This is a genomic window from Cupriavidus sp. YAF13 (assembly GCF_052113425.1).
In the GTDB taxonomy this organism is placed as follows: Bacteria; Pseudomonadota; Gammaproteobacteria; order Burkholderiales; family Burkholderiaceae; genus Cupriavidus.
This window is the reverse complement of sequence record NZ_JBFRDD010000063.1, coordinates 1-47,574: the sequence shown is the minus strand read 5'-3', so window position 1 is coordinate 47,574 and position 47,574 is coordinate 1. Positions and strand designations below refer to the sequence as shown.

Annotated in this window: 47 protein-coding genes and 1 tRNA gene; 36 read left to right on the top strand and 12 right to left on the bottom strand. The window is 64.4% G+C overall.

Annotation, left to right across the window (positions count from 1 at the left end; genetic code table 11):
- Positions 1-248 precede the first annotated feature (248 nt).
- A complete protein-coding gene (locus AB4061_RS34435) occupies positions 249-1,112 on the bottom strand; it encodes a substrate-binding domain-containing protein (RefSeq protein WP_441640635.1) in 864 nt (287 codons plus the stop codon).
- Between the two features lie 142 nt (positions 1,113-1,254).
- Between AB4061_RS34435 and AB4061_RS34430 the strand changes: the two genes are divergently transcribed.
- The 5 genes from AB4061_RS34430 to AB4061_RS34410 all read left to right on the top strand — a co-directional run bounded on the left by AB4061_RS34430 (position 1,255) and on the right by AB4061_RS34410 (position 7,085).
- Complete coding sequence (locus AB4061_RS34430) at positions 1,255-2,352, top strand: substrate-binding domain-containing protein (RefSeq protein ID WP_441640634.1); 1,098 nt, start codon at positions 1,255-1,257, stop codon at positions 2,350-2,352.
- A 108-nt stretch (positions 2,353-2,460) separates the two neighbouring features.
- A complete protein-coding gene (locus AB4061_RS34425; RefSeq protein ID WP_441640633.1) occupies positions 2,461-3,078 on the top strand; it encodes a DUF4126 domain-containing protein in 618 nt (205 codons plus the stop codon).
- A 251-nt stretch (positions 3,079-3,329) separates the two neighbouring features.
- On the top strand, positions 3,330-5,945 hold the full coding sequence (locus AB4061_RS34420) for an ABC transporter permease (RefSeq protein ID WP_441640636.1): 2,616 nt from the start codon (positions 3,330-3,332) through the stop codon (positions 5,943-5,945).
- 46 nt (positions 5,946-5,991) lie between these two features.
- Positions 5,992-6,429 (top strand): group II truncated hemoglobin, encoded by a 438-nt coding sequence (locus AB4061_RS34415; RefSeq protein WP_150983724.1) that lies wholly within the window; start codon positions 5,992-5,994, stop codon positions 6,427-6,429.
- Between the two features lie 38 nt (positions 6,430-6,467).
- The gene (locus AB4061_RS34410; protein ID WP_441640632.1) at positions 6,468-7,085 is read left to right on the top strand and encodes a DUF924 family protein; all 618 of its coding nucleotides are present in this window, start codon (positions 6,468-6,470) and stop codon (positions 7,083-7,085) included.
- A 121-nt stretch (positions 7,086-7,206) separates the two neighbouring features.
- Here the strand turns inward: AB4061_RS34410 and AB4061_RS34405 are convergent, their stop codons facing one another.
- The 10 genes from AB4061_RS34405 to AB4061_RS34360 form a co-directional block, all read right to left on the bottom strand.
- On the bottom strand, positions 7,207-7,791 hold the full coding sequence (locus AB4061_RS34405) for a TIGR00730 family Rossman fold protein (RefSeq protein WP_267605978.1): 585 nt from the start codon (positions 7,789-7,791) through the stop codon (positions 7,207-7,209).
- Entirely contained in the window at positions 7,788-8,486 is a 699-nt protein-coding gene (locus tag AB4061_RS34400) for a TetR/AcrR family transcriptional regulator (RefSeq protein WP_441640631.1), read from the bottom strand. Before AB4061_RS34400 ends, AB4061_RS34405 begins: the two co-directional genes overlap by 4 nt.
- Before the next feature lie 138 nt (positions 8,487-8,624).
- Positions 8,625-9,143, bottom strand: coding sequence for a diacylglycerol kinase (locus tag AB4061_RS34395; RefSeq protein WP_441640630.1), 519 nt, complete (start codon positions 9,141-9,143; stop codon positions 8,625-8,627).
- Complete coding sequence (locus AB4061_RS34390; protein ID WP_441640629.1) at positions 9,025-10,197, bottom strand: glycosyltransferase family 4 protein; 1,173 nt, start codon at positions 10,195-10,197, stop codon at positions 9,025-9,027. The genes AB4061_RS34395 and AB4061_RS34390 overlap by 119 nt, the downstream gene beginning before the upstream one ends.
- 107 nt (positions 10,198-10,304) lie before the next feature.
- Entirely contained in the window at positions 10,305-11,321 is a 1,017-nt protein-coding gene (locus AB4061_RS34385) for a metallophosphoesterase (protein ID WP_441640628.1), read from the bottom strand.
- A 166-nt stretch (positions 11,322-11,487) separates the two neighbouring features.
- Positions 11,488-12,465 (bottom strand): esterase/lipase family protein, encoded by a 978-nt coding sequence (locus AB4061_RS34380; protein ID WP_441640627.1) that lies wholly within the window; start codon positions 12,463-12,465, stop codon positions 11,488-11,490.
- Positions 12,462-13,028, bottom strand: a complete 567-nt coding sequence (locus AB4061_RS34375; protein ID WP_441640626.1) for an RDD family protein — start codon at positions 13,026-13,028, stop codon at positions 12,462-12,464. Before AB4061_RS34375 ends, AB4061_RS34380 begins: the two co-directional genes overlap by 4 nt.
- A gap of 186 nt (positions 13,029-13,214) precedes the next feature.
- Positions 13,215-13,985 (bottom strand): DUF3106 domain-containing protein, encoded by a 771-nt coding sequence (locus AB4061_RS34370; RefSeq protein ID WP_441640625.1) that lies wholly within the window; start codon positions 13,983-13,985, stop codon positions 13,215-13,217.
- Between the two features lie 2 nt (positions 13,986-13,987).
- The gene (locus AB4061_RS34365; RefSeq protein WP_441640624.1) at positions 13,988-14,422 is read right to left on the bottom strand and encodes a DUF3619 family protein; all 435 of its coding nucleotides are present in this window, start codon (positions 14,420-14,422) and stop codon (positions 13,988-13,990) included.
- On the bottom strand, positions 14,419-14,985 hold the full coding sequence (locus tag AB4061_RS34360) for an RNA polymerase sigma factor (protein ID WP_006156852.1): 567 nt from the start codon (positions 14,983-14,985) through the stop codon (positions 14,419-14,421). The genes AB4061_RS34365 and AB4061_RS34360 overlap by 4 nt, the downstream gene beginning before the upstream one ends.
- Before the next feature lie 369 nt (positions 14,986-15,354).
- Between AB4061_RS34360 and AB4061_RS34355 the strand changes: the two genes are divergently transcribed.
- The 7 genes from AB4061_RS34355 to AB4061_RS34325 all read left to right on the top strand — a co-directional run bounded on the left by AB4061_RS34355 (position 15,355) and on the right by AB4061_RS34325 (position 23,036).
- A complete protein-coding gene (locus tag AB4061_RS34355) occupies positions 15,355-17,115 on the top strand; it encodes an acetolactate synthase 3 catalytic subunit (RefSeq protein WP_441640623.1) in 1,761 nt (586 codons plus the stop codon).
- Complete coding sequence (gene ilvN / locus AB4061_RS34350; protein ID WP_006156850.1) at positions 17,115-17,606, top strand: acetolactate synthase small subunit; 492 nt, start codon at positions 17,115-17,117, stop codon at positions 17,604-17,606. Before AB4061_RS34355 ends, ilvN begins: the two co-directional genes overlap by 1 nt.
- 97 nt (positions 17,607-17,703) lie before the next feature.
- Positions 17,704-18,720, top strand: coding sequence for a ketol-acid reductoisomerase (gene ilvC, locus AB4061_RS34345; protein ID WP_043344720.1), 1,017 nt, complete (start codon positions 17,704-17,706; stop codon positions 18,718-18,720).
- 156 nt (positions 18,721-18,876) lie between these two features.
- Entirely contained in the window at positions 18,877-19,521 is a 645-nt protein-coding gene (locus AB4061_RS34340; protein WP_441640622.1) for a phosphatidylserine decarboxylase, read from the top strand.
- 42 nt (positions 19,522-19,563) lie between these two features.
- Positions 19,564-20,466, top strand: coding sequence for a CDP-diacylglycerol--serine O-phosphatidyltransferase (gene pssA / locus AB4061_RS34335; RefSeq protein WP_441640621.1), 903 nt, complete (start codon positions 19,564-19,566; stop codon positions 20,464-20,466).
- Positions 20,467-20,610: 144 nt separating this feature from the next.
- Entirely contained in the window at positions 20,611-21,120 is a 510-nt protein-coding gene (gene lysM / locus AB4061_RS34330; protein ID WP_441640620.1) for a peptidoglycan-binding protein LysM, read from the top strand.
- A 377-nt stretch (positions 21,121-21,497) separates the two neighbouring features.
- Complete coding sequence (locus AB4061_RS34325; RefSeq protein WP_150983739.1) at positions 21,498-23,036, top strand: 2-isopropylmalate synthase; 1,539 nt, start codon at positions 21,498-21,500, stop codon at positions 23,034-23,036.
- 104 nt (positions 23,037-23,140) lie between these two features.
- Here AB4061_RS34325 and AB4061_RS34320 read toward each other — a convergent pair whose 3' ends face one another.
- Complete coding sequence (locus AB4061_RS34320) at positions 23,141-23,671, bottom strand: hypothetical protein (protein WP_441640619.1); 531 nt, start codon at positions 23,669-23,671, stop codon at positions 23,141-23,143.
- A 219-nt stretch (positions 23,672-23,890) separates the two neighbouring features.
- On the opposite strand from AB4061_RS34320, the gene AB4061_RS34315 reads away from it, so the two are divergent.
- From AB4061_RS34315 to AB4061_RS34200, 24 genes are all read left to right on the top strand, one after another.
- Positions 23,891-25,135 carry a branched-chain amino acid ABC transporter substrate-binding protein gene (locus tag AB4061_RS34315; protein WP_441640618.1) on the top strand — a complete coding sequence of 415 codons (1,245 nt, stop codon included), beginning with the start codon at positions 23,891-23,893 and terminating at the stop codon, positions 25,133-25,135.
- 190 nt (positions 25,136-25,325) lie between these two features.
- On the top strand, positions 25,326-25,598 hold the full coding sequence (gene rpsO, locus AB4061_RS34310; protein WP_441640617.1) for a 30S ribosomal protein S15: 273 nt from the start codon (positions 25,326-25,328) through the stop codon (positions 25,596-25,598).
- Between the two features lie 500 nt (positions 25,599-26,098).
- The gene (gene pnp / locus AB4061_RS34305) at positions 26,099-28,303 is read left to right on the top strand and encodes a polyribonucleotide nucleotidyltransferase (RefSeq protein ID WP_043344729.1); all 2,205 of its coding nucleotides are present in this window, start codon (positions 26,099-26,101) and stop codon (positions 28,301-28,303) included.
- Positions 28,304-28,512: 209 nt separating this feature from the next.
- Entirely contained in the window at positions 28,513-29,517 is a 1,005-nt protein-coding gene (locus AB4061_RS34300) for an NAD(P)H-quinone oxidoreductase (protein ID WP_441640616.1), read from the top strand.
- A gap of 139 nt (positions 29,518-29,656) precedes the next feature.
- Positions 29,657-30,394: a triose-phosphate isomerase gene (gene tpiA / locus AB4061_RS34295; protein WP_441640615.1), complete on the top strand. Its 738-nt coding sequence runs from the start codon at positions 29,657-29,659 to the stop codon at positions 30,392-30,394.
- Positions 30,395-30,440: 46 nt separating this feature from the next.
- Positions 30,441-30,809, top strand: a complete 369-nt coding sequence (gene secG / locus AB4061_RS34290; protein WP_150983745.1) for a preprotein translocase subunit SecG — start codon at positions 30,441-30,443, stop codon at positions 30,807-30,809.
- 208 nt (positions 30,810-31,017) lie between these two features.
- Positions 31,018-31,102 (top strand) — tRNA-Leu (locus AB4061_RS34285).
- Positions 31,103-31,266: 164 nt separating this feature from the next.
- Positions 31,267-31,626 (top strand): NADH-quinone oxidoreductase subunit A, encoded by a 360-nt coding sequence (locus tag AB4061_RS34280; protein WP_006156838.1) that lies wholly within the window; start codon positions 31,267-31,269, stop codon positions 31,624-31,626.
- 6 nt (positions 31,627-31,632) lie between these two features.
- Entirely contained in the window at positions 31,633-32,115 is a 483-nt protein-coding gene (locus AB4061_RS34275) for a NuoB/complex I 20 kDa subunit family protein (protein WP_006156837.1), read from the top strand.
- A 1-nt stretch (position 32,116) separates the two neighbouring features.
- A complete protein-coding gene (locus AB4061_RS34270) occupies positions 32,117-32,716 on the top strand; it encodes an NADH-quinone oxidoreductase subunit C (protein WP_441640614.1) in 600 nt (199 codons plus the stop codon).
- A gap of 9 nt (positions 32,717-32,725) precedes the next feature.
- Positions 32,726-33,979: an NADH-quinone oxidoreductase subunit D gene (locus AB4061_RS34265; protein ID WP_006156835.1), complete on the top strand. Its 1,254-nt coding sequence runs from the start codon at positions 32,726-32,728 to the stop codon at positions 33,977-33,979.
- A 212-nt stretch (positions 33,980-34,191) separates the two neighbouring features.
- Positions 34,192-34,698, top strand: a complete 507-nt coding sequence (nuoE, locus tag AB4061_RS34260) for an NADH-quinone oxidoreductase subunit NuoE (protein WP_006156834.1) — start codon at positions 34,192-34,194, stop codon at positions 34,696-34,698.
- 1 nt (position 34,699) lies between these two features.
- Entirely contained in the window at positions 34,700-35,995 is a 1,296-nt protein-coding gene (gene nuoF, locus AB4061_RS34255; protein WP_441640613.1) for an NADH-quinone oxidoreductase subunit NuoF, read from the top strand.
- A gap of 12 nt (positions 35,996-36,007) precedes the next feature.
- Positions 36,008-38,386, top strand: coding sequence for an NADH-quinone oxidoreductase subunit NuoG (gene nuoG / locus AB4061_RS34250; protein WP_441640612.1), 2,379 nt, complete (start codon positions 36,008-36,010; stop codon positions 38,384-38,386).
- 18 nt (positions 38,387-38,404) lie between these two features.
- Positions 38,405-39,469 (top strand): NADH-quinone oxidoreductase subunit NuoH, encoded by a 1,065-nt coding sequence (gene nuoH, locus AB4061_RS34245; RefSeq protein WP_043344744.1) that lies wholly within the window; start codon positions 38,405-38,407, stop codon positions 39,467-39,469.
- A gap of 65 nt (positions 39,470-39,534) precedes the next feature.
- On the top strand, positions 39,535-40,026 hold the full coding sequence (nuoI, locus tag AB4061_RS34240) for an NADH-quinone oxidoreductase subunit NuoI (RefSeq protein WP_267606001.1): 492 nt from the start codon (positions 39,535-39,537) through the stop codon (positions 40,024-40,026).
- 143 nt (positions 40,027-40,169) lie between these two features.
- A complete protein-coding gene (locus AB4061_RS34235; protein ID WP_441640611.1) occupies positions 40,170-40,820 on the top strand; it encodes an NADH-quinone oxidoreductase subunit J in 651 nt (216 codons plus the stop codon).
- Between the two features lie 16 nt (positions 40,821-40,836).
- Entirely contained in the window at positions 40,837-41,142 is a 306-nt protein-coding gene (nuoK, locus tag AB4061_RS34230) for an NADH-quinone oxidoreductase subunit NuoK (RefSeq protein WP_441640610.1), read from the top strand.
- Positions 41,143-41,201: 59 nt separating this feature from the next.
- Entirely contained in the window at positions 41,202-43,304 is a 2,103-nt protein-coding gene (gene nuoL / locus AB4061_RS34225; protein ID WP_441640609.1) for an NADH-quinone oxidoreductase subunit L, read from the top strand.
- A 13-nt stretch (positions 43,305-43,317) separates the two neighbouring features.
- Entirely contained in the window at positions 43,318-44,784 is a 1,467-nt protein-coding gene (locus tag AB4061_RS34220) for an NADH-quinone oxidoreductase subunit M (protein ID WP_441640608.1), read from the top strand.
- Between the two features lie 18 nt (positions 44,785-44,802).
- Entirely contained in the window at positions 44,803-46,278 is a 1,476-nt protein-coding gene (gene nuoN, locus AB4061_RS34215; protein WP_441640607.1) for an NADH-quinone oxidoreductase subunit NuoN, read from the top strand.
- A gap of 22 nt (positions 46,279-46,300) precedes the next feature.
- On the top strand, positions 46,301-46,609 hold the full coding sequence (locus AB4061_RS34210; protein WP_441640606.1) for a DUF2818 family protein: 309 nt from the start codon (positions 46,301-46,303) through the stop codon (positions 46,607-46,609).
- A gap of 52 nt (positions 46,610-46,661) precedes the next feature.
- Positions 46,662-47,285, top strand: a complete 624-nt coding sequence (locus tag AB4061_RS34205) for an NUDIX domain-containing protein (RefSeq protein ID WP_441640605.1) — start codon at positions 46,662-46,664, stop codon at positions 47,283-47,285.
- Between the two features lie 32 nt (positions 47,286-47,317).
- A partial coding sequence (locus AB4061_RS34200) for a hypothetical protein (RefSeq protein ID WP_441640604.1) occupies positions 47,318-47,574 on the top strand: 257 nt, incomplete at its 3' end.

Here is a 47,574-nt window from a genome sequence, read left to right as displayed (position 1 = left end):
ATTGGAAGGCTGCTATGAACCAGTTCGCGATCCTGTACGAGGAGCGCTTCACCCATCCGCATCGTTGAGATAATGCTGCACTCACCGCTCAAGTCGACGGTGAGTCTATACCTGCCCTGCACACAAAAAAACTGACAGGCCCGGGGCTGCCGTATGGCCCTTGGGTCCAAAAACCAACACCGAAAAATCAAATCCAAAGCGTGGACAAGAGCCAACGGTTCTGCCCTTGCGCATAGACAAACACCCCCTCACTTCCCCTTAAAACTAGGAAAAAACAACTGCTCCCCTTCCACCCTATAAGCCGCAATCGTATCCTGCCCATCCTTAGACGTAATCCACTCCACCAGCTTCATCGCATCCGCGTAATTGGTACCAGGATGCTTGGCCGGATTCACGGCAATCACGCCATACGGATTGAACATCCTGGGATCGCCCTCCAGCAGGATCGCCAATCCGGTCTTGGCGCGGTACGCGCCATAAGTGGCCCGATCAGACAACGTATAGCCCGGCATCTGCGCGGCCATGGTCAGCACTTCGCCCATCCCCAGCCCGGCATTCACGTACCACGGCTGCCCCTTGGGCTCGATCCCCGCCTGTTTCCAGTAGTCCTTCTCCATCACGTCGGTCCCGGAGTTATCCCCGCGCGAGATGAACTTGGTGCCGCCGGCGGCGATCTTCCTGAAGCCGGCCAGCACGTCCTTGCCGCCTTTTAGCCTGGCCGGGTCGCTGGCCGGGCCAACCACGATGAAGTCGTTGTACATGACGTCGCGGCGGTTGACGCCGTAGCCCGCCGCCATGAATTCGTCTTCCATCTTGCGGGCGTGCACCAGCAGCACGTCGACGTCGCCCATCTCGCCCATCTTCATCGCCTTGCCCGAGCCCACGGCGATCACTTTGACGGTGACACCGCTCTTTTGCTCGAACCTGGGCAGCAGGAATTTCAGCAGGCCGGAGTTTTCCGTGCTGGTGGTCGTGGCCAGCTTGAGTTCGCCGGCGAAGGCGCCGGTGGCGCTGGTGGCGCCGGCCACGCCAACCAGGCAAACCAGTCCGATAGCGCACGCGGCGCGGTTCGAAATATGGCGTAAAAGGCATTGCTTGCCGACCACTTGCATGGATTCTCCTTGTCTTGTGTTTTCAGAAACACAATTGCCACAAACTCATGAGATCGGTGAGAATGCAGAAAAATACGTGGAAATCAGCGTTTTGCATTCTGGGTGAACCACATCTCTAAAGTAAATATGAAAAGCGTTTCATATGACATTTCGCTTTGACCTGTTCCCGGTAGTCGCCGCGGACGACAATCCTCGCTCCAACGGCAAGGTGTTCCAACTGCTCAAGGCTGTGCGCGAGACGGGTTCCCTGCATCGCGCGGCGCGCGAGATCGGGTTGTCGTACCGGCACGCCTGGGGCGTGATGCGGTCTTGGGAGGAGATGCTTGGGCGCAGCATGCTCGACATGGAGCGCGGCCGGGGGGCGTCGCTGACGCTGTTTGGCGAGCGCTTGCTGCGTGCCGAGGGGCGCTTGCGCGATTCGATCGACCCGGTCGTGCAGAAGGCCATGATCGATTTCCTGGCGGACCTGGACGACGCGGCCCAGCCGCAGACCCGCATCCGCTTCTCCGGCAGCCATGATCCGGCCATGGAGGTCCTGGCGGGGGCGCTGCACGACGCGCCGGGCGGCCTGCAGCTCGACACTGTGTTCTGCGGCAGCGTGGAGGGCCTGATTTGYCTGCAGGAGCGGCAGTCCGAGCTGGCTGGCTTCTACGTCTCGCCGATCCAGAAGGCTGGCTCCGTGGCCCACGTGACGCTGCGCAAATGGCTGCGTCCGGCCGCCGTACGCTTGATCCGGCTGGCCTGGCGCGAGCAGGGCCTGATCGTCGCGCGCGAGCTCGCGGGCGAGATCCACGGCCTGCGCGACCTGGCCCGTACCCGTGCCCGCTTCGTCAACCGCCAGCGCAGTTCCGGCACGCGCATGCTGTTCGACCAGTTGCTGGCCACCGACGGGCTCTTCCCGGACCAGATCGTCGGCTACGAAACCCCCGAGTTCAGCAACGAGAAGGTGGCGGAAGCGGTGCACGCCGGCCATGCCGAGGTGGGGTTCGGCCTGCGCATGAATGCCGAGGCCCATGGGCTGGCCTTTGTGCCGCTGACGCGCGAGGCCTACTACCTGGCGCTGCGCAAGAACGACCAGATCACGCCCTGGGCGCATGGCTTGCTTTCGCATCTGGCCGACCCGGCCTTCCGGCGCCGCATCGAGGCGCTTCCCGGCTACGCCATGGCCGAGCCCGATGGCATCCTGACGCCGCAGGAGGCCCTTCCCTGGTATGGCCCCGACGGCAAGGAAGGCGGCTGACGCCGTCCGCCGGGGAGGGTGGGAACCCGGCTGTTTGAGCGCGCGCGTATTACACTGGTTGTATAGGCGGGGCTGCATGCCCGCCAGACAGACCCAGCAAGGAGCGCCATGCTAGAAACGGCCGCGTTGGCCGCGGGCTTGTCCTGGACCAGCGGATTCCGCCTTTACCTGGCCGTGTTCACGGCTGGCGCACTGGGCCGCCTGGGCTGGCTGCACCTGCCGCCCGGCCTGCAGGCGCTGGAATCGTGGTGGGTGATCGCGCTGGCCGCGGTGCTGGCCCTGGCCGAATTCGTGGCCGACAAGGTGCCAGGCTTCGATTCCTTCTGGGACAGCATCCAGACCTTTATCCGCATCCCCGCCGGCGCGATCCTGGCCGCCGCCGCCTTCGGGCAGCTCGATCCGCAATGGATGGTCGCCGCCGGGCTGATCGGGGGCACACTGGCCGGCACCGCCCATGCCGCCAAGGCTGGCACCCGCGCCCTGATCAACGTCTCGCCGGAACCGTTTTCGAATTGGGCTGCCTCACTGAGCGAGGACGTTGCCGCCAGCAGCGGGCTGCTGCTGGCTTTTTTCCTGCCCGTGGTGTTCCTGGTGGTGCTGGCCGTGCTGCTGCTGGTGGCGGCGTGGCTGCTGCCCAAGCTGTGGCGCGGCTTGCGCCATTTGCGTGACGCGTTGGCCAAGCGTGCTCCGGCGGCCTCGCCGGCGGGGCGTCAGCCCCGGCGCTGAGTGGCGGGATCGACCCTCGCTTTGCCCAATCCGGCCATAATCTGGCCCTGGTCCGGCGGATGCGCGCCGGGATCCACCCGCTGGTGTCCTGCCGCCGCGCCAATCCTGGACTGCGGCTTGCCCGGCTGGCCGCCACCATGCATGTGCACGGACAAGAGATTAGAGATAAGAGATCAATGTCTTCAGAACCCGCCTCCCAGCACGTTCCCGCAGCAGCCACCGCAGCCGCAGCCACCGCAGCAACCATCACCATGGCCCTGGCATCGTCCGGCCCCCGCCCGACGCGCTTCTCGCCCTGGCGCCAGGCTTTGCGCATGGCGCGGCGCGATTGGCGCGCCGGCGAGCTGAGCCTGTTGCTGTTCGCGCTGGTGCTGGCCGTGGCGGCGCTCAGCAGCGTGGGCTTTCTGGCCGACCGCATGCGCCTGGGGCTGGAGCGCGACGCGCGCCAGATGATCGCCGCCGATGTGCTGATCGTGTCCGACCAGCCGTTCGATGCCGTCTTCGCCAGCCACGCCGCGCAGGCGGGCCTGGCCACCACGCAGACGGTCACCTTCCCGAGCATGGCGAGCGCGCACGCGCCGGGCAAGGCCGCCACAACGCAAGGGCAAGGGGCGGCTAGCGGGGTTCAGGCCGATGCCCCTTCGCAACTTTCGCAACTGGCTGCGCTCAAGGCGGTTGCCCCCGGGTATCCGCTGCGCGGGCAGCTCAAGGTGGCGGCCGGGCCCGGGGCGCCGGAAGCCGCCGCCACCGGCATTCCCGCCGAGGGGACCGTCTGGGTGGACGAGGCCTTGCTGGACTCGCTTGGTGTCGCCATGGGCGACACCATCCAGCTGGGCAGCCGCGCCTTTCGCATCGACCGCATCCTCACGCAGGAACTGGATCGCGGCGCCGGCTTCATGAATTTCGCGCCGCGCGTGATGCTGCCGCTGTCTGACCTGGCCGCCACGGGGCTGGTGGGCTGGGGCAGCCGGGTCTCCTACCGCCTGCTGGTGGCCGGCCCCGATGCCGCCGCGCAGGCCTACCAGAAGTGGGCCGAGGCCGAGATCGACAAGCGCGCGCTGCGCAACACCCGGGTCGAGTCGCTGGAATCCGGCCAGCCGCAGATGCGCGCCACGCTGGACCGCGCCGAGCGTTTCCTGTCGCTGGTGGCGGTGCTGTCGTCGATGATTGCGGCGGTGGCCATCGCCATGTCGGCGCGCCGCTATATGCAGCGCCACACCGACGCCTGCGCTGTCTACAAGTGCATGGGCCTGTCGCGCCGCGAGATCCTGCTGGCTTTCGGGCTGGAGTTCCTGCTGCTGGGCGTGGGCGGCGCGGTGGCCGGCGTGGCGCTCGGCTACCTGGCGCACTACGGCCTGCTGCTCTCGCTGGGTAACCTGCTGACGGTGACGCTGCCGCAGCCTTCCGTCTTGCCGGCCGTGGTTGGGGTGCTGGCTGGCGTCGTCCTGCTGGCGGGTTTTGCCTTGCCGCCGCTGCTGGCGCTGACCCGGGTGCCGCCGCTGCGCGTGCTGCGGCGTGACGTCGGCGCGCCGCCGGTCTCGACCTGGGTCGCCTACGGGCTCGGCCTGGGCGCCTTCGTGGCGCTGCTGATGGTGGCCGCGCGTGATCTCAAGCTGGGGCTGACCACCGCGGGCGGCTTTGTCGCCGCCGGCGTCGTGTTCGCACTGCTGGCCCTGGGCCTGCTGAGCCTGCTGTCGCGGCTGATGCGTGGCGGGCGCCTGGCGCGCGGCAGCGTGGGCTGGCGCTTTGCGCTGGCGGTGCTGGAGCGCCGCCGCGGCGTGACGGTGCTGCAGACGGTGGCGCTGGCGGTGGGCCTGATGGCGCTGCTGCTGCTCGGCATGACCCGCAATGACCTGATCGCCTCCTGGCGCAACGCCACGCCAGCGGACGCACCCAACCGCTTCGTCATCAATATCCAGCCGGACCAGCGCGCACCGCTTACCGGCATGCTGCAGCACGCCGGCATCGCCGACCTGCTGTACCCGATGGTGCGCGGCCGCCTGACGCATATCGCCGGCCAGCAGGTGCGCGCCGAGCGCTTTGCCGATGGCCGCGCCCGCAACCTGGTCGAGCGCGAGTTCAACCTGTCCTATACCGACGCCCTGCCGGCCGGCAACCGCGTGGTGGCGGGCAACTGGCTCGGCGCCGGGAAGGGCGGGGCCGGGGCCTCGGTGGAGGAGGGCATCGCCAAGACGCTGGGGATCCGCCTCGGGGACACCTTGCGCTTCGATGTGGCGGGGCAGTCGGTGGAGGCGCCGGTCACCTCGCTGCGCAAGCTGGACTGGGGCTCGATGCGGGTCAATTTTTTCGTCATCCTGCCGCCCTCGGCCATGCAAGGCTTGCCGCAGACCTATATCACCGCCTTCCACCTGCCGCCCGCGCAAGCCGCGCTGGGCAACCGCATGGTGGCGGCTTTCCCGAACATCACGGTGGTCAACACCGACATGATCCTGCGCCAGATCCAGGACGTGCTCGACCAGGTCATCGCCGCCGTCGAGTTCCTGTTCGTGTTCACGCTCGCGGCCGGCGTCACCGTGCTCTATGCGGCGCTGTCCGGCGCGCGCGACGAGCGCAAGCGCGATGCCGGGCTGCTCAAGGCGCTGGGCGCATCCGCCGCGGTGGTGCGGCAGACCCAGTACGCGGAGTTCCTGGTGGTGGGGGGGCTGGCGGGCCTGCTGGCCAGCCTGGGCGCGATCGCGGTGGGCTGGGGCTTGTCGCAGTTCGTGTTCGATTTCCCCTACCGCTTCAACGGCTGGATCGTGCCGGCCGGTGTGCTTTCTGGCATGCTGTGCGCTTTCGCGGGCGGCTGGCTGGGTTTGCGCGAGGTGCTGCGGCAGCCCGCGCTGGCCACGCTGCGTGATGCGTGATACCTGTAGCCTGAACCACTGAAGCCTGAACCATCCCTGAGTGTTTATGAGTACCGATTCCAAGCCTGAAAATGCGGCATCCACGGCATCCGATGCCGCCCCCGAAGTCACCGCCTATGCACTGATCGGCGGCGAGGCGCGCGTGCGCGAACTGGTCGACCGTTTCTACGACCTGATGGATCTGGAGGACGAGTTCAAGGGCCTGCGTGCGCTGCATCCCGCCTCGCTCGACGGCTCGCGCGACAAGCTGTTCTGGTTCCTGTGCGGCTGGCTGGGCGGCCCCAACCACTTCATCGAGCGCTTTGGCCACCCGCGCCTGCGCGCGCGCCACATGCCGTTCGAGATCGGCACCAGCGAGCGCGACCAGTGGATGCGCTGCATGGCGCTGGCCATGCAGGACGTCGGCCTGCCCGAGGACCTGCAACTGCGCCTGATGCAGGCCTTTTTCGGCACCGCCGACTGGATGCGCAATGTGCCGCGTTGATGGCCAAGGCCACCCGACCCGCCATGGATCCCGGCATCATGGCTGACACGCATCCCAACCCCGCCGCGGACCTGCCTGCCGACGCCCGGCGCGTACTCGATTTCTGGTTCGGCACGCCTGGCTCGCCGGCATGGAACACAACACGCTCGGTGTGGTTCACCAAGTCCGCTGATTTCGACGCCACGGTCCGCGCTGCCTTCCTGCCACTGTGGGCAGCCACGCACGCGGGCGCGAACGCGGGCTGGGCGCAAAGCCCCGAATGCGCTTGCGCGCGCATCGTGCTGCTCGACCAGGTGCCGCGCAACGTCTTTCGCGACGGCCCGCGCAGCTTTGCCTCCGATGCGCAGGCGCTGGCAACAGCCCGGCAGATGGTGGCGAGCGGCGCCGACCGCCTGCTGCCTACGGCTTTCCACCGCATGTTCTGCTACATGCCGTTCGAGCATTCTGAAGCGCTAGCCGACCAGAACACGGCCGTGCAGCTGATGACGGCGCTGCGCGACCAAAGCCAGGGCAAGGTGGACGTGGTGGACTGGGCGCTCAAGCACCGCGCGGTGATCGAGCGTTTCGGGCGCTTCCCGCATCGCAACGCCATGCTGGGGCGCAGGGATACGGCGCAGGAGAGCGCCTTCCTGCAGGAGCCCGGCTCGTCGTTCTGAGCCGGGCTCGCCGGACGCAGGAGGCCGGGAGTAGCAGGCCCGCGTAGCGCAGCCGCTATCGCTATCGCGCAACGGTGGCGTGGCTGGGCCGCAAGCCGATGTGGCTGGCCCGGGAGCACCATCAGGTCTCCCCGCGCTTCTCCTGCCACTTGTCCACCAGCAAGCGCGGCGCGTTGGCGAGCTTGTCGAGGATGCCTTCGGGCGTAGGCGCCACATGCAGCAGGTCGTTGTGGACCTGCTTCAGGAAGCCTTCGTCCACGGCGTGCTGCATGAAGCCCAGCATGCTGTCGTAGAAGCCTTCCACATTGAGCAGTCCCACAGGCTTGGCGTGATAGCCCAGCTGCAGCCAGGTGAAGGTCTCGAACAGTTCCTCGAAGGTGCCGACGCCGCCCGGCATGGCGATGAATGCATCGGCGCGGTCGGCCATCATCTGCTTGCGTTCGTGCATGTTGCGCACCACGTGCAGCTCGGTCAGGCCGCGATGGCCGACTTCCTTTTGCATCAGCGCATCGGGAATGATGCCGATGGCGGTGCCGCCGTTAGCCAGCACGGCGTCGGCCACGGTGCCCATCAGCCCGACCTTGCCCCCGCCGTACACCAGTGCAAGGCCGCGCTCGGCCAGGGTCTTGCCCATGGCGCGCGCCGCGGCGGCGTACTCGGGGCGATTGCCGGGGCTGGAGCCGCAATAGATGCAAACGGACTTCACTTTTGCTCCTTTTCTGTTTGCGCCGCCTTGGCGGCGGCGTATTCCTGGGCTTGCTTGTCGAATGCCTGGCGGGCCTTGCCGCGCAGGTAAGGGGCCAGGATCGAGAAGATATGGTAGCTGGCGCCGTGCAGGTAGCCGCGGATCAATTCGGGGTCGTTGTACTGGCGCGGATGCTGCACGAACTGGAACGACAGCCAGTAGGTGGCGATCACCACGATATTGGTGCAGATGGCCTCGACCTGCTCGGGTGTGGCCTCCATCTCGCCGTCTTCCTGGAACTGCCGGCAGATCTCCATCGCAAAGCGCTTCTTCTGCTCGACGATGCGCTTGAAATTGGTTTCAAGCATGCGGTTGCGCGCCAGCAGGTCATTGATGTCGCGGTACAGGAAGCGGTAGTTCCACAGGAACTCCGCCATGTACTGCAGGTAGCACCAGCTTTCGTCCAGCGTGGCCTTGTGATCGTCGGGTAACTTCAGGCGGCGCTCCATCTCCTGCTCGAACAGCACGAAGATGGAACTGATGATGTCGTCCTTGTTGCGGAAGTGATAGTAGAGATTGCCGGGGCTGATCTCCATGGCTTCCGCAATGGTGGTGGTGGTGACGTTGGGCTCGCCCACCTCGTTGAACAGGCGGAGCGAGACGTCCAGGATGCGGTCCCGGGTGCGGCGGGGACCGGCTTGCTGTTTGGGTTCCATAGGCGACCGGGCGAGCGGCAATTCGGTAAGTTGAAGGCGATTATAAGCAATCGCCGTTTGCCGCAAGGCCGCAAGCGTCTTTGGCCCCGTCCGCGCGCCGCCGTGCCGGGCTTGCGCCGGGCCCGTGCCGCTAGCCTGTCAGGCCGTCAGCGTGCGCAGCCAGTCCATCACGATCGGCCCCGCGATGGCCAGCCAGGTGCCGCCGCACAGCACCAGCGCCAGCATGACCGCTGCGCTGCCGAAGTCCTTGGCGCGCTTGGACAGGCTGTGCCGCTCCAGCGAGATCCGGTCGACCGCGGCCTCCACGCTGGAGTTGAGCAATTCCACGATCAGCACCAGCAGCAGGGTGCCCAGCAGCAGGATGCGCTCGACGATGCCGACCGGCAGCAGCAAGGCGCAGGGCGTCAGGATGACCACCAGCGTCAGCTCCTGGCGAAACGCGCTTTCTTCCAGCACCGCGTAGCGCAGGCCGGACACCGAGTTGATGCCGGCATGCCAGGCCCGCGCCAGGCCGCGGTTGCCCTTGTGGGGGTTTTGCTCAATCGTGTAGTCGCTGTTCGGCGAGTCCGGTGCCGGTGCCGGTGCCGGTGCTGACGTGACGGTCTGCGGTGCCGGCGGGCGGTGCGGTTCGGACGGTGGGCGATGCGGAGTCGGCATGTTCGGAAGAGGGGCGAGCAGTGGTGCCGGTCGTGCCGTTGGGCGTCGCGCGTACGGCCGGCAGCGGCTGCAGGTGAGTCAGGAATTGCTCGGAGGCGGCGCGCCACGAGAACCGTTCGGCATGGGCGCGAGCGGTGGCGCGGTCGATGCGCAGCGCTTCCAGGCAAGCTTCACGCAAATCTTCGTGCATCACCCCGGCGTCGCTCTGGCCGAGCACATCGATCGGCCCGGTCACCGGATAGGCCGCCACCGGCAGCCCGCTGGCCAGGGCTTCGAGCAGCACCAGCCCGAACGTATCGGTGCGGCTGGGGAATACGAAGACGTCGGCCGAAGCATACACCTTGGCCAGCTCCGGCTGGGTCAGCACGCCCAGGTAGTTGGCCGCCGGATAGCGCGCGCGCAGCGACGCCAGCGCCGGCCCGTCGCCCACCACCCACTTGGAGCCGGGCAGGTCCAGCGCGAGGAAGGCTTCTACGTTTTTTTCCACGGCGACGCGCCCCACGTAGAGAAAGATCGGGTGCGCTGTGTTGAGCACGTTAGCCTGCTGGGTGGTGAAGACATCGAGGTCGACGCCGCGGGTCCACAGCACGCCGTGGGTGATGCCAAAGCGATGCAGGTCTTGCAGCACCACCGGCGTGGGCGCCATCACGGCGCGCGCCGGGCCGTGGAACCAGCGCAGGAAGCGGTAGGTCCAGGCAAGCGGAATGCCGAAGCGTGCCTGCACGTACTCCGGAAAACGCGTGTGGTAGGCGGTGGTGAACGGGAACTGCTCGCGCATCGCATAGCGGCGCGCAGCCAGCCCGAGCGGGCCTTCCGTGGCGATATGCAGCGCGTCCGGCGCGAAGGCGCGGATGCGCTCGCGGACCTTGGCGCCGGCGAACAGGGACAGCGCGATCTCCGGATAGGTCGGGCAGGGAATGGTGGTGAATTCCTGCGGCGTGATCAGCTCCACCGTGTGCCCCATCGCGATCAGTTCGCGGCGGGTGGACTTGAGCGTGCGCACCACGCCATTGACCTGCGGCTCCCAGGCATCGGTGACGATCAGGATCTTCATAGCAGCTCCTTGCGGCCAGGCCGCGTGGGTGGCCGGCCTCGGCGAGGCCACGGCCAACCCGTTGTACGGATGGCGGCGTGTGGGGCGGGTGCCGCGCTCAAGTCTCGTTAGGCCGTGGCGACGACGCGGCGCCCAGCCGTGGCCGGCGCATCGAGCAGGGTGGTCCAGTAGACGATCTGCAATTCGCCGTCCTGCGTCTCCACCAGGGCGGAGAGGCTCTCCACCCAGTCGCCGTCGTTGCAGTAGAGCTGGCCGTCGACCTCGCGGATCTCGGCCTTGTGGATATGACCGCAGATCACGCCATCGCAGCCGCGCCGGCGCGCCTCGTCCACCATCGCCTGCTCGAACGAATTGATGTAGTTGACCGCGTTCTTGACCTGGTGCTTCAGGTATTGCGATAGCGACCAGTAGGGAAAGCCCAGGCGCGCGCGGATGCGGTTGAAGTGCCGGTTGATGGCCAGGATCAGGGTGTAGAGCGAGTCGCCCAGGTAAGCCAGCCAGCGCGCGTGCTGCACCACGCCGTCGAACAGGTCGCCGTGCACCACCCACAGGCGCTTGCCCGCGGCGGTGACGTGGACGGCATCTTCGCGCACCGTGATATCGCCGAAGGCGAGGCCGTCGAACTGGCGCGCCACCTCATCGTGGTTGCCCGGCACGTAGATCACCTCGGTGCCCTTGCGCGCCTTGCGCAGCAGCTTCTGCACCACATCGTTGTGGCTCTGCGGCCAGTACCAGCCGCGGCGCAGCTGCCAGCCATCGATGATGTCGCCGACCAGGTAGAGCTGGTCCGATTCATTGTGCTTGAGGAAGTCGAGCAGGTAGTCGGCCTGGCAGCCGGCCGTGCCGAGGTGGATGTCGGACAGCCAGATGGCGCGGTAGTGGCGGGTGGGATGGGACGGATGGGGGGGCTGGGTGGTGGCTTCGGGGGGCGGGGCGCTGGCGGGAGAGGTGGCGCAACGCCCGGGAGGCCGTTGCTGCAAGTCGCTGGCCGGTGGCATGAAGGCGGCCAGCGCGGCAGGCAATGACATGGGCCGCGGCAGGGATTGCGACTCGGCGGTGCGGCTGCGCAGCAGTTGCGTGGCCTTGGCCAGATGTCCGCGGGCAGAACGAAGAGCTTGAACCATGGCGGCCTCGGTAGCGACGATGGCTGCATTGGGCCAGCGGCGCGTGACGAAGCCGTTAAGGAAACATGAACGTCATATGACTGTTGTGGGGAAGTTGGCTATTGCGTGGCTACTGCGTCGCTATCGCGTGGCTGGGGGGCTTTCAGCGGCTGGCGCTGTTGGCTCCTCAGGCCGCCGGCGCCACCGCTGACAACTGCGCCAGCGCCCGCAACACAGCCTGCGTGGCCACCGGATGCCGCAGCAGGCTGACATGCCCGATGCCGCTAAGCGCCACATGATGCGCTCCCTCCATCCAGGAGGTCCCCAGCGGGCCGGCAATCGAATCATGCCAACTGAAGATCGACACCAGGGCAGCGCGCTGGCGCGACGTTTCGCGCGCTGCCAGCGCGCGCAGCCAGGCGCTGGCGCAGCGCATCTGGCGGGAATTGAAGCCCCTGCCGTAGCGGGCCAGCACGCAGCCGTGATGCGGCGTGCCTAGCGTAACGATGCCGCGGCAGGGTGGGGGCTTGCCGCGTCCCGCCAGCGCCGCGCGCGCGGCCAGGCCGCCCATGCTATGGCAGAGCAGCAGCGGCGGCTGGCCAGTGGTGGCGGCGATGCGCGCGATGGCGGCGCGTATTTCGAGGGCGTATTGGTCGATGTCGCCAAACACCGGGTCCAGGTCGATCGCCTCGCAGTGGTAGCCGGCCACCGCCAGGGCAGGCTGCATGTCGAGCCAGACGGCGTGGTTGCAGCCATAGCCGTGCACCAGCAGCAGCGGCGGGCACGAGCCTGGGGCYTTGGCCGGGCGCAAGCGGCGGTGCGAGCAGAAGGGCTGCAGCCAGTTGAACATCCGGAACACGGCGGTGTATTCACGCAAATAGCAGCCCAGCGCCTGCCATGGCGTCAACCGGGCTGGCCGCATGGCCAGCAGGGCGGGAGGGATGGGGGGGCACGTCGCCTCGGGCTCGCCCAGGCCGAACAGCGTAAAGGCAAAGGCGCCGGCAACAGACAGCCCCAATATCGCCAGCACCACGCCAATGCCGGCCAGCAGGCCAATGGCGAGGGGCCACCCATGCAGGGCGTTGAGTTCAGCGGCGCAGCCTAGCGCCACGGCGGCCTGCAATGCCACCGCGATGCGGCGCAAGGCGGCAGCCGACAGGTTCATGGCTTGGGCGGGCGCAGGTCGGCCAGGCGGGTGCGGGCCAGGCGGTCATGCAGGAACTGCCGCCTGGGGTCGAGGAGAGCCAGCAGGATCCAAACCAGCAGGCCAGCGCACAGCACGCCGACGAACGGGCCCTTGACCAGGCCGAGCGCGTGCCCGAGCGCCGCCGAAGGCGGCAGCCACAGCCATGCCAGCAGGTAGCGCAGCGTGGCCTGTGGCCAGCGCGGGGGCACGCCCGCGGCCGTCTCGACCCGCATGCGCCAGGTCTGCATGGCGAGCGTCTGTCCGTTGCGCTGCCAGAACCAGACGAAGTAGCAGCCCAGCACCAGGAAGCTCCAGCACTGCATCGTGAACGGGCCGTCCAGCCCAAGCTGTTGCAACGCCGGGCGCGCCAGCAGATAGACCCCCGTCGAGGCGCTGAGCACGCCGAACAGCAATACGCCTTCGTACAGCATGCAGGCGATGCGGCGGCGGATCGTCGGTGCCTCGGCCGGGCGCACGGGACTGGCAGGCGTGCCCGATGCGGCCGGCTTGGCGTTGGGTTTGGGCGTGGTCACGGCGGGCATGGCGATGAGGCGATAAGGCAATTAGGCGGTAGGGCCGGCACGCCGGAGGAGGGCAAGGCCGGGCCGCGAGGCAGCAAGCGAGCACGGCCGGACCGGCGCAAGCGGCATTATGCCAAAGCACGGTTGGGGCGGGTAGCTTGCGTGGGAGGGCGCGGGGGCGAGCCAGCCGGGCAACCGCGTGGTGGCTCAGCGGCGCACCGCCTCGTCGGGGTTGGCGGTAGCGCCCGTGCTGCTGGCCGTGGCCTCGGTGGCCGCCTCGCGCGGCGTATCCACGGTCGGCACCGGTGCGCCGGCAGCGGCGCCTGGCATGGCAGCTTGGGACTCCGCCGCCGGCGTGCCGGCAGCGGGCGCGCGCGCGGCGGCCGATGCGGTGCCGGGTGCCTTCTTTTCCAGGTGCAGTTGCCGGGTGGTCTCGGCTGGCAGGCGCTTGCCGGAGGGCAAGGCGCTGACCGCGCCGGGGCGGCGTGGCACTTTCTCGGCAGCCGCCAGGTTCTTTTTTTGCTCTTCCGGCAGTTGCTGGTACTTGTTCCAGGCCTCGGCCTTCTTCTGGGCGGGCAGCGAGCGCGTGATCTGGTAGTTTTCGCGCGCCAGGCGGCGCTGCTGGGGCGTCATCTTGACCCATTCGGTCATGCGGGTCTGCAGCCGCGCCTGTTCCGCGGGCGAGAACTTCTCGTATCGTTCCGCGATCTGCAGCCATTTGCGCCGGTTGAGCTCGGGGAAATTATTCCACTCGCCTGCCAGCGGCGCGAGCACGCGCTGCTGGACGGCATTGAGCTCATTCCAGTTCGGGTGCGCATTGGCGAGGCTGGCCGCGGGCGCGCCGCCGGGGTGGCCGCCCTGAGCCTGGCAAGTGGCCGGAACCAGGGACCAGATCGTGGTGGCGGCGGCCAGGCCGGCCAGCAGCAAGGCCGCCAACCGCCGGCGCGGTGCGTCGGGGATGATGTCAGCGCCGGCCATGCCTACTGACCGCGCTTGAGGAACACGTGGAAGCCCTGATCCGCGTATGCCGTCGGCGGGAGGTCGTCGAGCAGCATCGCTGCGTCCACATCCGCCAGCTCATCGACGCGCTTTTGCTGCTGCCAGTGGTAGATGCCCGCCAGCCCGGCGGCCAGCGCCACCAGCGTCCATACCAGCCCAAGGCGGCGCAGCCAGGAACCTGCGCGGTGGAGTGCCGAGTCGTCCTCGTCGAAAGAGAGCGTGGGCATCCCGGCCGAGGCCAGTTGCGGCACGGCGACGGCGGCATGCGCTTTCTTGCGAGACAGCGCAATCCGCCGCGCGGCGGCAAGCCGATCGGTCACATTGTCCGGCAACGCATTCGCAGAGGCATCTAGTGCCGTGCGGATATCGTGTGCCAGGCGGCGTTCGTTGATTTCTTTTTCGTTTCTGGTGCTCATAGTCGGACCCCCCGCGCTCGCAATGCCTGCGCCAGTGTGTGCGTGGCACGGGAACAGTGCGTCTTGACGCTGCCTTCGGAGCATCCCATGACAGCAGCCGTTTCCGCGACGTCCATATCCTCCCAGTAACGCATCAGGAAGGCTTCGCGTTGACGTGTCGGCAGGCGCTGGATCTCCTGTTCGATGATGTGCATGGTCTGGGCGCGTTCCACCTTGTCGGCGCTGCTTTCCGCTGATTCGGAGCCGATTTCGGCCTCGAAAGTGTCGAGCAGGTCATTATCCTCGCCTTCGCGGTCGTCGCGCAGGTTGGAAAACAGGGTGACCCAGGTATTGCGTACTTTCTGGCGGCGGAACCAGTCGTGAATGGTGTTCTGGAGTATGCGCTGGAACAGCGGCGCGAGTTCGGCGGCGCTCTTGTCGCCGTATTTTTCGGCGAGCTTGATCATCGCGTCCTGGACGATGTCCAGGGCGGCTTCGTCGTCGCGCACCGCAAACACGGCCTGTTTGAAGGCGCGCCGCTCGACGCTGGCGAGAAAGTCGGATAGTTCCTGATCGGTTGCCATGCAGGCGGGGTACAGACGGTGGGGCCTTGGCCGGTGGAAGTGCAGGGTAGGGCTTCTTGCACGTCCAAAATGGTGGGATGCTAGCAAATAACCCCCCCGGTGACCATCCTTGTTCTCTTTTGTGGTCATTCAGGCTCAGCGCGCGGCGGCGGAGTCTGAAGGGTGACGGGATGCCCCCTCGCTTAAAAAAGCCCGTAGACAAGCCCGAATCAATCCAGTATCGTCGCGGGTTCACACGACATCAGTGGTTGTCTCATTCGGCCGCTTATGAGGCGGTCTATCATGCAGACGCGCACCGCTTGAACCCGTGCCACAAGCCCGGCAGAGAGCATCCGAACAATTTTTTGCCGAAAATTGCAAAGGACTAAAATGAACATGCCCAGCGCGGAATTCCACGCAGACAGCAATTCATCCGCCGCACCCGAAATGATCGGGGCGGAGATTCTCGTTCACGCACTTGCCGAAGAAGGCGTCGAGTACGTCTGGGGCTACCCCGGCGGCGCAGTGCTGTATATCTACGACGAGTTTTACAAGCAAAAGAAGATCGAGCACATCCTGGTGCGTCACGAGCAGGCCGCGGTTCATGCCGCAGACGGCTATGCGCGTGCGACCGGCAAGGTGGGCTGCGCCCTGGTGACCTCTGGTCCCGGCGTCACCAATGCGGTGACGGGCATTGCCACGGCCTACCTGGACTCGATCCCGATGGTGATCATCACCGGTAACGTGCCGACGCACGCTATCGGCCAGGATGCTTTCCAGGAATGCGACACGGTCGGCATCACCCGCCCCATCGTCAAGCACAACTTCCTGGTCAAGGACGTCCGCGATCTCGCCGCGACCATCAAGAAGGCGTTCTATATTGCCGCAACCGGCCGTCCCGGCCCCGTTGTCGTCGATATTCCCAAGGACGTCTCGCGCAATGCCTGCAAGTACGAGTATCCCAAGTCGGTCGACATGCGCTCGTACAACCCGGTGAACAAGGGCCATTCGGGCCAGATCCGCAAGGCGCTCGCGCTGTTGCAGGGCGCCGAGCGGCCGTTCATCTATGCAGGTGGCGGTGTGGTGCTGGCCAACGCCAGCGAAGAGCTGCGCCAGCTTGCCGCGCTGACCGGCCATCCGGTCACCAACACGCTGATGGGCCTCGGCTCGTTCCCCGGCACCAGCAAGCAGTTCGTCGGCATGCTCGGCATGCACGGCACGTATGAAGCCAACATGGCCATGCAGAACTGCGACGTGCTGATCGCCATCGGGGCGCGTTTCGACGATCGCGTGATCGGCAACCCGGCGCACTTCACCTCGCAGCCGCGCAAGATCATCCATATCGACATCGATCCGTCTTCCATCTCGAAGCGGGTCAAGGTCGACATTCCCATCGTGGGCCACGTCAAGGATGTGCTGCAGGAGCTGATCTCGCAGCTGCAGGCCAGCGACGTCAAGCCCAAGCGCGAGGCCCTGGCCAAGTGGTGGGAACAGATCGAGCAATGGCGTTCGGTGGACTGCCTCAAGTACGACCGCAACTCCGAGATCATCAAGCCGCAGTACGTGGTTGAGAAGATCTGGGAGCTGACGCACGGCGATGCCTTCGTCTGCTCGGACGTGGGCCAGCACCAGATGTGGGCCGCGCAGTTCTACAAGTTCAACGAGCCGCGCCGCTGGATCAATTCCGGCGGCCTGGGCACGATGGGCGTGGGCTTGCCGTACGCGATGGGCATCAAGAAAGCCTTCCCCGAGAAGGAAGTGGTGACCATCACCGGCGAAGGCTCGATCCAGATGAACATCCAGGAGCTGTCGACCTGCCTGCAGTACGACACCCCGGTGAAGATCTGCGCGCTCAACAACCGCTATCTCGGCATGGTGCGCCAGTGGCAGGAAATCGAGTACGACAACCGCTACTCGCATTCCTACATGGACGCGCTGCCCGACTTCGTCAAGCTGGCTGAGGCCTATGGCCATATCGGCATGCGCATCGAAAAGACGGCCGACGTCGAGCCCGCCCTGCGCGAAGCCTTCCGCCTGAAAGACCGTACCGTGTTTCTCGATTTCCAGACCGACCCGACTGAAAACGTGTGGCCGATGGTCCAGGCCGGCAAGGGCATCTCCGAGATGCTGCTCGGCGCGGAGGACCTGTAATGCGACATATCATTTCGGTCCTGCTGGAAAATGAACCGGGCGCGCTGTCGCGCGTGGTGGGCCTGTTCTCGGCGCGCGGCTACAACATCGAGACGCTGACGGTGGCCCCCACCGAAGACGCCTCGCTGTCGCGCATGACGATCGTCACCAGCGGTTCGGACGACATCATCGAGCAGATCACCAAGCACCTGAACCGCCTGGTGGAAGTGGTCAAGGTGGTGGACCTGACCGAGGGCGCGCACATCGAGCGCGAGCTGATGCTCGTGAAGGTGCGCGCGGTCGGCAAGGAGCGCGAGGAAATGAAGCGCACCGCCGACATCTTCCGCGGCCGCATCATCGACGTCACCGAGAAGACCTACACCATCGAGCTGACCGGCAACGGCGGCAAGCTGGATGCCTTCCTGGACGCCATCGACCGCGCCGCCATCCTCGAGACCGTCCGTACCGGCGGCTCGGGCATTGGCCGCGGCGAGCGCATCCTGAAGGTCTGAGCCTGATTGCAGTATCCAAGGGCGGCGCCGGTGCCGGCACTAGCCGGGCGGTGGCCGCCAACCCGACACACGAAAACGAAAGACTGAAGGAACCATCATGAAAGTGTTTTACGACAAGGACGCCGACCTCTCCCTGATCAAGGGCAAGAACGTCACCATCATCGGCTACGGCTCGCAAGGCCACGCCCACGCGCAGAACCTGAACGACTCCGGCGTCAAGGTCACCGTTGGCCTGCGCAAGAGCGGCGCATCGTGGAACAAGGCCGTCAACGCCGGCCTGCAGGTCAAGGAAGTGGCTGACGCCGTCAAGGACGCCGACGTGGTCATGATCCTGCTGCCGGACGAGCAGATCGCCGACGTGTACAAGAACGAAGTGCACGACAACATCAAGCAAGGCGCCGCACTGGCCTTCGCCCACGGCTTCAACGTGCACTACGGTGCCGTGATCCCGCGCGCCGACCTCGACGTCATCATGATCGCGCCGAAGGCTCCGGGCCACACCGTGCGCTCGACCTACGCCCAAGGCGGCGGCGTGCCCCACCTGATCGCCGTGCACCAGGACAAGTCCGGCGCCGCCCGTGACATCGCCCTGTCGTACGCTACCGCCAACGGCGGCGGCCGCGCCGGCATCATCGAAACCAACTTCCGCGAAGAAACCGAAACCGACCTGTTCGGCGAGCAAGCCGTGCTGTGCGGCGGTACCGTCGAGCTGATCAAGGCTGGCTTCGAAACGCTGGTGGAAGCTGGCTACGCGCCGGAAATGGCTTACTTCGAGTGCCTGCACGAACTCAAGCTGATCGTCGACCTGATCTATGAAGGCGGCATCGCCAACATGAACTACTCGATCTCCAACAACGCCGAATACGGCGAATACGTCACCGGCCCGCGCGTCGTGACCGAGGAGACCAAGAAGGCCATGAAGCAATGCCTGACCGACATCCAGACCGGCGAGTACGCCAAGAGCTTCTTGCTCGAGAACAAGGCCGGCGCCCCGACCCTGATCTCGCGCCGCCGCCTGACCGCTGAGCACCAGATCGAAGAAGTGGGTGCCAAGCTGCGCGCGATGATGCCCTGGATCGCAAAGAACAAGCTGGTCGACCAGTCGAAGAACTAAGCTGTACTAGACAGCCCGACGGCCCGCCGCTCCTGACGGCGCGGGCCGCAGCCGTTCAGTGTTCCGCACAATTCCCCCTCTCGAGGGGCTATTCAGGCGGGGGCTGAACGGCTTTTTGTTATCCTTGTCAGACTTTATCCACCAAGTAAGCATTGCATGAACTATCCTCATCCGCTGATCGCCCGTGAAGGCTGGCCGTTCCTGGCTGGCGCCTTTGTCATCTCGCTGCTGGTGCAGGTCAGCGCCGGCTTCTGGTGGGCCTTGCCGCTGTGGATCATTACACTGTTCGTGCTGCAGTTCTTCCGTGATCCGCCGCGGTCCATTCCCGCCCAGCCGAACGCTGTCCTGGCGCCTGCCGATGGCCGCATCGTGGTGGTCGAGAAGACCATGGACCCGTACGCGGGCCGCGAGGCGCTGAAGATCAGCGTCTTCATGAACGTGTTCAACGTACACTCCAACCGGGTGTCCGTGGACGGCAAGGTCGAGAAGGTCGAGTATTTTCCCGGCAAGTTCGTCAACGCCGACCTCGACAAGGCTTCGATCGAGAACGAACGCAACGCCGTGGTCATCCGCCGTGCCGCAGACGGCAAGGTGGTGACCCTGGTACAGGTGGCCGGCCTGGTGGCCCGCCGCATCCTCTGCTACACCCGCGTCGGCGAGACGCTGTCGCGCGGCCAGCGCTATGGCTTCATCCGCTTTGGCTCGCGTGTCGACGTCTACCTGCCGGTGGATGCGCGCCCGCGCGTGACCATCGGCGAGAAGGTGTCGGCCTCGTCGACCATCCTGGCTGAGCTGGATTAATCCGGCGACGCCGGAACAGATCAGACCCACTGGAGAACAGGCATGGGTGCTTTCAACCGACGCAATAAGCGCGTTACCAATGGCAACGTGACCAACTTGCGTCCTTTCCGCCACAATCAGTTGCGTGGCAACGAGTCCGACAGTTTCGACGACGAAGCCGGGGACGATCACGACATCGAGTACGTGCGCCCGCGGCGTCGCGGCATTTACCTGCTGCCCAACGCGTTCACCACCGCGGCGCTGTTCGCCGGCTTCTTTGCCATCGTGCAGGCCATGAACATGCGCTTTGACAGCGCGGCCATCGCCATCTTCGCCGCGATGGTGCTGGACGGCATGGACGGGCGTGTCGCACGCATCACCAATACGCAGAGCGCGTTTGGCGAGCAATACGATTCGTTGTCGGACATGACCTCGTTCGGGGTGGCGCCGGCGCTGGTGATGTATGAGTGGATCCTGCACGACCTGGGCAAGTGGGGCTGGATTGCCGCCTTTGTGTATTGCACCTGCGCCGCGCTACGCCTGGCGCGCTTCAATGCCAACATCGGCGTGGTCGACAAGCGCTTCTTCCAGGGGCTGCCCAGCCCGGCGGCGGCGGCGCTGGTGGCCGGCTTTGTCTGGCTGGTGATCGACAACAAGCTGCCGGTCAAGGACCTGTGGATGCCGTGGGTGGCGTTCGGCATCACGCTGTACGCCGGCTTGTCGATGGTCTCCAACGCGCCGTTCTATAGCGGCAAGGCGCTCGATGTGCGCTATCGCGTGCCCTTCGGCATGATGGTGCTGGTGCTGGTCTTGTTCGTGGTGGTCTCGACGGATCCGCCGGTGGCGTTGTTTGGCCTGTTCGTGGCCTACGCCATCTCCGGCTACCTGCTGTGGGGCTGGCATGCGCTGCACGGCAAGCCGGCCGAAATCCGCAAGGTGCGGGACGGCGGGAACGATCGATCCTGATCACAGGTTGGTAAAAAGGCGCTGCGGCGCCTTTTTTTACATTTGTTTTCCAGGCTGCCGCATTGCCGTGGCGTTTGCCGTGGTTCACTGTAGCCTCGGTTGTATGTAGTCCCCCTTGTTGTCCACTTATCACTGGAGGTTCTCATGGGCATGCTCGACTTCATCAAGGAAGCAGGAGAGAAGCTGTTTGGCGGCAGCGCAGCGCAAGCCGCTCCCGCGGCGGATCCGGCCGATGCGCCGGCGGCGGATGCCGATGCCGATGCGGCCAACCGCGCCGCCGGCGATGCCATCGAAGGCTACATCAAGCAGATGAACCTCGACGCCACCGGGTTGATGGTGCAGGTGGACGGCTCGCAAGGGCTGGTGACGGTGTTCGGCGTGGCGCCGGACCAGGCCACCCGCGAGAAGATCATCCTGTGCTGCGGCAATGTGCAAGGCGTGGACAAGGTCGACGACAAGATGTCGGTCAATGTCGACTCCACCGAATCGACCTGGCACACCGTGGTCAAGGGCGACACCCTGTGGGCGATCTCCCAGACGGCCTACGGCAACGGCGCGCTGTACACCGCGATTTTCGAGGCCAACGAGCCGATGTTGACGAATCCGGACAAGATCTACCCCGGCCAGAAGTTGCGCATCCCGCCCAAGGCCTGACGCCCGCCGCCCAGGGGGCATGGCGCTCCCTGGCCTGTTTTTCGGCTGTCGGCCGGATACGGCCTGATTGATGCATCCATATTGCACACACCTGGCTTCTCGGCTATAGTCGCTCACATGATTTCGCGCCAAGCTCTACTCGCCCGCACCATTCTAGGTGGCCTACTAGGCCGTCAGGTCGGGACGCGTTCGCGCTGAGGGAAGCCAAGCCCCTCGCGTAAAGTCACACAGGATTTATAAACGCCCCGGCCTGCATCACTGCACGCCGGGGCGTTTTGCATTCAGCACGAATACAGCAGCACAGCAGAACGAAACGGCGGATGCCGAGACATCCACCCGATTCACCAAATACAAAAGTCAGCCCAGGAGCCCCAACCATGTCCGACAAACTCATTATTTTCGACACCACCTTGCGCGACGGCGAGCAGTCGCCCGGCGCCTCCATGACCCGCGAGGAAAAGATCCGCATCGCGCGCCAGCTGGAGCGCCTGAAGGTCGACGTGATCGAAGCGGGCTTCGCCGCCAGCTCCAACGGCGACTTCGAAGCGATCCGCTCCATCGCCCAGGTCGTCAAGGATTCGACCATCTGCTCGCTGGCCCGCGCCAACGACCGCGATATCGCCCGCGCCGCGGAGGCGCTCAAGCCGGCCAACTCCTTCCGCATCCATACCTTCATCGCCACCTCGGCGCTGCATATGGAAAAGAAGCTGCGCATGACGCCGGACCAGGTTTTCGAGCAAGCCATCCAGGCGGTGCGCTTTGCGCGCCAGTTCACCGACGATATCGAATTCTCGCCCGAAGACGGCAGCCGCTCGGACATGGATTTCCTGTGCCGCGTGCTCGAAGGCGTGATCAAGGAAGGCGCTACCACCATCAACCTGCCGGATACGGTGGGCTACGCCGTGCCGGAAGGCTACGCGGGCCTGATCCGCTCGGTGCGCGAACGCATCCCCAATTCCGACAAGGCCATCTGGTCCGTGCATTGCCACAACGACCTCGGCATGGCCGTGGCCAATTCGCTGGCGGCGGTCAAGCTCGGCGGTGCGCGCCAGGTCGAGTGCACCATCAACGGCCTCGGCGAGCGTGCCGGCAATACCAGCCTGGAAGAAGTCGTGATGGCGGTGAAGACGCGCCGCGACTACTTCGACATGGACGTCGGCGTGGATACCACGCAGATCGTGCCGGCTTCCAAACTGGTGTCGCAGATCACCGGCTTCGTGGTGCAGCCCAACAAGGCCGTTGTGGGCGCCAATGCCTTCGCGCATGCTTCGGGCATCCACCAGGATGGCGTGCTGAAGGCGCGCGATACCTACGAGATCATGCGCGCGGAAGACGTGGGCTGGACCGCCAATAAGATCGTGCTGGGCAAGCTCTCGGGCCGCAACGCCTTCAAGCAACGCCTGCAGGAACTCGGCATCGAGCTGGAGAGCGAGGGCGAGGTCAACGCCGCGTTCACCCGCTTCAAGGAACTCGCCGACCAGAAGTCCGAGATCTTCGATGAAGACATCATGGCCATCGTTTCCGACGAGGCGCACGACGTCAACGAGCACTTCCGCTTTATCTCGCTGTCGCAGCACTCCGAGACCGGCGAGCGCCCGCATGCGCGCGTGGTGTTCAACATGGACGGCAATGAGGTGACGGGGGAAGGCGAGGGCAATGGCCCGGTCGATGCCACGCTGCACGCCATCGAGGGCAAGGTCGCCAGCGGCGCCGAGCTGGTGCTGTATTCGGTCAATGCCATCACCGCCGGCACGCAGGCCCAGGGCGAAGTGACGGTCCGTTTGTCCAAGGGTGGGCGCATCGTTAACGGCGTGGGCACCGATCCCGATATCGTGGCCGCCTCGGCCAAGGCCTACCTGGCCGCGCTGAACAAACTGCACGACAAGGCCGTGCAGAAGATCAACCCGCAGATCTGATCCCGATCTGACCGGTAAGCTCGCGGCCTATCCGGCCGCGGGGCTTGAATCGGCCCGCCGCATTCCCATGAGGATGACGGCGGGCTTTTTGCATTTCTCTGCCTTCAGCGGCGCCGGCCAGGCCCGTCCGCGAGCGGGTCTGGCGTGATCTGGGTCTGGCGCAGCACGCCGGCGTCGTCGAAATAGAAATGGAACATCGACGGCCAGTTGTCTTCATGCTTGAAGCGGTAAGACCACACTTCGCGCTTCATCAGCGGGTAATACTGCTTGGGCTCGCGCGGCTTGCCGAAGTGTTGCTCCACGTCCAGCTTGGTCCACACATCGACTTTCGCCTTGTAGAGCTCGCTGGTTTGCAGCATCTGCCGGAACATGGTCAGATGGCCGCTGCGGTCGAAGTCAGCCGCGTAGGATTGTTGCCCGAAGGGTTGCTTGGAGTAGATCCAGCGCTGCGTGCCGTCGGCTAGCTGGTAGGTATCGGTTGGCGTGCCGAAATGGGCTTGTACGGCGGCTTCTGGCGCGCCCACCATGTCCTGGCCGGCTTTGACCGGTTGCAGCACCGAGCAGGCCGGCAGGACCGCTGCCGCTGCAGCTAGCACGAGCCACTGGGCAGCACGGCGCGACGATGAGGCGTTCATGACAGTCCTCTTGTTCAAATTCGTGATGATATGGACTAAGAGTGTAGCGGCGCGCAGAAGTTGTGTGCGCCTCATGTGGCACGTGCTGGCTTTCTGAGGGTAAGCGCCGCCATGGCACCCCCATCCTCGCCCAATTTCCCGTTTTGCCGCGAATGCGATCCGATTTGCCTAGGCTGGGTCCCTGGCTTACCATGCAGCGCTTTGGCGGGAGATCACTTGATGTGGGCTAAACGATGGCTGGCGGGCTGTTTGCTGGCGGTGGCGGCGAGCGCCGGCGCGCAGGAGCCGATCCGTCTCGGCATGATCGAAGGGTTGTCCGGCCCCTTTGCCAACGCTGGCGACGCGGTGGTGCGCAACCTGCGGATCGCCATCGACCGCGTCAATGCGCGCGGTGGCGTCAAGACCGCGGAAGGCGCGCGGCCCCTCGAGCTGGTTACCTTCGATAGCAAGGGCAATGTCGACGAGAGCCTGATCCAGTTGCGCGCTCTGGTGGACAAGCGGATTCCCTTTGTCCTGCAGGGCAACAGCTCAGCGGTGGCTGGCGCGCTGGTCAGCGCGATCAACCGCCACAACAGCCGGCAGCCCGATGCCCGCGTGCTCTTCCTGAATTACTCGGCGGTCGATCCCACACTGACCAACGAGGGGTGCAGCTTCTGGCACTTCCGCTTCGATGCCAGCGCCGACATGCGCATGCAGGCCCTGACCGAAGTCATCCGTGCCGATGCCGGCGTTCGGCGCGTCTACCTGATCGACCAGGACTACAGTTTCGGCCATCAGGTGTCGCGTTCGGCACGGGAGATGCTGGCGGCCAAGCGGCCTGAGCTGCGCATCGTGGGCGATGAGTTCCACCCGATCGGCAAGATCAAGGACTTTGCCCCGTATATCGCCAAGATCAAGGCCAGCGGCGCGGATGCGGTGATCACGGGCAACTGGGGCAACGATCTCACACTGATGATCAAGGCCGCGCGCGAGGGCGGGCTGAACGCCAAGTTTTACACCTTCTACGGCAACGGGCTGGGCGCGCCGGCGGCCATGGGCGATGCCGGGGTAGGGCGTGTGCTCGCGGTGGCGGAGTGGCACCCCAACGTGGGCGGCGCGGCGTCGGACGCGTTCTACCAGGCGTTCCGTGCCCGTTACCCTGAGCCCAGGGACGACTACGTTCACCTGCGCATGCAGATGATGGTGGAGATGCTTGCCAGGGCCATCGAGCAGGCGGGCTCGACCGACGCCGTCAAGGTGGCGCGTGCGCTGGAGGGCATGCGCTACGTCAACGACTTCCATGATGCGACGATCCGCGCCGATGACCACCAGGTGCTGCAGCCGCTCTACGTGTCGGTGATGGAGAAGCAGGGCGGCGATGTGCGCTTTGACAACGAGGGGTCGGGCTATGGCTTTCGCACGGTGAGGAAGCTAAAGTCGGCGCAGACCATGTTGCCCACGACTTGCAAGATGGAGCGGTTCTAGCGGCTCCGGGCCGGCGTTGCCGCAAATGCCATCGCCGGCCCGTTTTCCGTTATAATCGCCCGCTGTCATAGCCAGCCGGTTGTCAAAAACCGGCCCGGCGAGACAGTTGCCTGTATGTAAGACACGCACAAGGCACGACGCATGCGGCACATTTCGTGCTGTAGCGTTCGCAAGTGAAAAGGAAATCACCATGGCAGAAGCCCAAGTCAGCAGCAAAACCGAAGTCATCAAGCAGTTCGCACGTGCCGCCAACGACACGGGTAGCCCCGAAGTCCAGGTCGCTTTGCTGACCACCCGCATCAACGAACTGACCCCCCACTTCAAGGCCAACATGAAGGATCACCACAGCCGCCGCGGTCTGCTGCGCATGGTGAGCCGTCGTCGTCGCCTGCTGGACTACCTCAAGGCCAACGATGCCGACCGTTATCGTTCGCTGATCGAGAAGCTCGGCCTGCGTAAGTAAGCAGCCAGGATCGTCCGGATGGCAGCACGAATGGATGCACTGCACGCCTTCGCGTGAGCCACTAATGCCTGCGTCAGCCTCGCTGATGCAGGCATTTTGTTTTTGCGGATGAAATGTCGCAGGTCCGGCCGCTGCCCGGTCGATGTCTGGTATTGCTGCAAGTGATTTTTGCTCTACTTGATGGTGCCATGACCCCGAGGGCTGGCACACGTTGCGCCAAGACGTGCAACGGAGTAAGTTACTGTGTTCTTTAGCTTTTTTCAGCTTTTTTACTGTTAATCCATACCGGAGTCGGGCAAGGAAGCGGGGCTTTGTGTCATTCCAGCGCGGTATTTGCCCAGGCAGATGCCCACGTACCAGAACCAGGTATCGCACCAGGTATCGCGCTGGAATGGCATAGCACTYCCCTGTGACTGAGGCCGACGCTGATCCGGCAGTTCGCCCGCGGCTGCTAACGCGGGCGTTGCACAAGCGTGCAAGCACGAACAAAAGGAACGCTCATGACCATGTTCAACAAGATCGTCAAGGAATTCCAGTGGGGCCAGCACAAGGTGCGCCTGGAAACCGGCGAGGTTGCCCGCCAGGCTGGCGGTGCCGTGATCGTCGACATTGAAGACACCGTGGTGCTCGCCACCGTTGTCGCTGCCAAGTCGCCCAAGGCCGGCCAGGATTTCTTCCCGCTGACCGTCGACTACATCGAAAAGACCTACGCTGCCGGCAAGATCCCCGGTGGCTTCTTCAAGCGTGAAGGCCGTCCGTCGGAAAACGAGACGCTGACCTCGCGCCTGATCGACCGCCCGCTGCGCCCGCTGTTCCCGGAAGGCTTCTACAACGAAGTGCAAGTGGTCATCCACGTGCTGTCGCTGAACCCGGAAGTCCCGGCTGACATCCCCGCCCTGATCGGCGCCTCGGCTGCCCTGGCAGTGTCGGGCATTCCGTTCAGCGGCCCGGTCGGCGCAGCGCGCGTTGGCTACAAGGACGGCCAGTACCTGCTGAACCCGACCCGCTCGCAAATCGCCGCTTCGGAACTGGACCTGGTGGTTGCCGGTACCGAGCGCGCCGTACTGATGGTGGAGTCGGAAGCCCGCCAACTGTCGGAAGAGGTGATGCTGGGCGCCGTGGTCTACGGCCACGAGCAAATGCAGACGGCCATCAATGCCATCCATGACCTGGTGCGCGACGGCGGCAAGCCGGAGTGGGACTGGACCGCGGCCCCGAAGAACGAAGCGCTGATCGCCAAGGTCGGCGAAATCGCCCTGCCGCTGCTGCAGGACGTCTACCAGCTGCGCCAGAAGTCGGCTCGCAGCCAAAAGCTCAAGGAAGTCTACGCCACCGTGGCGGCAAAGCTGGCCGAAGCCGGCGTGGAAGCCGACAAGGTCGAAGTGGGCAACGTGCTGTTCGACATCGAAGCCAAGATCGTGCGCAGCCAGGTGCTGTCGGGCGAGCCGCGCATCGACGGCCGCGACACCCGCACCGTGCGCCCGATCGAGATCCGCTCGTCGGTGCTGCCGCGCGCTCACGGCTCGGCCATCTTCACCCGTGGCGAAACCCAGGCGCTGGTGGTTGCCACGCTGGGCACCAAGGGCGATGAGCAGATCATCGACGCGCTCGCCGGCGAGTACCGCGACCGCTTCATGCTCCACTACAACATGCCTCCGTTCGCCACCGGCGAAACCGGCCGCGTGGGCAGCCCCAAGCGCCGCGAAATCGGCCACGGCCGCCTGGCCAAGCGCGCGCTGATCCCGGTCCTGCCGAAGGATGACGAATTTGCCTACACCATCCGCCTGGTGTCCGAAATCACCGAATCCAACGGCTCGTCGTCGATGGCATCGGTGTGCGGCGGCTGCCTGGCACTGATGGACGCAGGCGTTCCGATCAAGGCGCACGTGGCCGGCGTGGCCATGGGCCTGATCCTGGAAGGCAACAAGTTCGCCGTGCTGACCGACATCCTGGGCGACGAGGACCACCTCGGCGACATGGACTTCAAGGTCGCGGGTACCGACACCGGCATCACCGCGCTGCAGATGGACATCAAGGTCCAGGGCATCACCAAGGAAATCATGCAGGTCGCGCTGGCGCAAGCCAAGGAAGGCCGCCTGCATATCCTGGGCAAGATGCAGGACGCGATGGGCCATGCGCGCACCGAGCTGTCGGAGCACGCACCGCGCATGATCACCATGAAGATCCATCCGGACAAGATCCGCGAAGTGATCGGCAAGGGCGGCTCGACCATCCAGGCCCTGACCAAGGAAACCGGCACCACCATCGACATCCAGGAAGACGGTACCATCACCATCGCCTCGACCTCGACCGAAGGCATGGCCGAAGCCAAGCGCCGCATCGAAGGCATCACCGCGGAAGCCGAAGTGGGCAAGATCTACGCCGGCACCGTGCTCAAGCTGCTGGACTTTGGCGCCATCGTCAACATCCTGCCGGGCAAGGATGGCCTGCTGCATATCTCCGAGATCGTCAACGAACGCGTCAAGGACATCAAGGACTGGCTCAAGGAAGGTCAACACGTGCGCGTCAAGCTGATCCAGGCTGACGAGAAGGGCCGCCTGCGCCTGTCCCTGAAGGCCGCGCTGGCCGAAGAGGGCGGCAGCATCAGCCCGATCGCCAACACCAGCGAGGCACCGGCTGCTCCGGCAGCACCGGCAGCACCGGCCGCGCCGACGACGCCTTCGGCTGATCAGCAACAGCAGTAAGCGTTTTACGGTGCCGGTAGAACGACGGTACCCGTAGCAGAAAAAGCGGCTGGCGATGTCCAGCCGCTTTTTTGTTTACACTCCCGCCAGTCCCACCCCATGCGGCCCGGCTGTTCGGCCCGCTGCATGGCGGGTGCCCAGATTGATCCCCCCGCCCTGCGTGCGCGAGCCCGCCGCATGCGCGAGGTCCCTAACCGCAAGGAGCAGCAATGCAAGCCATCGAAATCCGCGAGTACGGCGCCCCCGAAGTCCTGCAGCTGGCGCAACGCCCCGACCCCGTGCCCAAGGCCGGCGAGATCCTGATCCGCGTGGCCGCGGCCGGCATCAACCGTCCAGATGTATTCCAGCGTACCGGCAACTACCCGGTGCCACCCGGCGCGTCCGACCTGCCGGGCCTGGAAGTGGCCGGCGTGGTGGCCGGCGGCGACCTGGCGCACCCCGACAACCGCTTCGGCCTGAAGCTGGGCGATCGCGTGTGCGCGCTGGTGCAGGGCGGCGGCTACGCCGAGTTGTGCGTGGCCCCCGCGGCGCAATGCCTGCCGGTGCCGGCGGGCCTGTCGGATGTCGAGGCGGCCGCATTGCCGGAGACGTTCTTCACCGTGTGGAGCAACGTATTCGATCGCGGCTACCTGGGCCGCGGCCCGCTGGGCAAGGACGAGACCCTGCTGATTCAGGGCGGCTCGAGCGGCATCGGCACGACCGCCATCCAGATCGCCAAGGCCCTGGGCCACAAAGTCTTCGTCACCGCCGGCAGCGCCGACAAGTGCCGTGCCTGCGAGGAACTGGGCGCCGACCGTGCCATCAACTACAAGGCCGAGGACTTTGTCGCCGAGGTCAAGGCCCTGACCGGCGGCCGTGGCGCGGATGTCATCCTCGACATGGTGGCCGGCCCGTATCTGGCGCGCGAGCTGGCCTGCGTCGCCGACGATGGCCGCATTGTGATCATCGCGCTGCTGGGTGGCGCCAAGGCCGAGATCCCGCTGGGCGATATCCTGCGCCGCCGTATCACCGTGACGGGCTCCACGCTGCGTCCCCGCCCGGTGGCGTTCAAGGGCGAGATCGCGCAGGCGTTGCACCAGCACGTGTGGCCGCTGCTGGCCGCGGGCAAGATCAAGCCGTTGATCCACCAGACCTTCCCGGCCGCCCAGGCCGCCGATGCGCATCGGCTGATGGAGTCCAGCGAGCACATCGGCAAGATCGTCCTTACCTGGTAATGCCGCTGGTAGCGGGCTGATGGCCGAGTGTGGCCGAGTGCGGCCGGGGCCTCGCGCCCCGGGCCGATTTAGGGGCCCTTCTGTGGCGTAGGGCCTTGGCGCGCGCTACAATAGCCGGTTTGATTGAGAGGGGCGCCCTGTGAGACAAAAGCTCGTTATCGGCAACTGGAAGATGYACGGCAGCCTGGCTGCCAATGTGGCCTTGCTGGAAGCGATCAAGGCAGCGCCCGCAAGCGCGCGCCTGGCGGTATGCGCGCCGTTCCCGTATCTTGCGCAGTGCCAGGCGTTGCTGGCCGGGTCCGTGGTGGCCTGGGGCGCGCAGGACGTGTCCGCCGAGGCGCGTGGTGCCTTCACGGGCGAGGTCGCGGCCTCCATGCTGGCTGAGTTCGGTGTTTCGTATGCCCTGGTGGGGCATTCGGAGCGCCGCAGCTACCATGGCGAGACCGATGCCACGGTGGCGGCCAAGGCGGTGCGCGCGCTGGAGTTCGGCATTGTGCCGGTGGTGTGCGTGGGCGAGAGCCTGGCGCAGCGCGAGGCCGGCGAGACCGAGGCCGTGGTTGGCCGCCAGCTCGGCGCCGTGCTCGAGGCCCTCTCGCTTGAGCAACTCGGCCGCATCGTGCTGGCCTATGAGCCAGTGTGGGCGATCGGCACGGGCAAGACCGCAAGCAGCGAGCAGGCCCAGGCCGTGCACGCTTTCCTGCGCGCCCAGGTGGCGGCGCGCGACGCAGGCGTGGCGGCTCGCATGGCCATGTTGTACGGTGGCAGCGTGAAGCCGGACAACGCGGCAGAACTATTTTCCATGCCCGACATCGACGGGGGCCTCATCGGAGGCGCCTCGTTGAAGTCGGACGATTTCCTCGCGATCGGCAACGCCTGAATGCCGGCCGCTCATAGGGTCTGATCAGGCAAGCGAATCGAACCAAATGGCAATTTTCAAAACTTTGTTGGTAGTGGCGCAGGTACTGTCCGCGCTTGGCGTGATTGGCCTGGTGCTGCTGCAGCATGGCAAGGGCGCTGATGTCGGCGCGGCGTTCGGCTCGGGGGCCTCGGGCAGCCTGTTCGGCGCCACCGGCTCGGCCAACTTCCTGTCGCGTACCACCGCCGTGCTGGCGACGCTGTTCTTCATCTGCACGCTGAGCCTGACGCTGATGGGCAACTACCGGCCGGCAGCTTCGCTGGGCGTGATGGGCTCCGCGCCCGCGGTGGCGCCGGCGGTGGCGGGGGCTTCGGCGCCTGCTGCTGCATCGGCTGCCGCGGCCTCGAATCCTTCTGCGCCTGCTGTACCGAAATAATCAACCAGCCTTGTGACTTATTCTTGAAGATTTTTGCTGTTGTGCATTGAACAAAACAAGAATCCTAGGTTAGAATACAAGGCTTGAAACGATCCCCCAGCGACGGGGCTCCAGCCAGGATAAAGTAGTATCCCAGCCAGAGTTCCGAAGGGTGTAAAAACCCAGGGCCCTGAAAAGCCCGGCGCGAGGCAATATTGTTTCTCCCCCAGCCGACGTGGTGAAATTGGTAGACACGCTATCTTGAGGGGGTAGTGGCGAAAGCTGTGCGAGTTCGAGTCTCGCCGTCGGCACCAAACAACTTGATCGGGGCATACATCCGGAGCGCATCCCGGATGTATGCCCCGGCCAGTCCGCAAGGCGGCGTCGTAATTTCTACGGAATGGCGCTTGGGGTGGGCAACAGGACGCCGCTTACCGCTGGTGCTGTTGACAACATTCCAGATAAGGCTGGCCGTACCTTGAATCTCGAAGCCTACTTCCCCGTCCTCATCTTCATCATCTTCGGTGTCGTGCTCGGCATTGCACTGATGTCGATTGGCCGAATTCTCGGTCCAAACAAACCTGATCCCGCGAAGCTCTCTCCGTACGAGTGCGGCTTCGAAGCGTTCGAGGACGCGCGCATGAAGTTCGACGTGCGCTACTACCTCATCGCTATTCTTTTTATCCTGTTCGATCTCGAGACCGCCTTCCTGTTTCCCTGGGGTGTAGCCCTGCGGGATATCGGCTGGCCGGGTTTCTTCGCCATGGGCGTGTTTCTGCTGGAATTCATCGTGGGCTTCGTCTACATCTGGAAAAAGGGCGCGCTCGATTGGGAGTGATGTGATATGGCAATCGAAGGCGTTCTCAATGAAGGCTTCGTCACGACTACCGCTGACAAGCTGATCAACTGGACCCGCACCGGGTCGCTCTGGCCGATGACCTTTGGCCTGGCGTGCTGCGCTGTGGAAATGATGCATGCTGGCGCCGCGCGCTACGACATGGACCGCTTCGGCGTGATTTTCCGCCCGTCGCCGCGCCAGTCGGACGTGATGATCGTGGCCGGCACGCTGTGCAACAAGATGGCCCCCGCGCTGCGCAAGGTCTATGACCAGATGGCAGAGCCGCGTTGGGTGATCTCGATGGGTTCCTGCGCGAATGGCGGTGGCTACTATCACTACTCGTATTCAGTGGTGCGTGGTTGCGATCGGATCGTGCCGGTGGATATCTATGTGCCTGGCTGCCCCCCGACGGCGGAAGCGTTGATCTACGGCATCATCCAGTTGCAGAACAAGATCCGTCGCACCAACACCATCGCGCGCAAGGGCTGACATGTCGAACCTCGATACTCTGAAGGCCGCGCTCGAAAAGGTACTGGGCAAGCGTATCCAGAAACTGGTAGAGGCGCTAGGCGAGATTACCCTTATCGTCAAGGCCGATGACTACCTGGAAAGCGCGCTGATGCTGCGCGACGATCCCGCACTGCATTTTGAGCAGCTGCTCGATGTGTGCGGCGTCGACTATTCCACCTACGGCGACGGCGCCTGGGACGGTCCCCGTTTCGCGGCCGTGACGCACCTGATCTCGATCAAGCATAACTGGCGCTTGCGCGTACGCGTGTTCGCGCCGGACGACGACGTGCCCGTGGTGCCCTCGCTGACCGACGTCTGGAACTCGGCGAACTGGTTCGAGCGCGAAGCGTTCGACTTCTACGGCATCGTGTTCGAAGGCCACAACGACCTGCGCCGCCTGCTGACCGACTATGGTTTTGTCGGCCACCCGTTCCGCAAGGATTTCCCGGTCTCGGGCTATGTCGAGATGCGCTACGACCCCGAGCAAAAGCGGGTGATCTATCAGCCCGTCACGATCGAGCCGCGCGAGGTCACGCCCCGCGTGATCCGCGAAGAGAATTACGGCGGCTTGCAGCACTGAGAACGCGCAATGGCAGACATCAAGAATTACACCCTTAACTTCGGCCCGCAGCACCCTGCGGCACACGGCGTGCTGCGCCTTGTGCTGGAGCTGGACGGCGAAGTCATCCAGCGCGCCGACCCGCACATCGGCCTGCTGCACCGTGCCACCGAAAAGCTGGCCGAGCAGAAGACCTGGATCCAGAGCGTGCCGTACATGGACCGCCTCGACTACGTGTCGATGATGGTCAACGAGCATGCCTACGTGATGGCCATCGAGAAGATGCTGGGTCTCGAGGTGCCGATTCGCGCGCAGTACATCCGCGTGATGTTCGACGAAATCACGCGCTTGCTGAACCACCTCATGTGGATCGGCTCGCACGCGCTCGACGTGGGCGCGATGGCGGTGTTCCTGTACGCCTTCCGCGAACGCGAAGACATGTTCGACATGTACGAGGCGGTGTCGGGTGCGCGCATGCACGCGGCTTACTACCGTCCGGGCGGCGTGTACCGCGACCTGCCGGACACGATGCCGCAATACAAGGCGTCGAAGATCCACAACGAGCGCGCCATCAAGGCCATGAACGAAGCGCGCTCGGGCTCGCTGCTGGACTTCATCGAGGACTTCACCAACCGCTTCCCGAAGTACGTCGACGAATACGAGACGCTGCTGACGGACAACCGGATCTGGAAGCAACGCCTGGTCGGCATTGGCGTGGTGAGTCCCGAGCGCGCGCTGCAGATGGGCTTTACCGGCCCGATGCTGCGCGGCTCCGGCATCGAGTGGGACCTGCGCAAGAAGCAGCCCTACGAAGTGTATGACCGCATGGACTTCCAGGTGCCGGTGGGCGTGGGCGGCGATTGCTACTCCCGCTACCTGGTGCGCGTGGAAGAAATGCGCCAGTCCAACAACATCATCAAGCAGTGCATTGACTGGCTGCGCCGCAATCCGGGCCCGGTGATGAGCGACAACCACAAGGTGGCGCCGCCGTCGCGCGTGGACATGAAGTCGAACATGGAAGAGCTGATCCACCACTTCAAGCTCTTCACCGAAGGCATTCACGTGCCCGAAGGCGAGACTTACGCGGCAGTGGAGCACCCGAAGGGCGAGTTCGGCATCTATGCCATCTCCGACGGTGCGAACAAGCCGTATCGCCTGAAGATCCGTGCCCCGGGCTTTGCCCATCTGGCCGCACTGGATGAAATGGCCAAGGGCCACATGATTGCGGATGCGGTAACGATCATCGGTACGCAAGACATCGTCTTCGGCGAAATCGACCGCTGACGAGCTAACAAGAGCCGCCGGCCCCGGACGACGATCCGGGCGCCCCTGGCACGGACCCACAATCGATCGTGTCCGGTCACGGGAAACCCGCGGTGAGCCCAGCATGCCTTTGACATGCGGGCTGCAACGGCAGCGACGGCTGCAAACCTGCGGGATGCGCGCCATGTGGCGGCGCAGATCCGCAAATGACACGGCGTATTACAGCAACGACCATGCTATCAGCAGAAGCTCTCAAGGAAATCGATCGCGCGATCGCCAAGTATCCGGCTGACCAGAAGCAGTCGGCCGTGATGGCGGCGTTGGCCGTGGCGCAGGGCGAAGTGGGCTGGGTCTCCCCGGAAGTCATGCAGTTTGTTGCCAGCTACCTCGACATGCCGCCGGTATGGGTCGAGGAGGTTGCAACCTTCTACAACATGTACGACACCAAGCCGGTCGGCAAGTACAAGCTGACCGTCTGCACCAACCTGCCGTGCGCACTCTCCGGCGGCGAACGTGCCGGCGACTACCTCAAGCAAAAGCTGGGGATCGGCTACAACGAAACCACCCCGTGCGGCACCTTCACCCTCAAGGAAGGCGAGTGCATGGGCGCCTGCGGCGACGCACCGGTGATGATCGTCAACAATACCCGCATGTGCAGCCATATGAGCGACGCCAAGCTGGACGCGCTCGTCGACGAGCTCAAGGCCGCCGGCAGCACTGCAGCCAAGGGAGATAAGTAACATGACCTCTCTGCACGACCGCCATATCAAGCCGCTGATCCYGGCTGGCCTCGATGGCAGCAACTGGCACCTCGACGACTACGTCAAGCGCGGTGGCTACCAGCAGCTCAAGCGCATCCTGACCGAGAAGATCACGCCCGAGCAGGTGATCGCGGACGTCAAGGCCTCSGGCCTGCGCGGCCGYGGCGGCGCRGGCTTYCCCACSGGCCTGAAGTGGAGCTTCATGCCGCGYCAGTTCCCCGGCCAGAAATACCTGGTCTGCAACACCGACGAGGGCGAGCCCGGTACCTTCAAGGACCGCGACATCATCCGCTACAACCCGCATGCGCTGATTGAAGGCATGGCCATCGGTGCGTACGCGATGGGCATCACCGTGGGCTACAACTACATCCACGGCGAGATCTGGAACGAGTACAAGATTTTCGAGCAAGCCCTCGAAGAGGCACGTGCCGCCGGTTTCCTGGGTGACAACATCCTGGGCTCGGGCTTTGACTTCCAGCTGCACGCCCACCACGGCTACGGCGCCTACATCTGTGGCGAGGAAACCGCGCTGCTCGAATCGCTGGAAGGCAAGAAAGGCCAGCCGCGCTTCAAGCCGCCGTTCCCGGCCAGCTTCGGCCTGTACGGCAAGCCGACCACCATCAACAACACGGAGACGTTTGCCGCGGTGCCGTTCCTGTTGTCGATCGGGCCGGAAAACTACCTGAAGATGGGCAAGCCGAACAATGGCGGCTCCAAGATCTTCTCGATCTCCGGCGACGTCGAGCGCCCCGGCAACTATGAGATCCCGCTGGGCACGCCGTTCGCGACCCTGCTGGAACTCGCCGGCGGCATGCGCGGCGGCAAGCGCATCAAGGCAGTGATCCCGGGCGGCTCGTCCGCCCCGGTGGTGCCGGGCGACATGATGATGGCGTCCGACATGGACTATGACTCGATCGCCAAGGCCGGCTCGATGCTGGGCTCGGGCGCGGTGATCGTGATGGACGAGACGCGCTGCATGGTTCGTTCGCTGCTGCGTCTGTCGTATTTCTACTTTGAAGAATCGTGCGGCCAGTGCACGCCGTGCCGTGAAGGCACCGGCTGGCTCTATCGCATGGTGAATCGTATCGAACACGGAGAAGGGCGCCAGGAAGATCTGGACCTGCTCAATAACGTCGCTGAAAACATCATGGGCCGCACTATCTGCGCGCTTGGTGATGCGGCAGCGATGCCGGTCCGCGGCATGCTCAAGCACTACTGGAAAGAGTTCGAATATCACGTCGAACACAAGCAGTGCATGGTTCCGGCCTACTCTTAAGCGTGGCAGAACATGGTTGAACTCGAGATCGACGGCAAGAAGGTTGAGGTTGCTGAAGGCAGCCTGGTGATGGAAGCCGCCCGCCAGCTGGGCACCTACATCCCGCACTTCTGCTACCACCGTAAATTGTCCATCGCGGCGAACTGCCGCATGTGCCTGGTTGAGGTTGAGAAAGCGCCCAAGGCGCTGCCCGCCTGCGCCACGCCGGTCACCCCTGGCATGAAGGTCTTCACCAATTCGGAGAAGGCAGTCAAGGCCCAGAAGTCGGTGATGGAATTCCTGCTGATCAACCACCCGCTGGATTGCCCGATCTGCGATCAGGGCGGCGAGTGCCAGTTGCAGGATCTGGCCGTGGGCTACGGCGCATCGGAATCGCGCTACAAGGAAGAAAAGCGCGTCGTATTCCACAAGAACGTGGGCCCGCTGATCTCCATGGAAGAGATGAGCCGCTGCATCCACTGCACCCGCTGCGTGCGCTTTGGCCAGGAAGTGGCCGGCGTGATGGAGCTGGGCATGCTGGGCCGTGGCGAGCACTCCGAGATCACGACCTTCGTTGGCCAGACCGTGGATTCGGAACTGTCCGGCAACATGATCGACCTCTGCCCGGTCGGCGCGCTGACCAGCAAGCCGTTCCGCTACTCGGCACGTACCTGGGAACTGGCGCGCCGCAAGTCGGTGTCGCCGCACGATGGCCTGGGCGCGAACCTGGTGGTGCAGACCAAGAACCAGCGCGTGATGCGCGTGCTGCCGCTGGACAACGAAGCCGTCAACGAATGCTGGCTGTCCGACAAGGACCGCTTCTCGTACGAAGGCCTCAACAGCCCGGACCGTCTCACCAAGCCGCTCGTCAAGCAGGGTGGCGAGTGGATGGAAACTGACTGGCAGACCGCACTGGAATACGTGGCCAACGGCCTCGCGAGCATCAAGCGCGACCATGGCGCCGACCAGATCGCCGCGCTGGCCAGCCCGCACAGCACGCTGGAAGAACTCCACCTGCTGGGCAAGCTGGTGCGTGGCCTGGGCAGCGACAACGTCGACTTCCGCCAGCGCCAGACCGATTTCTCGGCCGCCATCAAGGGTGCGCCGTGGCTCGGCCTGCCGATCGCCGACGTCTCCGCGCTGCAACGCGTGCTGGTGATCGGTTCCGCCCTGCGCAAGGATCATCCGCTGCTGGCCGCGCGTCTGCGCCAGGCTGGCAAGAAGGGGGCCCGCGTGGCCGTGCTCGGCGCCAGCGCCGAGGACCTGCTGATGCCGCTGGCCGCACGCATTGACGTAGCGCCGTCCGGCTGGACCGCAGCCCTGGCCGGCGTGGCCCGTGCCGTTGCCGCCGCCAAGGGCGTGGCCGCTCCGGCGGGCACCGATGGCTTCGATGGCGACGACAAGGCCAAGCTGGTGGCCGACGCGCTGCTGTCGGGCGAGCGCCGCGCCGTGTTCCTCGGCAACGAGGCCGTGCGTCATCCGCAATTTGCCGCGCTGCACGCGCTGGCACAGTGGATCGCCACGGAAACCGGCGCTACGCTGGGCTTCCTGACCGAAGCCGCGAACACCGTCGGTGGCCATATCGCCGGCGCGCTGCCGCAAAATGGCGGCGCCAATGCGCAGGCCATGTTCGACACGCCGCGCCGTGCCTACGTGTTGTTGAACACGGAACCCGAGTTCGACGCCGCCAACCCGAGCCAGGCCCTGGCCGCGCTGGCCCAGGCCGGCACCGTGGTGGTGCTGTCCGCGTTCCGCTCGGACGCCGCGCTGCAATATGCTGACGTGATCCTGCCGGTGACCCCGTTCACCGAAACCGCAGGCACGTTCGTGAACTGCGAAGGCCTGCCGCAAAGCTTCAACGGCGTCGTCCGCGCGCTGGGCGATTCGCGTCCGGGCTGGAAGGTGCTGCGCGTGCTTGGCAACCTGCTGGACGTGCCTGGCTTTGACTTCGAGACCGCCGAAAGCGTGCGAGACGAAGTGCTGGCCAAGCCGGTCGCACCGCAACTGAACAACGGCACCGACGCGGCCATCCGCGTCACCGCCCAGGTGGCGGGTGGGATCGAACGCATCGCCGATGTGCCGATCTACCATGCCGACCCGATCGTGCGCCGTGCCGATTCGCTGCAACTGTCCGCAGCCGCGCGCCGCGCCATGCAAGCCGGCCTGTCAGCCGACCTGTTCGCCTCGCTGGGCGTGCAGGCTGGCGACCCGGTGCGCGTGACGCAAGGGCAGGGCAGCGTGGTGCTGCCAGCCGCCCTCGAAGCCGCGTTGCCTGCCGGCACCGTGCGCGTGTCCGCCGGCACCGTTGCCGCGACCACGCTGGGCGCACCGTTCGGCACCGTCACCGTAGAGAAAGCCATCGACCTGGCCGCCACCGCGAAGGGCGCGGCCGAGCCGGCGGCCACGGCATAAGAAGAGCGAGAAAGAAACATGATCGATTGGATTACCTCGCAAGGACAGAATCTCTTCGGCGGCGCCTGGACGCCGCTGTGGATCCTGATTCGCGCCGTGGTCATTGTGGTGCCGCTGCTGTTGTGCGTGGCCTACCTGATCCTGTGGGAGCGCAAGCTGATTGGCTGGATGCACGTGCGTATCGGCCCGAACCGGGTCGGACCGCTCGGCCTGCTGCAGCCGATCGCCGACGTGCTCAAGCTGCTGCTCAAGGAAGTGATGATGCCCACGCAGGTCAGCCGGGGCATGTACCTGGTTGCCCCGCTGATGGTGCTGATGCCCGCCGTGGCGATCTGGGCGGTGATTCCGTTCCAGGCCGAAGTGGTGATGGCCAACGTCAACGCCGGCCTGCTGTACGTGATGGCGATCAGCTCGGTTGGCGTCTACGGCGTGATCCTGGCCGGTTGGGCCTCCAACTCCAAGTACGCCTTCATCGGCGCCATGCGCGCCGCGGCGCAGATGGTGTCCTATGAAATCGCCATGGGCTTTGCCCTGGTGACCGTGCTGATGGTGTCTGGCAGCCTGAACCTGTCGGCCATCGTCAACTCGCAGAACACCGGCTATTTCGCCAACATGGGGATCAACGTACTGTCGTGGAACTGGCTGCCGCTGCTGCCCATGTTCGGCGTGTACTTCATCTCTGGCGTGGCCGAAACCAACCGCCACCCGTTCGACGTGGTGGAAGGCGAGTCGGAAATCGTTGCCGGCCACATGATCGAGTACTCGGGCATGGGCTTCGCGCTGTTCTTCCTGGCTGAGTACATCAACATGATCGTCATCTCGACGATGACCGCGTTGATGTTCCTGGGAGGCTGGGCGCCGCCGTTCGAGAGCTTCATCACCAATGCGGTCCCGGGCTTCTTCTGGCTGGTGATCAAGGTATTTTTGCTGCTGTCGGTGTTTATCTGGATTCGTGCTTCGTTCCCGCGCTACCGCTATGACCAGATCATGCGCCTGGGCTGGAAGATCTTCATCCCGCTGACGGTGGGCTGGCTGGTCATCGTGGCGATCTGGATCCGGTCGCCCTGGAATATCTGGCATTGAACGGCCAAAGCAGGGGCGCAGCCACAACAGGCGGCGCCCTGCGGAATCATTAGGAAGCAATCGTCATGCTGCTCGCCATCAAGGACTTCTTCAACAGCCTGCTCCTGAAGGAACTCTTCAAGGGCATGGCTCTGACCGGGCGTTATCTCTTCGCCCGCAAGATCACGGTCCAGTTCCCCGAAGAGAAAACGCCGATGTCGCCGCGTTTTCGCGGCCTGCACGCGCTGCGCCGCTACCCCAACGGGGAAGAGCGCTGCATCGCCTGCAAGCTGTGCGAAGCGGTTTGCCCGGCCGTGGCCATCACCATCGAGTCCGATGCCCGCGCCGACGGCACCCGCCGCACCACGCGCTATGACATCGACCTGACCAAGTGCATTTTCTGCGGTTTCTGCGAAGAAGCCTGCCCGGTCGACGCCATCGTCGAGACGCATATCCTCGAGTACCACGGCGAGAAGCGCGGCGACCTGTACTTCACCAAGGACATGCTGCTGGCAGTGGGCGACCGCTACGAGCCGCAGATCGCCGCGGCCAAGGCTGCGGACGCCAAGTACCGCTGATAAGCGCATTACAGGGCGTGCCCGCCGAACCTGGCGGGCGTTGCCAATGCATTGTGAATCGGGCCCCGTGTGGGGCTAACGAAAAGGATGCCGCAAGGGCAGGCCACCAGGGGTGGCTTGTGCCGGAAGGCTCGACGAGGACCATGGAACTCACGACCACCATCTTCTATGTCTTTGCGCTGGTGCTGGTGCTCTCCGCACTGAAAGTCATCACCGCGAAGAACCCGGTGCACTCCGCACTGTTCCTCGTGCTGTCGTTTTTTACGGCAGCCGCGATCTGGATGCTGCTGAAGGCCGAATTCCTCGCCATCCTGCTTGTGCTGGTGTACGTGGGCGCCGTGATGGTGCTGTTCCTGTTCGTGGTGATGATGATCGATATCGACATCGAGCACCTGCGACGGGACTTCTGGACCTACGTACCGATGGCCTCGGTGATCGGCGCGCTGATCATCGGCGAGATGGCCACCGTGCTGGTGCGTAACTTCATCGGCACCACGGTGCCGCTGARCAACGTGGCGCAGGGCCCGGACTACTCCAACACGGCAGCGCTCGGCAAGCTGATCTACACCGACTACATCTACGCCTTTGAAGTGGCGGGCATCATCCTGCTGGTGGCGATCATCGCCGCCGTCGCGCTGACGCTGCGCCGCCGCAAGGACAACAAGTCGCAAGACGTGGGCGAGCAGTTGCGCACCCGCCGCCAGGACCGCGTGCGCCTGGTCTCGATGCCCAGCGAAGCCCGTGCCGGCACTCAAGCCAGCCCGGATGCCGCGGCTGCCGCTAACAAGAACTAAAGCCCGGAGAAACGCTGTGCTCTCTCTCGCCCATTTCCTCGTGCTCGGTGCGATCCTGTTCGCCGTCAGCATCGTTGGTATTTTCCTGAACCGCAAGAACGTGATCGTGCTGCTGATGGCGATCGAGTTGATGCTGCTTGCGGTCAATATGAACTTCGTCGCCTTCTCGCACTATCTGGGCGACCTGGCAGGACAGGTTTTCGTTTTCTTTATCCTCACGGTGGCTGCGGCCGAATCGGCAATCGGCCTTGCAATCCTGGTCGTGCTGTTCCGCAACCTGGACACGATCAACGTGGACGACATGGACACCCTCAAGGGTTGATCCGCGCCGCTACGTTATGAATCAAGACCGTTCTCCGACCGCACACCACTAAGCGTCCTATGGCAACCACGCTCGACCCCAACCTGCTACTGGCGATTCCGCTCGCACCGCTCGCCGGTGCAGCCATCGCCGGCCTGTTCGGCACCAAGTTCTTCAGCACATTCTCCTCGGAGACACGCGCCGGCCGCACGCTGGCCCACACCGTGACGATTCTCGGTGTGGCGATTTCCTGCCTGCTGTCGATCATCGTGCTGATGGACGTCATGAACGGCGCGAGCTTCAACGCCACCGTGTACGAGTGGATGAAGATCGGCGACCTGAAGATGGAGGTGGGCTTCCTGGTCGACTCGCTGACCGCGATGATGATGGTGGTGGTGACCTTCGTCTCGCTGATGGTGCACATCTACACCGTCGGCTACATGAGCGAAGACCCCGGCTACAACCGCTTCTTCGCCTACATCTCGCTGTTCACCTTCTCGATGCTGATGCTGGTGATGAGCAACAACTTCCTGCAGCTGTTCTTCGGCTGGGAAGCTGTGGGCCTGGTGTCGTACCTGCTGATCGGCTTCTGGTACACCCGCCCGACGGCCATCTTCGCCAACCTGAAGGCATTCCTGGTCAACCGTGTGGGTGACTTCGGCTTCATCCTGGGCATCGGCCTGCTGCTGGCTTACAGCGGCAGCATGAACTACACCGACGTCTTCGCCGCGCGCGACCAGCTCGCCACGGTGATCTTCCCGGGTACCGACTGGCTGATGATCACGGTCGCCTGCATCTGCCTGTTCATCGGCGCCATGGGCAAGTCGGCGCAGTTCCCGCTGCACGTGTGGCTGCCTGATTCGATGGAAGGTCCGACCCCGATCTCCGCGCTGATCCACGCCGCCACCATGGTGACGGCCGGTATCTTCATGGTTGCGCGCATGTCGCCGCTGTTCGAGCTGTCGGACACCGCGCTGTCGTTCGTCCTGGTGATCGGCGCCATTACCGCGCTGTTCATGGGCTTCCTGGGCATCATCCAGAACGACATCAAGCGCGTGGTGGCTTACTCCACGCTGTCGCAGCTGGGCTACATGACCGTCGCCCTGGGCGCCTCGGCCTACTCGGTGGCCGTGTTCCACCTGATGACCCACGCATTCTTCAAGGCACTGCTGTTCCTTGCGGCCGGCTCGGTCATCATCGGCATGCACCACGATCAGGACATCCGCAACATGGGCGGCCTGCGCAAGTACATGCCGATTACCTGGATCACCTCGCTGGTGGGCTCGCTGGCCCTGATCGGCACGCCGTTCTTCGCTGGCTTCTACTCCAAGGACTCGATTATCGAGGCCGTGGCCGAGTCGCATATCCCGGGTTCGGGCTTCGCCTACTTCGCGGTGCTGGCCGGCGTGTTCGTCACGGCGTTCTACTCCTTCCGCATGTACTTCCTGGTGTTCCACGGCGAGGAGCGCTTCGGCAAGGAAAACCACGATCACCACAACCATCATGGCGACCATGAGGACGAGGAAGTCTCGTCCGACCATCACCATGGCCTGGCTCCGGGAGAAAAGCCGCACGAGTCGCCGTGGGTCGTCACGCTGCCGCTGGTGCTGCTGGCCATCCCGTCGGTGGTGATCGGCGCGATCGCGATCGGCCCGATGCTGTTCGGCGACTTCTTCAAGAATGGCGTGGCCTTCAAGAACGTGATCTACGTGGGCGAGAATCACCACGCGATGGCGGAGCTGACCGAAGCCTTCCACGGCTGGGTGGCGATGGGCCTGCATTCGCTGACCACGCCGGTGCTGTGGCTGGCGATCGCCGGTGTGGTGCTTTCCTGGTTCTTCTACATGAAGCGCCCGGACATCCCGGCTGCCATCAAGCAACGTTTTTCGGGCCTGTACACCCTGCTCGACAACAAGTACTACATGGACGCGATCAACCAGGCCGTGTTTGCTCGCGGTGCCCGTCTGCTTGGTACCGGCCTGTGGAAGGGCGGCGACCAGGGCCTGATCGACGGCCTGGTGGTCAACGGCGCCGCGCGCGTGGTTGCCTGGTTCGCGTCGGTAAGCCGTTACCTGCAATCCGGCTACATCTATCACTACGCATTCGCCATGATCCTGGGCATGTTGATACTGCTGACGATGACGGTGTTCGGCACCTCGTTCGCCACGGTGAGCGCCAAGTAAGGAAAACAAGAAAATGGTTCTGTCTTTCGCTATCTGGCTGCCAATCTTTTTTGGCTTGCTGGTCCTTGCCTCGGGTTCCGACCGTAGTCGCTGCTACGTCCGCTGGATGTCGCTGTTCGGCTCGGTCGCCAGCTTCATCGTGACGCTGCCGCTGGTATTCCACTTCGACCGTTCCACGGCTGCCATGCAGTTCGTCGAGAAGTCGAACTGGATCGAGCGCTTCAATATCAACTACCACCTGGGTGTCGACGGCATCTCGATGTGGTTCGTGGTGCTGACCGCCTTCATCACGGTGATCGTGGTGATCTCCGCCTGGGAAGTGATCACCGAGCGCGTGGCCGAGTACATGGCCTCGTTCCTGATCTTGTCGGGCCTGATGGTCGGCGTGTTTTGCGCGCTCAACGGCATGCTGTTCTACGTGTTCTTCGAAGCCACGCTGATCCCGATGTACATCATCATCGGTGTCTGGGGCGGCCCGAACCGTGTGTACGCGGCGTTCAAGTTCTTCCTGTACACGCTGCTTGGCTCGCTGCTGACGCTGGTTGCGCTGCTGTACCTGTACAGCAAGACCGGTACTTTCGAGATCCTCGAATGGCACCAGGCCAAGCTGTCGATGAACGAGCAGATCGCGCTGTTTGTCGCCTTCTTCCTGGCCTTCGCGGTCAAGGTGCCGATGTGGCCCGTCCATACCTGGCTGCCTGACGCCCACGTGGAAGCGCCGACCGGCGGCTCGGTGGTGCTGGCCGCCATCATGCTGAAGCTGGGCGCCTACGGTTTCCTGCGTTTCTCGCTGCCGATCGCGCCGGACGCCAGCCATAGCATGGCCGCCTTCATCATCACCATCTCGCTGATCGCAGTGATCTACATCGGCCTGGTCGCGCTGGTGCAGGCCGACATGAAGAAGCTGGTGGCGTACTCGTCGATCGCCCACATGGGCTTCGTCACGCTGGGCTTCTTCATCTTCAACGAGATCGGCATCGAGGGCGGCATCATCCAGATGATCTCCCACGGCTTTATCTCGGGTGCGATGTTCCTTTGCATCGGCGTGCTGTATGACCGGGTGCACTCGCGCCAGATCGCCGATTACGGCGGTGTGGTGAACACCATGCCGAAGTTCGCGGCGCTGTCGGTGTTCTTCGCCATGGCCAACTGCGGCCTGCCGGCTACCTCGGGTTTCGTCGGTGAGTTCATGGTCATCCTGGGCGCGGTCAAGTTCAACTTCTGGATTGGCCTGCTGGCAGCCACGGCACTGATCCTGGGCGCCGCCTATTCGCTGTGGATGGTCAAGCGCGTGATCTTTGGCGACGTGGTGCACAAGCACGTGGCCGAACTGGTCGACCTGAACAAGCGCGAGTTCCTGATGCTCGGCCTGCTGGCGATCATGACCCTGTATATGGGCCTGTATCCGAAACCCTTCACCGATGTGATGCACGCTTCCGTGGTGAACCTGCTGTCGCACGTGGCGCAGTCGAAGCTGTAATCGGGGAGAGAAACAAACATGCAACCGTCCTCGACATTGGCACCTGTGGCGCCAATCATTTTCCTGGCGATCGCGATCGCCGCGGTCAACTGGATCGACCTTGCCCGTGGCAAGAGCCGCACCAGCGTGGCCTATCCGCTGTCGTTGCTGACCACGCTGGTGCTGACCGTGTGGTTCGGCATCAACGGCGTCGCCGGCGAGACCCATTACGCGTTCGCCAACCTGGTGGTGGTGGACCCGATGGCTAACCTGCTGTCGGCCTTCGCATCCGCTGCGCTGTTCGTCACGCTGGTCTACACCCGTAGCTACCTGGCCGACCGCGACATGTTCAGCGGCGAGTTCTACATGCTCGCGCTGTTCACGCTCGGCGGCCAGATCGTGATGATCACCGGCAACAACTTCCTGACCCTGTACCTGGGCCTGGAACTGCTGTCGCTGGCATCCTACGCGCTGGTGGCCTTGCGCCGCGACAGCCGCGTGACCTCCGAATCCGCCATCAAGTACTTCGTGCTGGGCGCACTGGCCTCGGGCTTCCTGCTGTATGGCATGTCCATGCTGTACGGCGCCACCGGCTCGCTGAACCTCGGCGAAGTGTTCCGCGTGGTGGAATCGGGCCGCGTCAACACCACCATGCTGGCCTTCGGCGTGGTCTTCATCGTGGCCGGCATTGCGTTCAAGATGGGCGCCGCACCGTTCCACATGTGGATTCCGGACATCTACCAGGGCTCGCCGACCGCGGTGACGCTGCTGATCGCTGGCGCGCCCAAGCTGGCTGCGTTCGCCATGGCGCTGCGCCTGCTGGTGGAAGGCCTGCTGCCGCTGGCGGTGGACTGGCAAGTCATGCTGATGGTGCTGGCTGTGGCGTCACTCGCCATCGGCAACCTGACCGCCATCGTGCAAACCAACCTGAAGCGGATGCTGGCTTACTCCACCATCTCGCACATGGGCTTCCTGCTGCTGGGCCTGCTGTCCGGCGTGGCCGACGGCAAGGCCGACGGCGCCGCCAGCGCGTACGGTTCGTCGATGTTCTATGCCGTGACCTACGTGCTGACCACGCTGGGCACCTTCGGCATCGTGCTGCTGCGCGCCGGCAAGGATTTCGAAGCAGAGACCCTGGACGACCTCAAGGGCCTGTCGCGCAAGAATCCCTGGTACGCGCTGCTGATGCTGGTGATGATGTTCTCGCTGGCCGGCATCCCGCCGACCATGGGCTTCTACGCCAAGCTGGCGGTGCTCGAAGCCGTGGTCAAGAGCGGCATGACCTGGCTGGCCGTGGTGGCCGTGCTGTTCTCGCTGATTGGCGCGTTCTACTACCTGCGCATCGTCAAGCTGATGTACTTCGATGCGCCGGCTGACGAGCGCAAGCTGGAATCCAGCTTTGGCCTGCGTTCGATGCTGACGCTGAACGGCGCGGTCATCATTGCCCTGGGCCTGTTCCCCGCGGCACTGATGAACCTGTGCTACCAGGCGATCCGCGCCACGCTGGCGTCCTGATGCACGACGGCGGCGTAGCGATATGAGTTCATCTGCGGCGGGCTGGTTTGTCATCTTGCTGGCATTGGTCTGTGCCAACCTGCCGTTCATCAACCAGCGGCTGTTCGCGCTGATTCCGCTGCGTTTCGCCAGGAAGCCGCTGTGGATGAGGCTGGCTGAGTTGATCACCTGGTATGTGGCGGCAGGCCTGGCCGGCTTCGCCGTGGAGGCGGGACTTGGCAACGCCTTCCCGCAGGGCTGGCAGTTCTACGCCATCACCGCCTGCATGGTGCTGGTGTTTGCCTTCCCGGGCTTCACCTGGCAGTACCTCGTCAAACATCGCGCGGCTTGACGGCCGGGTAGCGAAGGCGCCCGGGCCGGCCGCGTCCGGACCCGGAGCTTTCATGAGCGACAAGATTGACACGCTGGACGCTAGCGAGATCGCCGCTGGCGACGATCAAGGCCTGAAGGAAGTGTGCGTGGCGTCCGCCACGCTGCACACAGGCAAATTCCTCACACTCAAGCAAGATATCGTCAAGCTGCCCGACGGCAAGCATGCCGGCCGGGAATATGTGCTGCATCCGGGCGCGGTGATGATGATCCCGCTGTTCAACGATGGCACTGTGCTGCTGGAGCGGCAGTACCGCTATCCGGTTGGCGAAGTGATGCTGGAGTTTCCTGCTGGCAAGCTCGATCCCCAGGAAGGCGCGCAGCGCTGCGGCGAGCGCGAGCTGCGGGAGGAAACCGGCTACAGCGCGCGGCGTTGGGATTACCTCACGCGCATCCATCCCGTTATTTCATATTCCACCGAGTTTATCGATATCTTCCTGGCGCGGGATCTGACCGCCGGGCCGGCGCAGCTCGATGAAGGCGAATTCCTCGAGACGTTTATCGTGCCGGCAGGGCAGGTGATCGATTGGGTGCGCTCGGGGCGGATTACCGACGTCAAGACGATCATTGGGGCGTTCTGGCTGGAGAAGGTGGTGTCGGGGGTGTGGGAGGCGGGGGAGCAGGTGTTGCCGGGATAGGGGATTGTGCGCAAGGGCAGAACCGTTGGCTCTTGCTGTTTGATTTGGTTTTGATTTGGTGCGGCGTTGGTTTTTGTACCCAAGGGCCGTACGACATCGCCCTGCGGGGTTGGTCGGTGTTTATTTCATCGGCGATGGTTTTTGTACCCAAGGGCCATACGACATCCCCCTGCGGGGGCTGCCGGTCACTTTTCTTTGACCGGCAAAGAAAACTAACGAAAAGAAAGCCGCCCTGCCGGGGGCAGAGCAATAAGGCTGTTTTTGCCTCTGTGGTTGCGTCGTACGGCCC

What these genes read in the sequence shown, in the direction of transcription:
- AB4061_RS34435 (WP_441640635.1), bottom strand. Translation starts at nt 1,112, where the DNA reads ATGCAAGTGGTCGGCAAGCAATGCCTTTTACGCCATATTTCGAACCGC.
- AB4061_RS34425 (WP_441640633.1), top strand. Translation starts at nt 2,461, where the DNA reads ATGCTAGAAACGGCCGCGTTGGCCGCGGGCTTGTCCTGGACCAGCGGA.
- AB4061_RS34420 (WP_441640636.1), top strand. Translation starts at nt 3,330, where the DNA reads ATGGCCCTGGCATCGTCCGGCCCCCGCCCGACGCGCTTCTCGCCCTGG.
- AB4061_RS34415 (WP_150983724.1), top strand. Translation starts at nt 5,992, where the DNA reads ATGAGTACCGATTCCAAGCCTGAAAATGCGGCATCCACGGCATCCGAT.
- AB4061_RS34410 (WP_441640632.1), top strand. Translation starts at nt 6,468, where the DNA reads ATGGCTGACACGCATCCCAACCCCGCCGCGGACCTGCCTGCCGACGCC.
- AB4061_RS34400 (WP_441640631.1), bottom strand. Translation starts at nt 8,486, where the DNA reads ATGGAACCCAAACAGCAAGCCGGTCCCCGCCGCACCCGGGACCGCATC.
- AB4061_RS34395 (WP_441640630.1), bottom strand. Translation starts at nt 9,143, where the DNA reads ATGCCGACTCCGCATCGCCCACCGTCCGAACCGCACCGCCCGCCGGCA.
- AB4061_RS34390 (WP_441640629.1), bottom strand. Translation starts at nt 10,197, where the DNA reads ATGAAGATCCTGATCGTCACCGATGCCTGGGAGCCGCAGGTCAATGGC.
- AB4061_RS34385 (WP_441640628.1), bottom strand. Translation starts at nt 11,321, where the DNA reads ATGGTTCAAGCTCTTCGTTCTGCCCGCGGACATCTGGCCAAGGCCACG.
- AB4061_RS34375 (WP_441640626.1), bottom strand. Translation starts at nt 13,028, where the DNA reads ATGCCCGCCGTGACCACGCCCAAACCCAACGCCAAGCCGGCCGCATCG.
- AB4061_RS34370 (WP_441640625.1), bottom strand. Translation starts at nt 13,985, where the DNA reads ATGGCCGGCGCTGACATCATCCCCGACGCACCGCGCCGGCGGTTGGCG.
- AB4061_RS34365 (WP_441640624.1), bottom strand. Translation starts at nt 14,422, where the DNA reads ATGAGCACCAGAAACGAAAAAGAAATCAACGAACGCCGCCTGGCACAC.
- AB4061_RS34360 (WP_006156852.1), bottom strand. Translation starts at nt 14,985, where the DNA reads ATGGCAACCGATCAGGAACTATCCGACTTTCTCGCCAGCGTCGAGCGG.
- AB4061_RS34355 (WP_441640623.1), top strand. Translation starts at nt 15,355, where the DNA reads ATGAACATGCCCAGCGCGGAATTCCACGCAGACAGCAATTCATCCGCC.
- ilvN (WP_006156850.1), top strand. Translation starts at nt 17,115, where the DNA reads ATGCGACATATCATTTCGGTCCTGCTGGAAAATGAACCGGGCGCGCTG.
- ilvC (WP_043344720.1), top strand. Translation starts at nt 17,704, where the DNA reads ATGAAAGTGTTTTACGACAAGGACGCCGACCTCTCCCTGATCAAGGGC.
- AB4061_RS34340 (WP_441640622.1), top strand. Translation starts at nt 18,877, where the DNA reads ATGAACTATCCTCATCCGCTGATCGCCCGTGAAGGCTGGCCGTTCCTG.
- pssA (WP_441640621.1), top strand. Translation starts at nt 19,564, where the DNA reads ATGGGTGCTTTCAACCGACGCAATAAGCGCGTTACCAATGGCAACGTG.
- lysM (WP_441640620.1), top strand. Translation starts at nt 20,611, where the DNA reads ATGGGCATGCTCGACTTCATCAAGGAAGCAGGAGAGAAGCTGTTTGGC.
- AB4061_RS34325 (WP_150983739.1), top strand. Translation starts at nt 21,498, where the DNA reads ATGTCCGACAAACTCATTATTTTCGACACCACCTTGCGCGACGGCGAG.
- AB4061_RS34320 (WP_441640619.1), bottom strand. Translation starts at nt 23,671, where the DNA reads ATGAACGCCTCATCGTCGCGCCGTGCTGCCCAGTGGCTCGTGCTAGCT.
- AB4061_RS34315 (WP_441640618.1), top strand. Translation starts at nt 23,891, where the DNA reads ATGTGGGCTAAACGATGGCTGGCGGGCTGTTTGCTGGCGGTGGCGGCG.
- rpsO (WP_441640617.1), top strand. Translation starts at nt 25,326, where the DNA reads ATGGCAGAAGCCCAAGTCAGCAGCAAAACCGAAGTCATCAAGCAGTTC.
- pnp (WP_043344729.1), top strand. Translation starts at nt 26,099, where the DNA reads ATGACCATGTTCAACAAGATCGTCAAGGAATTCCAGTGGGGCCAGCAC.
- AB4061_RS34300 (WP_441640616.1), top strand. Translation starts at nt 28,513, where the DNA reads ATGCAAGCCATCGAAATCCGCGAGTACGGCGCCCCCGAAGTCCTGCAG.
- secG (WP_150983745.1), top strand. Translation starts at nt 30,441, where the DNA reads ATGGCAATTTTCAAAACTTTGTTGGTAGTGGCGCAGGTACTGTCCGCG.
- AB4061_RS34275 (WP_006156837.1), top strand. Translation starts at nt 31,633, where the DNA reads ATGGCAATCGAAGGCGTTCTCAATGAAGGCTTCGTCACGACTACCGCT.
- AB4061_RS34270 (WP_441640614.1), top strand. Translation starts at nt 32,117, where the DNA reads ATGTCGAACCTCGATACTCTGAAGGCCGCGCTCGAAAAGGTACTGGGC.
- AB4061_RS34265 (WP_006156835.1), top strand. Translation starts at nt 32,726, where the DNA reads ATGGCAGACATCAAGAATTACACCCTTAACTTCGGCCCGCAGCACCCT.
- nuoE (WP_006156834.1), top strand. Translation starts at nt 34,192, where the DNA reads ATGCTATCAGCAGAAGCTCTCAAGGAAATCGATCGCGCGATCGCCAAG.
- nuoG (WP_441640612.1), top strand. Translation starts at nt 36,008, where the DNA reads ATGGTTGAACTCGAGATCGACGGCAAGAAGGTTGAGGTTGCTGAAGGC.
- nuoH (WP_043344744.1), top strand. Translation starts at nt 38,405, where the DNA reads ATGATCGATTGGATTACCTCGCAAGGACAGAATCTCTTCGGCGGCGCC.
- nuoI (WP_267606001.1), top strand. Translation starts at nt 39,535, where the DNA reads ATGCTGCTCGCCATCAAGGACTTCTTCAACAGCCTGCTCCTGAAGGAA.
- nuoL (WP_441640609.1), top strand. Translation starts at nt 41,202, where the DNA reads ATGGCAACCACGCTCGACCCCAACCTGCTACTGGCGATTCCGCTCGCA.
- AB4061_RS34220 (WP_441640608.1), top strand. Translation starts at nt 43,318, where the DNA reads ATGGTTCTGTCTTTCGCTATCTGGCTGCCAATCTTTTTTGGCTTGCTG.
- nuoN (WP_441640607.1), top strand. Translation starts at nt 44,803, where the DNA reads ATGCAACCGTCCTCGACATTGGCACCTGTGGCGCCAATCATTTTCCTG.
- AB4061_RS34210 (WP_441640606.1), top strand. Translation starts at nt 46,301, where the DNA reads ATGAGTTCATCTGCGGCGGGCTGGTTTGTCATCTTGCTGGCATTGGTC.
- AB4061_RS34205 (WP_441640605.1), top strand. Translation starts at nt 46,662, where the DNA reads ATGAGCGACAAGATTGACACGCTGGACGCTAGCGAGATCGCCGCTGGC.